Origin of the sequence: Pseudomonas sp. HMSC065H01, from assembly GCF_001815235.1 — a bacterium.
GTDB lineage: Bacteria > Pseudomonadota > Gammaproteobacteria > Pseudomonadales > Pseudomonadaceae > Pseudomonas > Pseudomonas aeruginosa.
On sequence record NZ_KV819895.1, the window covers coordinates 236,954 to 292,079 of the forward strand.

Here is a 55,126-nt window from a genome sequence, read left to right on the forward strand (position 1 = left end):
TTCTCCACCACCACGATGGCGTCGTCCACCAGCAAGCCGATGGCCAGCACCATGCCGAACATGGTCAGGGTGTTGATCGAGAAGCCGAACGCGGCGAGCACGCCGAAGGTCCCCAGCAGCACCACCGGTACGGCGATGGTCGGGATCAGCGTGGCGCGGAAGTTCTGCAGGAACAGGTACATCACCAGGAACACGAGGAGGATCGCCTCGCCGAGGGTCTTCACTACCTCATGGATCGAGGCCGAGACCACCGGGGTGGTGTCGTACGGGTAGACCACCTTCATGCCCTGCGGCATGAACGGTTCCAGGTTGGCGATGGTCTGGCGGATCGCCTTGGCGGTATCCAGCGCGTTGGCGCCGGTGGCCAGCTTGATCGCGATACCGGACGCCGGGCTGCCGTTGAACTGCGCGTTGATGCTGTAGTCCTGGCCGCCCAGGCCTACATCGGCGACGTCCTTCAGGCGCACCTGGGAACCGTCGGGATTGACCTTGAGCAGGATGTTCTCGAATTGCTCCGCGGTCTGCAGGCGGGTCTTGCCGATGATGGTGGCGTTGAGCTGCTGGCCCTTGACCGCCGGCAAGCCGCCGAGCTGGCCGGAGGAAATCTGCACGTTCTGCGCCTGGATCGCGCTGCTCACGTCGCCGGGGGTCAGCTGGTAGCTGTTCAGCTTGGCCGGGTCGAGCCAGATGCGCATCGAGTACTGCGAGCCGAACACCTGGAAGTCACCGACGCCCTTGGTCCGCGAGAGCGGATCCTGGATGTTGGAAACAATGTAGTTCGACAGGTCTTCCTTGGTCATGCTGCCGTCGGTGGAAACCACACCGACCACCATGAGGAAGTTCTTCACCGCCTTGGTCACCCGGATCCCCTGGCGCTGCACTTCCTGCGGCAGTAGCGGGGTGGCCAGTTGCAGCTTGTTCTGCACCTGGACCTGGGCGATGTCGGGGTCGGTGCCCTGTTCGAAGGTCACGGTGATGGTCATGCTGCCGTCGGAGTTACTCTCCGAGGAGATGTAGCGCAGATTGTCGATCCCGTTCATCTGCTGCTCGATCACCTGGACCACGGTGTCCTGCACCGTCTCGGCCGAGGCGCCCGGGTAGCTCACCTGCACGGCGATGGCCGGCGGGGCGATGGCCGGGTACTGGTTGACCGGCAGACTGAGGATCGACAGGCCGCCCGCGAGCATGATCACCAAGGCGATCACCCACGCGAAAATGGGCCTATCAATGAAAAACTTCGACATTACGAATCCCCTTGATCAGCCCTTGCTGTCGGTTTTCGCCGGAGCGGCGTCGGCCTTCTGCGCGGACGCGACATTCTTCGCCGGCACGGTCTTCACCTCGACACCCGGCTGCACGAACTGCAGGCCTTCGGTAATGATCTTGTCGCCGGCGTTCAGGCCTTCGGTAACCAGCCATTTGTCGCCGATCACCCGGTCGGCCTTGATCACCCGCAGCTCGACCTTGTTCTGCGCGTTCACCACCAGCGCGGTAGCCTGGCCCTTGAGGTCGCGGGTCACGCCTTGCTGCGGAGCGAGGATGGCCTTCTGCTTGACGCCTTCCTGCAACTGCGCGTGAACGAACATGCCGGGCAGCAGCTCGTTGTTCGGGTTGGGGAACACGGCGCGGATGGTGACCGAGCCGGTGCCTTCGTCGACGGAAACCTCGGAGAATTCGAGGCGACCTTCCAGCGGGTATTGGCTACCGTCCTCCAGCTTCAGGGAGACCTTCGCCGCGTTGTCGCCGGCGCGCTCCAACTGGCCGCTGGCCAGTTCGCGGCGCAGGCGCAGCAGGGCGGTGGACGGCTGGGTGACGTCGACGTAGATCGGGTCGAGCTGTTGCACGGTGGCCATCGCGTTGGCCTGGCCGTTGGTCACCAGGGCGCCTTCGGTCACCGCGGAACGGCCGATGCGGCCGGAGATCGGCGACAGCACCTTGGTGTAGCGCAGGTTGATCCGCGCCTGCTCCACCGCCGCCTTGGACTGCAGGTAGGCGGCATTGGCGTCGGCGTACTGCTGCTTGCTCACGGCCTGGTCGGCGACCAGCAGCTTGTAGCGCTGGGCCTGCTCCTGGGTCGAAGCCAGGTTGGCCTGGGCGCTCTGGTAGTCGGCCTCGTAGGTGGCGGGGTCGATCTGGTAGAGCTGCTGCCCGGCCTTGACGTCGCTGCCTTCCTTGAACAGGCGCTTGAGGATGATGCCGTTCACCTGGGGACGCACCTCGGCGATGCGGAACGCATTGGTCCGGCCCGGCAGCTCGGTATTCAGGGTCACCGTCTGCGCTTCCAGGGTCACGATCCCGACCTCCGGCGTTTGCGCCGGCGGCGGCGCCTCGCTTTTTCCGCACCCGGAAAGGGCCGAAATCGCGACCAGCAGGGCCGGAACCAGTACACGCATGGCTGGCGTTCGTTGCATAGCGTTGTCCTCATGAGCGAAAGCGGCCGATGCAGCGTGAAGGCGCTGCACCGGCTCGAAGAAGGCAGGCAAAATACTTACATTCATAGGTGTTTGTAAACGTCCGAAAGCCTCGCGTGAAAACACCTGAAACGTTTTAGCTCGATGGCCGGTTATCCACCCGGCGCCATGGCCCATATTCAGAACCTGAAACAAGGTTGATAAGGTCAACTAAAATAAGCAAAATAGTTGACTGGATCAACCACATTTACATTAGGTTTACTCGGCCAAACCAATGAACTACCCCGTGAATCCCGACCTGATGCCCGCGCTGATGGCGGTCTTCCAGCATGTGCGGACGCGCATCCAGAGCGAGCTCGATTGCCAGCGACTCGACCTGACCCCGCCCGACGTCCATGTATTGAAGCTTATCGACGAACAACGCGGGCTGAACCTGCAGGACCTGGGACGCCAGATGTGCCGCGACAAGGCACTGATCACCCGGAAGATCCGCGAGCTGGAGGGAAGAAACCTGGTCCGCCGCGAGCGCAACCCCAGCGACCAGCGCAGCTTCCAGCTCTTCCTCACCGACGAGGGGCTGGCCATCCACCAGCATGCGGAGGCCATCATGTCACGCGTGCATGACGAGTTGTTTGCCCCGCTCACCCCGGTTGAACAGGCCACCCTGGTGCATCTCCTCGACCAGTGCCTGGCCGCGCAACCGCTTGAGGATATTTAAGAACATTCTTTTCGAAGCACAATGAAAAACGCCGGCGATCGCCGGCGTTTTTCGTTTCAGGTATCCGCTTACTGGCGAATGCCTTCGACGGAGAGCAGCAGCTCGACTTCCTGGGATGCCGGGCCGAGGTCCATCTTGATGCCGAAGTCTTTCAGCTTCAGGGTGGCGCTGCCTTCGAAGCCGGCACGGTAGCCGCCCCACGGGTCGTCGCCCTGGCCGATCAGCTTGGCCTTGATGGTGACCGGCTTGGTCACGCCGTTCAGGGTCAGGTTGCCGGTGATGTCGGCGCTGTCGCCGTTGGCCTTCACTTCGGTGGATTCGAAGGTAGCGGTCGGGTTCTTGCTGACGTTGAGGAAATCACCGCTGCGCAGGTGCTTGTCACGCTCGGCATGGTTGGTGTCCACGCTGTTGGTGTTGATGGTCACCTTGACCTTGTCGGCCGACGGGTTCTTCTCGTCGAAGGTGAAGCTGCCGTCGAAGTCGTTGAAGCGGCCGTACAGCCAGCTATAGCCCAGGTGCTTGATGCGGAACTCGATGAAGGCGTGCTGGCCTTCCTTGTCGATCTTGTAGTCCGCGGCCATTGCCTGGCCGGCGGTGAACAGTGCGGAGCCGAGCGCCAGCGCGGCAAGGGTCTTCTTCAGCATGGACATTCTCCTTAACGTGGTTGTTGATCATTCGACGAGCGACCGAGCATGCGCTTTAGGGTCGGGTCGCGGTCGACGAAGTGATGCTTGAGGGCGGCCAGGGCATGGAGGACGGCGAAGACCACCAGCGCCCAGGCCAGGTAGAGATGGATTTCACCCGCGACGTCTGCCTGGTCGGGCAGCCCGCTGAGGGTTGCCGGCACGGAGAACCAGCCGAACACGCTGATCGGTTCGCCGTCGGCGGTGGAAATCAGGTAGCCCGCGACGATCACCGCCAGCAGCAGCCCGTACAGCGCGAGGTGGCCAAGCTTGCTCGCTACCCGCGTGAGCGGACCGTGGTTGGCCGGCGCCGGCGGCGGCGGGCTGACGAAACGCCAGACGATCCGCACCAGCAGGGCAATGGCCAGCAGGATGCCGATGCTTTTATGCAGCGCCGGCGCGGGGTGGTACCAGGGGTCGTAATAGCTCAGTTCGCGCATCCACAGGCCCAGGCCGAACAGGCCGAAGACCACCAGCGCGCTGCCCCAGTGCAGGAACAGGCTGAATACGCCGTAACGGGATGAGGTATTGCGCCACTGCATGAAAAACTTCCTTGAAAAGCGAAGCCTCAAGACTAGCGGCAAATCCATCGAGTTAAAGCAGAAAATTCTGCTTTGAAACATCGATTCACAAGATAGGTTCGCAGGCTAAGAAAAAACCCCGGATTGCGCTGCGAACCGGTAAGCGCAAGGCGCCGGAGCTTCCGGCGCCGGCGAAGGGGATCAATCGAACAGGCGGGTGAACCAGGCGAACGGGTTCTTCTTCTCGCCGCCGGTCGTCGGTGCGGCCACCTTCTCGGCCTTCGCCACCATCGGCGCGCCCTCGATCACCGGCGTCTTGCCGGCATACAGGTCGCGCACCTGGCTGGCCGCGCGCTTGCCGCTACGCAGCGCGCCCTCGATGGTGCCGGGGTACAGCGCATCGGTGTGCTCGCCGGCGAAGGCGACCCGCGACAGCGGCTGTTCCCAGATCCGCCAGAAACGCGTCACCTGGCCCGGACCGTAGGCCAGGTAGGAACCACCGGTACCCGGATCGGCGCTGTAGCGACGAATTTCGTAGCCGGCGAAGGCACCGCGCATCTTCGGATAGAACTTGTTCATGCGGATCAGCACCTGATCGACCATCTGCCGGTCGCCGAAAGCCTGCAGCACGCGGGCGTTGTCGCCGGACAGGTTGATCAGGACGTTGGCGCCGCCTTTCAGCGCCGGCTCGACCCAGATCATGCCCAGGCCCTGGTCGCTGAAGATCTCGCCGGAGAGGCGCGACTTGTCGTCCCACACCGGACGCTTGAACTTCAGCAGGATCTGGTCGCGCCAGCCATAGTTGGTGCCCTTCAGCGCGGACATCTGGGTACCGCTCAGGGACGGGGTCATCTGGATCTGGCCGAGCGCCTTCAGCGGCACGGCGAGAACCACGTAGTCGGCCTTGTAGGTCTCGCTGCCGGCCTTGACGGCGACGCCGTCCTTGGCCTGGACGATGCTCGACACCTTGGATTTGGTCTTGATCGTCTTGATCTGCTTGACGAAGGCTTCCGCCAGCACCTGGCTGCCGCCGGGCAGGCGCGCCGCGCGCAGGTCGCGGTCGTCGACGCCACGGTAGGCGCGGCCCTGCTGGGCGAGGTAGAGCAGCGACAGGCGCGACGGTTCGTCGTAGCGCGAACGGATACGCTGGTTGACCAGCAGGCGCGCGGTCGGCGACAGGTTCAGCTTGTCCAGCCAGCGCGCGGCGTTCATCTGGTCGAGGGCGAACAGGGTATTGCTCGAGGCAGGGTTGAGCGGGTCGGAGATCGATGCCGAGAGATCGTCCAGGGTCGACTCGAAGCGCTTGAGGTCGGCGGCGACGTTCGGCTGCTTGAGCGCGAGATCGCTGCTGCTGTAGTACAGGCCGTCGATCAGGTAGCTGGGGGTGCGGACGAAGTCCGGCGCCGGCACCGGCTTCAGCTTGAAGGTGTCCAGGTAGGCATTGAGCGTGGGCTGGACCTTCTGGTTGCCGACCCATTCGCTGGTAGCCAGGCCGGAACGCCCGCCCACCTGCGGCCGCGCTTCGAGCACCGTGACCTGCCAGCCGTCCTTCTGCAATTCGTAGGCCGCGCTCAGGCCTGCCAGGCCCGCGCCGACGACGATCGCCGTAGGCTGTTTATCCTTGCCCAGCGCCACCGCGCTGAACACCCCCAACATGAGAAACGCCGCGGCGCGCAGCCACCTTAACGACATACCGGACTCCCCAGGAAAAAAGCAAAGACGCAACGGCGCGCAGCATACGCCAGAGCCGTTTGGGCCACCATAGGAGTCCGTCGGCGGCTGCTGTCGGATGTGTCCCAACCCGCCGGGTTGTTCATCTCACCCCCATTGCATAGGCTTTGCCGATCGATCCGAGGAGACAGCCCATGGGCCTTAACGCCGACTGGATGCAGCGCGACCTGAACGTACTCTGGCATCCCTGTACCCAGATGAAAGACCACGAACGCCTGCCGGTGATCCCGATCCGCCGCGGCGAAGGCGTCTGGCTGGAGGATTTCGAAGGCAAGCGCTACATCGACGCGGTCAGTTCCTGGTGGGTCAATGTGTTCGGTCACGCCAACCCGCGCATCAACCAGCGCATCAAGGACCAGGTCGACCAGTTGGAGCACGTGATCCTCGCCGGATTCAGCCACCAGCCGGTGATCGAGCTGTCGGAGCGACTGGTGAAGATCACCCCGCCGGGGCTCGACCGGGTGTTCTACGCCGACAGCGGCTCGGCGGGCATCGAGGTCGCGCTGAAGATGAGCTACCACTTCTGGCTCAATAGCGGCAGGCCGCGCAAGAAGCGCTTCGTCACCCTGACCAACAGCTACCACGGCGAAACCATCGCGGCGATGTCGGTGGGCGACGTGGCGCTGTTCACCGAAACCTACAAGTCGCTGCTGCTCGACACCATCAAGGTGCCCAGCCCGGACTGCTTCCTGCGTCCGGACGGCATGTGCTGGGAAGAACATTCGCGGAACATGTTCGCCCATATGGAGCGCACCCTGGCCGAAGGGCACGACGAGATCGCCGCGGTCATCGTCGAACCGCTGATCCAGGGCGCCGGCGGCATGCGCATGTACCACCCGGTCTACCTCAAGCTGCTGCGCGAAGCCTGCGACCGCTATGGCGTGCACCTGATCCACGACGAGATCGCGGTGGGCTTCGGCCGCACCGGGACGATGTTCGCCTGCGAGCAGGCCGGCATCGCCCCGGATTTCCTCTGTCTGTCCAAAGCCCTCACCGGTGGCTACCTGCCGATGTCCGCGGTGCTGACCAGCGAGACCGTCTACCGGGGCTTCTACGACGACTACCAGACCCTGCGCGCCTTCCTCCACTCGCACACCTATACCGGCAACCCGCTGGCCTGCGCCGCCGCCCTGGCGACCCTGGACATCTTCGAGGAAGACAAGGTGATCGAGGCCAACCGCGCGCTGTCCACCCACATGGCCAGGGCCACCGCGCACCTGGCCGACCACCCGCATGTCGCCGAGGTGCGCCAGACCGGGATGGTCCTGGCCATCGAAATGGTCCAGGACAAGGCATCCAGGACGCCCTACCCCTGGCAGGAGCGCCGCGGCCTGAAGGTCTTCCAGCATGGCCTGGAGCGCGGCGCGCTGCTGCGCCCGCTGGGCAGCGTGGTGTATTTCCTGCCGCCCTACGTGATTACCCCGGAGCAGATCGACTTCCTCGCCGAGGTGGCCAGCGAAGGCATCGACATCGCCACCCGCGACGCGGTCAGCGTGGCGGTCAGCGACTTCCACCCGGACCACCGCGATCCGGGCTGAACGTCGCCGCCCCTTCGTTCCGAGGGGGCCGGTTCCAGCGCCCCGCGGCAGGCAGTAAACTGCGCGCCTGTCGCCACTACCCTCGAATCGCCATGCGCCTGTCCCGCTTCTTCGTCGACCAGCCTCTCTCCCTCGGCCAGCACGACCTGCCCGAGGCCCAGGCCCACTACATCGGCCGCGTGCTGCGGCACGCCACGGGCGACGCCGTGCAACTGTTCGACGGCAGCGGCCGGGAATACCTCGGCGAGCTGGTCGAGGTCGGCAAGAAGAATGTCCGCGTCGAACTCCGCGAGCAGTTCGCCGGCCAGCCCGACTCGCCCCTGCGTATCCACCTGGGGCAAGGCCTGTCGCGCGGCGAGCGGATGGACTGGGCGATCCAGAAGGCCACCGAGCTGGGGGTGGCGGAAATCACCCCGATCGTCAGCGAGCGTTGCGAAGTGCGCCTGAAGGACGAGCGCGCCGACAAGCGCCTGCAGCACTGGCGCCAGGTGGCGATCAGCGCCTGCGAGCAGTGCGGCCGTTCGAGCCTGCCGCTGATCCATCCGCCTCTGGCCCTGGAGGACTGGCTGCGCGGGCGGGACGATGACCTCAGGCTGGTCCTGCACCCTGTGGCCGCCCCCCTGGCCAGCCATGCGCCGCCGTCGCGCCTGGCCTTCCTGGTGGGTCCCGAAGGCGGCCTGAGCGATGCCGAGGTGGAGCAGGCTCAGGCGGCCGGTTTCCACTCCGCGCGCCTCGGCCCGCGAGTGCTGCGCACCGAGACCGCGCCGGTGGTAGCGTTGGCGGTGGCCCAGCAACTCTGGGGCGACTTCACCTGATATCCCTCCCGCCGCTTTACAACGGCGACAGCCAGTGAATACCGTTGCGCAACCCACTTCGCAACGGATCGCACGCATGGACACGCCCGTTACCTTCGATTGGAAGATCCGCCTGCCCGACGTGCTCGGCGTACTCCGCCGAGACTATGCCGGACGCTTCCCGCAGTTGGCCTCCGCCGCACTGGAGACGCTGCTGGAGCGCCTGCGCGACGACCTTCCCGAGGATTTCCTGCCAGCCCTCGGCCAGGAGCTGGAATCCCTCGGACTGGCGTTGGTGGAACGCCTGGACGAAGACGACAGCCTGAACCTGTACGTGGTCGGAGCCCCCCACAGCCAGCGCCTCCTCGATGCACTCGCAGCGCAGGGCCACAACGCCCGCACGCTGCGCCAGGAAAACGCCCCCGAGGGCGCCCGGGCGGCCCTCCCCGCCGCCGCGCCGGCCGGCCTGGCGCCGGCTTCGGCCTACATCTGCCTCGAACACGCCGAGCACCTGGCGCCCGGCCTGGCCATCGCCCGCCTGCCGGGCGAGGACAGCCGCGACCTGCTGGACCTGCGCCAATGGCCCAGGCTGCAACGCCTGCCCGATGGCGCGGAGGAAACCCAGGGCGCGTTGCTCTGCCGGGCCAGTTCGGCGGACGGCCTGCACGCCTGGGTCAGGATGACCCGTTCGGGAAGCCCCTACGCCTGGCTGCATCGCTCCCGCGACCTCGCCTCGTTGACGCCCGAACTACCGCCCTTGCCGCTGCCGCCGGCGCAGTCGTTGCGCCAACGCCGCACCCCGGAACTTGCCATCGGCCTGGCCGGGGACGACCTGCTCCTGGCCGACCGCGGCCTGTTCTTCCTCTATCCGGGCTTCGCCCAGGGCAACGACGAACCGCGGTTGCTCTTCGAGGTGCCGCAAGCGCGGCGCTCCATCGAGAATCCGCCGGCGGTCTTCACCACTCCGGACCAGCGCGTCTGCCTGCTCTCCCGCGGGCAGTTCTTCGAATGGCGCGAGGCACGCATCCAGCCCCTGCCGTTCCCCGTCGGCAAGGATCTGCCCGCCGATCCGGCGCAACCGACCTCGGCGGCGCCCGGGACCATCGTCTGGCTGGAGCGTGAAACGCTCTGCGAAGGCCGGCTCGACAGCGGCGAGATCCGCAGCCACTCGCTGGACGGCCTGGCCGAAGGCCCCTACCTGAAGCTCCAGGCCCTGGACGGAGGCTGGCTGCTCCTGGCGCCGTGGCTGGAACCGCATCGCTCGCGGGACCTCGCCCAGCTCTGGCACCTCGAATCCGGCCGGGCGCTGCGCATCCGCTACGGCGAACTGGACCTGGAGGGCGGACTACAGCACTGGGCGGAGCTGCCCGACGGCCGGATCGTCGTCGGCGACCATGCCCGGCATGTCGACCTCGGCAGGTTCGAAAGCCTGCGCCAACGCCTGCTGCGGCGGCGCCTGGCGCCGGCCTGAGGCGCGTCTACAGCCCGCGCAGCGCCAGTCCCGCCAGGCCGAGCAGGAGCACGCCGCAACCGGCGTAGCTGACGCGGTGCCAGAACAGCGAGGTGTTGCGCCGCAGCCAGTCCACCAGCGCCGCGCAGCAAAAGCACCAGATCAGCGACGAGAGCATGAAACCGGCGAAGAACACCAGCGACTGCGCCTGGTTCGGCGTGCCGTCGACGATCCCCGCCAGGGCGCTGCCGAGGGCACCCCAGTAGACCACGTTCTTCGGATTGGACAGGGAGATCGCCGCGCCGGCGCCGAAGGCGTTGCGCCCCTGCTCGCCGGCATCCTCCGCCGCCAGCGGCGGACTCCAGGCGTCGCGCAAGCCTTGCACGCCGAGCCAGGCCAGGTAGGCGGCACAGGCCAGGGTCAGGGGAATCCGCACCTGCTCGTAGCCCAGCAGCAGCGCCAGTCCGGTAAGCCCGAGCAGGGCCCAGACGGCATCGCCGATCAGCGACCCCAGTTGCACCAGCAACGCCGGGCGGAAGCCGCCGGTCAAACCGCGGCGCAGCGTTTCGCTGAACACCGCGCCAGGGGAAACATTGAAGGCGAAACCGAACAGCAAGGCGGCGAGGAAGATGGCGAGCATGGAACGACGACTCCGTGGTGGGACGTCGGATTATCCCGGCCGGCGGCTCCGCCGACTTGAACCGGATTGCGCAGTTCAGCCGCGCACGGCGCGCTGGTAGCGGCCCGGCGAAATGCCGTAGGCGCTGGTGAAGTAACGGGTCAGGTGGCTCTGGTCGGCGAAGCCCAGGGCGTGGGCCACCTCGCCCACCGCCAGGCCACGGCGCAACAGGCCGAGGGCGCGGCGGGTGCGCAGTTGCATGCTCCACTGGCGCGGGCTGAGCCCGGTGGCCTTCTTGAACGCCCGCAGCAGGTGGTATTTCGACAGGCCCACCTGCTCCGCCATCTCATCCAGGTCCGGCGGTTCGGCCAGGCGCTCGGCGAGCAGCGCCTGCAGGCGGGCGACAGCCGGGCGCCCAGGATCGGCCCTCTGCGGCAGGCGGGTGCCGCTCGCCGCCAGCAGGCGGCCAAGGAAATCCAGCAGGCGCTCCTCGCCCCGTTCGCGGGCGAAACGGTCGCTGGCCAGCAAGGCTTCGATGCTGGCGGCCAACTCGCGGCCCAGCGCCGGACTGCGCAGCAGCGGGCGGTCGAACTCGACGGAGGAAAGATCCAGGCTGCTCGCCAGTTCGGCGGCAGGCAGATAGAGGCTGGCGAAGCGCCAGGGCTGGCCGTCGCGGACGCCGCCGCCCTGGATCTGCCCCGGGTTGTAGAGGGTCAGGTCGCCGCTGTCGGCCTGGAAGGTACGGCCATCCAGCCAGACATCTTCCAATCCGCAGAGGTTGGCGCTGATGACGAACTCGTCGTGGCTGTGCTTCTCGAAGCGGTGCCCGGCCAGGCTGGCGCTGGCGACCTCGAGGAAGGCGCCGATCCGCGCGTGCTGCAGGCCGGCCATGGACGGCTCAGATCAGGCCGGCGTCGGCGAGCTTCTCTTCGAGCCCGGCCAGGTCCGGAATCCGTGCGGTTTCGCCGCCGATGTCCACCGCCGCCAGTTCCAGCGCCGCCAGCGGCGCGGCGGTGCTCGCGAGATTGGCGTCCAGCCGCACCGAGCGCGGAATGCCCTGCACCAGCAGGGCGAGGAATTTCACATGGGGTCGTCCGCCGAGGGCGTTGATGACCACCACCCGCGCGCTGCTGCCGAGTACCGGCTGCTGTTCGCCGCTGGAGGCCGCCTCGAAGGACAGCAGCGGCAGGCGCAGGTCGCGCCAGGCCACCTGGCCCAGGTACCACTGCGGCAGGCCGGCGGCGACCTGCGGGTTGCGATAGGCGATCAGTTCGGCCACGGCGACGTTGGGCAACAGCAGGGTGCGGTCGCTCAGCGGCAGGAGCAGCCCGGTGAGGCTGTCCGGGGTCGGGTTGGCTGGGGTGTTCCGGCTCATGCCATCCTGCTCGATCACGGCCTGGTTCATGTTTCGACTCCTGTCGGCGCGCAGCGTGCGGCCAGATGCTTGACCAATGCCTCGGCCAGTTCGCGGGGGCTGGCATTGAAACTGCTGTAACCGGCTTCGCGCAAGCTGTCCGGCATGCTCGAACAGACGCAACTGTCGGCGCGCTGGGTCCATACCTCGCCACCCTGGCGCCGCACGTAGGCGGCAGCGGCGCTGCCGTCGCTACCCATGCCGCTGAAAACGATCACCCCGCAGTCGGGGCCGAACTGCTGGGCCAGGTTGAGCATCATCTGGTCGATGGACGGGGTGTAGGGTTCCGGCCAGGAACGCTGGCTGCATTTCAGTCGCCCGTCGTGGTGGAAACCGAGCTCGTGCAGCACCGGCACCACCATGACCTCGCCGCAACGCAGCGCTTCACCGTCGCGGACGTTCTTCACATGCCACTGGCTGTGCCGGCCGACTGCCTGCGGCAGGTTCTGCTCGAAGCTGGCATCGATGTGCTGGGCATAGAGGAAGCCGATCGGCAGGCCGCCGGGCAAGGCGTCGAGAAATGCCTTCACCGCCGCCGGGCCGCCGAGCGAGGCCGCCAGCAGCCACACCTCGCGGGCCGCTTCGCCGGCCTGCAGCGGCATCGCCGCGAGGTCGCCGGGAATCTCCAGGCGCGGCGGACGCTCCTCGTCGAGCAATGCGCCGAGGCTGTCGCCAACGCCATCACTGGGGTCGCCGATCAAGCGCTTCAGCTTGCCGATCAGCCGCCGTTCCCAGCGCGGGTAATGTTCGGTATGCCGCTCCGGCGCGTGGCCCTCGCCGAACAGCACCGGCGCACGGTCCTGCTCCAGCAGGCTGTCCAGCAGCGGCGAGTCGTCCTGCTGGGTCAGGTCCACCAGCCACAGGTCGGGCGCGCACTCCAGCGCGGCGTCGTCGACCCTGGCCGGGTCGGCGTTGAGCACCACCTCGTAACCATGGCCGAGCAGCGCCTGTTGCAACACGTGGCGCTGCAACGAGGTGTCGGCGATCACCGCGACCCGTGGCGTGGCGCGCTCACTCATGCTGGCCGACCAGGGACTGGATGGCTTCGAGCAGCTCGGTTTCCTGGTAAGGCTTGCCGAGGTACTGGTTGACGCCGATGCCCAGCGCGCGCTCGCGGTGTTTCTCGCCGGTCCGCGAGGTGATCATGATGATCGGCAGGTTGCCCAGGCGTTCGTCGTGACGCACCAGGGTGGCGACCTCGAAACCGTCCATGCGCGGCATCTCGATGTCCAGCAGGAGGATGTCCGGACGGTGCTCCTGGAGCTGGGCGATGGCGTCCACGCCGTCCTTCGCGGTCAACACGTTCATGCCGTTGCGCTCCAGCAGGCGGGTGGTGACCTTGCGCACGGTGACCGAGTCGTCCACCACCATGACCAGCGGCGGCCGCTGCTGCTCGCTTTCGCTCGCCGCCATTTCCTGGCGCAGCGCCAGGCGTTCGCGACGGCTTTCCTGGCCGAGCAGCGCGTGCCGGGAGCGGATGGTCGCCAGCAGGTCGAGGATCACCACCACCCGGCCATCGCCGAGCAGGGTCGCCCCGGAAATCCCGGCGACCCCGGCGAACTGCGGACCGAGGCTCTTCACCACGATCTCGCGGGAACCGGCCAGCGAGTCGACCTGCACCGCCACCGCATGCTCCGAGGAGCGCACCAGGATCACCGGCAAGGGCAGCGACTGGCCGACCAGCTTGGGTTCCTGGCCGTTGTTCAGCAGCTCGCCGAGGTACTTCAGTTCGTAGGACTGCCCGGCGTATTCGAAGCTGGGCGTATCCAGCCCCGCCTCGCCGCGCTGGTCGTAGAGCGCCTCCAGTTCGTAGGGCGAAACCCGCACGATGCCCTCGATGGTGTTCAGCGGCACCGCGTAGAGATCCTCGCCGGATAGCACCATCAGCGCCCGGTTCACCGACACGGTGAACGGCAGCCGCACGTTGAAGCGGGTGCCCTGGCCCGGCTCGGTCTGGATGCTCACCGAGCCGCCGAGCTGCTTGACCTCGGAGTTGGCCACGTCGAGGCCGACGCCGCGCCCGGAGATCTGGGTGACCTTTTCGGCGGTGGAGAAACCGGACTCGAGCACGAACTGCAGCACTTCATGATCGCTGAGGTCGCTGTCGGCGCTCATCAGGCCACGCTCGATGGCCTTGCGCCGTACCGCGTCGAGGCGGATGCCGGCGCCGTCGTCGGAGAGGGTGAGGAGGATGTCGCCGCCCTCGCGGCCGATGTTCAGGCGGATCGTACCGTGCTCCGGCTTGCCCGCCGCGCGGCGCGTCTCGCCGGACTCGATGCCGTGGTCCACGGCGTTGCGCAGCATGTGCTCCAGCGGCGCGACGATGCGTTCGAGGACGGTACGATCCATCTCGCCGTCGGCGTTGCCGACCACGAATTCGACCTGCTTGCCAAGCTCGCCGGCCACCTGCCGGACGATCCGCCGCAAACGCGGTACCAGCCGATCGAACGGCACCATGCGGGTGCGCATCAGGCCTTCCTGGAGTTCGGTGTTGACCCGCGCCTGTTGCAGCAGCAGGGTCTCCGCGTCACGGTTCTTCGCCGCCAGGGTTTCCTTCAGGTCGAGAAGGTCGGAGGCCGATTCGAAGAGTGCGCGCGAGAGCTGCTGCAACTGCGAATAGCGGTCCATTTCCAGCGGGTCGAACTCTTCGTAGCCGGCGCGTTCGGCATCGGCCTGGTGACGCGAGAGGATCTGCGCCTGGGTCTCGGTGTCGAGGCGGCGCAACTGGTCGCGCACCCGCTCGATGGTGGACTCCATCTCGCCGAGGGTGAAGCCGACGTCGCTCACCTGCTGCTCGACCCGGCCGCGGAAGATCGAGGTCTCGCCCGCCAGGTTGACCAGGTTCTCCAGCAGTTCCGCCGGCACCTTCACCAGCTCCTGCGGGGCACGTCGGGAAGCGGCCTCCTGGGCCGCCTCCTGGGCCTTGCGCACGAACGGCAGGGTGGTGGCCGGGGCGGCCGGAGGCGCCGCCTCGGCCGCCATGATCGCGCCAGCCGCCGGGGCCAGGCGGGTCAGCTCGGCCAGCGCGGAGGCCACCGCGCGGTCGGTATCGTCGGCCTGGACCAGCGCCTGGGCGGGCTCGGGCCGCTCACCGGCCTCGTCGTCCTCGGCCAGCCGCTCGCGCAACAGGTCGACCTGCCGCTGCAGGCCTTCCAGCCCCGACTGCGCATCCAGCAGCAGGCTGTCCGGCCACGGCGCGCCCTGTTGCTGCGCATCGGTGAGATACTGCTCGAGGTCGTGGGCCAGGTTGCCCAGCTCGGTCTGTCCGGCCAGGCGCGCACCGCCCTTGAGGGTGTGCAGGATCCGCAGCAGGTCGTCCAGCGGCTGGGCGTCGCCGTTGCCGCCGTCCCAGCGGCCGAGCGCCAGTTCGAGGTTCTCCAGCAGGTCGTCGGCTTCCTCAAGGAAGATGTCGAGGATCTCGCTCTCGTCGGCTGCCGCGCCCTTCGCCGCCAGCGGCTTGAGGCTGACGCTGGTGGGTACGCTCAGTTGCTCGTCGGGATCGCTGCGCAGGCGCCTGATCTCCGCGATCAGCGCCTGCCCGTCGGGCAGCGTGCGGTGGCCACGCACCGCCTCGAGCATCTCGGCCAGCTCGTCGTGGCAGCGCTGCAGCAGGCCGAACAAGGCCGGGCTGGCGCGCAGGCGTCCACCGCAGAGGCCTTCGTAGAGGAATTCAAGCTCATGGGCGAGGTCGCCGATCTCGCCGATCTCGGCCATCCGCGCACCGCCCTTGAGGGTATGCAGGTCGCGCTGCAAGGCTTCCAGTTCGATGGTGTTGTCGACGTCGTCCATCCAGCGCTGCAACGCGGCGGCAGCGCTGTCGAGGATATCGAAGCCTTCCTCAAGGAAGATCTCCACCAGTTCCGGATCGCGCTCTTCGAACGCCTCCGCAGCAGGCGCGGCGGGCTCCTCGACGGCAGGTGCAACGAGTTCCTCGACAGGGCTTTCCGCCTCGCCCGGTGTCGCGGCCTCGGCCACCGGGCCCTGGCGGAACCGGCGGATCGACTGGATAAGGTCGTGCGGGTCGGCCAGGGGCTGGCCGGCGCTCAACTGGTCGAGCTGTTCGGCCAGGCGGTCGTGACAGGCTTGCAGCAATCCGGCCAGTTGCGGGGAGTGCTGGTAACGGCGGTCGACCAGTCCTTCGTAGAGGGCCTCCAGCTCGTGGGCCAGGTCGCCGATCTCGGCGATCTCGGCCATCCGTGCGCCGCCCTTGAGGGTATGCAGGTCGCGCTGCAGGGCGCTGAGCGAAGACAGCGCGCCCGGCTCGGCCTGCCATTGGGCCAGTGCCTGGCCGGCGCTTTCGAGGATGTCCACCGCCTCTTCGAGGAAGATCGACACCATTTCCTCGTCCAGCTCGCGGCCGGGAGCCGGTGCAGGCGCTGCCGGTACGGTCTCCTCGGCAGGCGTCCCGGCCTCTTCGAAGACCGCCTCGGGGAGGGCCGGTTCTTCGTCTTCCGGGGGGAAATCGTCGGCGCCGAGGCTCTCCGGGTCGATGAACGGAACGGCCTCGGCGGCGGGCGCTTCCAACAGCTCCTGCAGGGCCGCGACCCGCTCCGGACGCGGCGTGACCTGCAGGCCGGCGGCGACCTGGTCCATCATCCCGATCAGCGCCTCGTGGGCCTGGCGGGCTTCCTCGAAGAACGCCGGGCTGACCGCCAGGCGGCCTTCCTCGACGGCATCGTAGAGCGCCAGCAAGGCCTGGCAGAGTTCTTCCACCTGTGGCAGCTCGGCATGCCGGGCGCCCCGGTCCAGAGTGCTGAGCTCCTCGCGCAGCGCACTCAGTTCCTGGCGCTCCTGCGGATGCTCGTGCCAGCGCTCGAGCAGGTCCTCGGCGTCCAGCAGGATGTCCATGCCTTCGACGAGGAACGCCTCGATCAGCAACGGATCGCGGCGCTCGCCGGCATCGCTGTAGCGCTCGGCCTCGAGCGAGGCGATGCGTTCCTGATGCAGTGCCTCGATACGCTCCAGCAACGCGTCGCTGCCGGGGATCGGGTTCAATGGCCGTTGCGCGCCGACCTGCTCCAGGCCGATACGGAACAGTTGCTCGGCGTCGTGCAGCAACTCCGCTTCGCGCAGGTCGAAGGCGAGCAGGTTGGACTTGTATTCCTTGACCAGTTTTTCCAGCGGCGTGGCGATCTCCGCGATCGGCAGGATGCCGGCCATGTGTGCGCTGCCCTTGAGGGTATGCAGGGCACGCTGCAAGGCATCGGTGACCGGCTGCGGCAGTTCGCGGGCGCAGTCGGCGAGGAAGCCGACCAGGGCCTCGAGATGGGTTTCCGCCTCGTTGGTGAAGATCTCCAGCAGTTGCGGATCGAGCAGTTCGACGTCGCTCTGCGCCTCGGCAGCGGCCTGCGGCGCGTCGGCCAATGGCGGCGCCTGGACGCCGTTGTCCAGGCTCGACGGCTGCTCCGCCCCGGCTTCCGGCGGTACTCCGCCGTCGTCCGGCGCCGGCGGTTCCGGCAGCGGCTCGCCCTTGGCCAGGGCATGCGCGGTGGCCGCCAGCAGGTCGACATCGTCGCGCTGGCGCTGGGCATTGGCGGCGAACTCCTCGACCAGCTCAGGCAACAGGGCCACGACCTGGTCCACCACTCGCTGAACCGGCTCGCTGGCGGCGATGCTGCGATCGAGCACGCGGTTGAACAGGTTCTCTATCGACCAGGCCAGTTCGCCGATCACCAGGGCACGGACCATCCGCCCGCTACCCTTGAGGGTATGGAAGGCACGGCGTACCTCGGTCAGCGCTTCGCGGTCGTCGTGGTCGGCTTTCCAGGCCGGCAGGTAGCGGCCGATGGTCTCCAGGACCTCGCCGGCCTCCTCGATGAAGACCTCGCGCAGTTCCTCGTCCACCGGTTCCTCGTCGGCCGGCGGTGGCAGCAGGCTGACCGGAACGTTCTGCGCCGGCGGATTGATCGGCTGCACCGGCGCAGCCATCACCTCGGCCAGAGACAGGGCCGGCTCTTCGCTGGCGAGCGCCTCGGCGGCAGGCGGCGCCTCGGCCTCAGCCTCGGGCAATTGCACCTCGGGGAGATCGAGGTCGGAAAGATCCAGTTCCTCCAGGCTCGAGCCCTCCCAGGCGGACACCTCGCCCTCCGCCTCCGGCAAGGCTACATCCAGCGGCAGCGGATCGAGCGCATCGAGAACCAGCTCCTGTTCAGCGGAGCCGTCGAAAGGCTCCAGCGCCGGCAACGGCTCGAGGCTTTCCAGCGGCGCGTCGAAGGACAGCGCCGGCTCCTCCAGGCTCAGATCCAACGTCTCGCCGGCCTGCGCCGGCTGCGCCAGGTCATCGCCGAGCCCCCACTGCTCCGGCAGCGACCAGTCCGCCAGGGCCGCCGGCCCGGAGGCCGGGGCCGCATCGGCGGGCAGGTCGAGGCCGGAGAGATCGATCTCGTCGAGGCTGAAATCGTCCAGGCTGCGGGCAGGCGCCGAGGTCGACTGCGGCTGGCCGCTCTCCTCGACCACATCCGGCAACGCCGGCGGCACTTCGGCGGAATCGTCCAGCGGCAGGTCCAGGGCCAGGTCGAGGGACGGCTCGCCGGCGTCGGGCGCGACTTCGCCAAGGGTCCAGTTGTCGTCGCTGGCCAGCTGCGGGGCATCTTCCCTCGCGGCCTCGGCAGGAGCCGTGTCGGCGGGCGGTTGCTCCGCTGTCTCGGCGACCTCGACGACCGCCTCCGGCCTCTCCGGCTCGGCAGCCGGGGACTCGATGGCAGCGGGCCCGGACAGGCCAGGCTCGGCCGGGGCCGACGAATTCGGTTTCAGCGTATAGCCGAGGTTCGCCAGGCTGTCCTCGGCGACGTCGAGGATCAGGTCGCTCTGGCTGGCATGGTCCTCGCTCAGGCGCTCCAGGTAATACTCGACGCTGGTGATGGCATCGGCCAGGGTATCCAGGCTCTGCCAGTCCGGCACCGCCTTGCGCGCCAGCAGCTGTTCCTGGATATAGCGGTTGCAGGTTTCCAGCAGGGTCGCGGCGCGCTCCAGCGGGATCATCGCCAGGCCGCCGCGGACCTGGGTCAGCAGCTCCGGCACGCGGGCCAGGTGCTCGTGGTTCCACTGCGAGGCGATGAACTCGATGATCGCGTCCTTGGCCTGCTCCAGACCGTTGCGCGCTTCCTTGATCACCAACTGGTGGATCTGCGCCACATCGGTGGTGGGCAGACGGCTTTCCTCGCTGTTGCGCTCGTCGCCGGGACCGGCCATGCCGGCCAGGGTGGCCTCGACGTAGAGCAACGCGCCGGCGACGTCCATCAGGATCGCGTCGCTCGGCTCGCGGCGGCCCTGGGCCAGGGCGTGGATGACGTCCAACTGGTCGAGGATGACCTTGCGCGGTTGGCCGAAGCCGAGTACCGCCAGGGTATCGGCGATCTGCTTGAGCGGCGCCAGGAGGGCGTCCAGTTCCGAGGGGTGGCCACGGTCGCTGCGCACGAACAGGTCGAGGCTGTCCTTGATCCGCACCAGTTCCTCGCACAAGGCACCGACCACCGAACGCATCGCGTCGCGGTCGGGTCCGGCGAGGCGGGCGCGCTCGGCGTCCACCGTCTCGTGGTCGGGCAGCGCCTCGTCGAGGCGGTACTGTTCCTTCAGAGCGCGGATCCGCGGCGACTGCGAAGGCGCCTTGGCCACGTAGAACAGCAGGTTCTTCACCAGCTCGTCCGGCGCGGCCTGGTTCAGGCCGTCGGCGCCCTGCTCGACCAGGCGCTTGAGTTCGCGGTCGAGCTGGCGCAACAGGGTGCGCACCGAGGCGCTGTTGACCACGCTACCGTTGGCCAGGCCCTCGACCAGGCCGGAAGCGATGCTCCACAGCGGCCCCAGCGGTGCCTCGCGGCACAGGCCCTCCAGGCGCGCATAGACACGCGCCAGGTAGCCGAGGCTGGTGGCCACGTCCTGGTTGCGCAGCAGGCCGACCAGGGCCATCTGCTGGGTCTGGCGCAGCTTGCGCAGCAAGCCGCCGAGTTCGTCGGTGCGCAGTTGCGCGATGGCCTCGCCGTCCAGTTGCGGCTGGCGCTGCGACAGGTCGGGCGCGAACAGGCTGGTTTCCGAGAGCAGCTTCTCGCCGCGCGCGGCGCGCAGGTCGTTGAGCAGCGGCAGGACCACCATCGGCAGGTCGCGCCGGGCGGTCTGGATCCGGTCGAGGTAGACCGGCAGTTGCAGGATCGCCTGCATCAGCACTTCCAGGGCCTCGCCCTGGTTCGGCACGCGACCGTCCAGCAAGGCCTGGACCAACTGCTCCATTTCCTCGGCGAGCAGGGCCGCGCCGTAGAACTCGACCATCTGCAGGGTGCCCTGCACCTGGTGCACGTAGGTCAGGCAGAACCGCATGCGGGTCGGGTCCTGCGGGTTCTCGACGAACGCTTCCAGCGCCTGGCGCGCCTGTTTCAGGGTTTCGGCGATCTCGCCTTTCACCCACTCCAGAGCGACGTAGTCGTGCCGGTCACCCATAGCCACTCCATTCATGTGCCTGAGTACCCCTTACGGGTAAAGGCCAGGACCCGCTCGTCGGCGACCGGCTCGAGCTCCGGATGGCTCCAGTCGACCACTTCGCCGACCCCGATCACCAGCAAGCCTCCCGGCGCCAGCCGTTCGGCCAACCGGTTGAGGATCTCGCGCCGTCGCCAGCGACGGAAGTAGATCAGCAGGTTCTGACAAAAAATCACGTCCATGCCGGACCAGGGCGCCTTCGCCAGGTCCAGCACATTCAGCCGGGCGCAGCAGACGCGCTCGGTCAGTATCGTTTTCACGCTGAAGCTGCCGTCGGCCTGGCGTTCGCAATAGCGTTCGACCAGCCCGGCCTCCAGTTGCTCCAGCTTGCGGGCCGGATAGTTCGCCTGCCGCGCCCGCTGCAGGGCGTGAAGGCTGATATCCGTTCCGGTGACGCCGAAAAAATCTTCCCGTTCCTGCCCGCGCAACATCTGCGCGGCGCACATCGCCAGCGAGTAGGGTTCCTCGCCGCTGGAGCAGCCGACGCTCCACAGGGCCCAGGGCCGCGGCATGCCTTCGCGGCGCAGGCGCTCGCCCAGGTAGCGCTCGAGCAGCTCGAAAGACGGGGGATGACGGAAGAAACGGGTTTCCTGGACGGTCAGGCGGTCCAGCAGGGTCGCCCACTCCACTGCGCCACGCGGACCGTCGGTCACCTGGCGGTAGTAGCTGTGGTAGTCGCCGATGCCCAGTTCACGCATGCGCGCGGTCAGGCTGGCCTGCAGGAACGTCCGGCGTTGCTCGTTGAGCACCACGCCGGTGCGGTTCTCCAACAGGACCTGCCAGTCGCGGAACTCCGCTGCCGACATATCGGCCAGCGGCTGCAGTGACCAGACGCCGTTCGCCTGCATGCCGTGCCCCTCGTCCAAGGTGTCGACGCGGCGCCCGCCAGGCGGCCGCCGCGCCTATGCTCAGGCCTGCTCCACGCCCTCCGGCAGTTTGAAGCCGGATACCGAGTTGCGCATCTCGCTCGCCATCTTCGCCAGGTTGCCGATGCTCCGTGCGGTGGCGGTGGTACCGGCGGAGGTCTGCGAGGTGATCTCCTGAATGACGTTCATGGTGTTGGAAATGTGGCCGGCCGACGATGCCTGCTGACGGGCGGCGTTGGAGATGTTCTGGATCAGCGCCGCGAGGGTCTTGGATACCTTCTCGATCTCCTCCAGGGCCACACCGGCGTCCTGGGCCAGGCGCGCGCCGCGGACCACCTCGGAGGTGGTCTGCTCCATCGAGATCACCGCTTCGTTGGTGTCGGTCTGGATGGTCTTCACCAGCGCCTCGATCTGCTTGGTCGCCGCCGAGGAACGTTCCGCCAGTCGCTGTACCTCGTCCGCTACCACGGCGAAGCCGCGGCCCGCGTCCCCGGCCATCGACGCCTGGATCGCGGCGTTCAGGGCGAGGATGTTGGTCTGGTCGGCGATGTCGTTGATCAGGCTGACGATGTCGCCGATCTCCTGGGACGATTCGCCGAGGCGCTTGATTCGCTTCGAGGTGTCCTGGATCTGCTCGCGGATGTTGTCCATGCCGGTGATGGTGTTGTGCACCACCTCGTTGCCCTTGTTGGCAATGGCTACCGAACGTTCCGCTACCGCCGAGGATTCCGAGGCGTTCGCCGATACCTGGTCGATCGACACCGCCATTTCGTTGATCGCCGCCGAGGCGCCGGCGATTTCCTGCGCCTGGTGCTCGGAGGCTTCGGCCAGGTGCATCGCGGTGGACTGGGTCTCCTGGGCCGCTGCGGCCACCTGCACGGCGGTCTGGTTGATGGTCTCCACCAGTTCGCGGAGCTGGTCGATGGAGTAGTTGATCGAGTCGGCGATGGCGCCGGTGAAGTCCTCGGTCACGGTCGCGGCCACGGTCAGGTCGCCGTCCGCGAGGTCGGCGATCTCGTCGAGCAGACGCAGGATCGCGGCCTGGTTGCGGTCGTTCTTCTCGGCGGTCTCGGCCAGCCGGCGGTTGGTCTCGCGCACCATCACCAGGCCGATCAGGATGATCGAGGCCAGGGCCAGGGCGCCGAGGGCGTAACCGGCGAACAGGTTGATGCTGCGCCCGCCGGCCAGGTTCTCGAAGCCGTCGGCCAGTTGCGAGGCCTTGTCCAGCAGGGTCTGCGAAACGCTGAAGATGTTATTCGCCGCTTCCCGGACCTGGAACAGGTCGGGCGAGGTCTCGAGGATCTCGTCCACCGAACCGGAGACGAACTCGAAGAGTTCGGCGATCTCGTTCAGGCGATCCACCGCCTCGGCGTTGGTCACCTTGGAGATGCTCATCGCCGCGTTGCCTTCCTGCATGCCCTTCAGTACGCGGCCGAACAGGCTGGCGTCGCGGCCGAAGCTGTCGGCGGCCTGCACCGAGTTCTCGTCGCCGGCCAGCACCTTGTTCACCGAGCCGAGGATACGTTCGGCGAGCAGCGACTGGCGCTGGGCGACCGCGACCTGGTCGGCCGGGGCACCGTTCTCCAGCAGGATGTCGACCACCTCTTCGTATTCCACCTGCAGCTGCGGGATGGTTTCGGCGAGGGTCGAGGCCACCTGGTGCAGGGACAGTACGGTCTGTTCGCTGGCGAGGATGGAGTCGGCGTTCTTGCGCAGGCCATCCCAGTCCTGCTGCACCACGTCCATCTGCGGCTTCACCGCTTCGGGGCTGGGCGGCAGGGATGTGCTCTCGTCGCCGTTGACCAGGATGTTCCAGCGTTTCTCGAAGTCGTTGCGCGCATCCTTCAGGAGCTTGAACGCCTCGCCCTTGCCCGCCGCCGCTTCGGTGGCGTTCTTCGCGATCCGCTGCGACAGGACGCGCAGTTCGCCGGCATGGCCGATGTACTGCTTGTCATGGTTCGACTGGGTGTTGAGGTAGGCAAAGTTGGCGAACAGCAACACGATCGAGACGATGAGGACGATGAACAGCCCCGCGATCACCGAGCTGCTGCGCATGCCCGCGAAAAGATTGCCTGCGTTGATTTTCTTCATATTTGGCCCCCGCCCGGACCGACCACGATTACGATTTCCATGTCACGACACGGGCCGGCAGACCGGCCCAACCGGTGAAGCTGTTTATACGGCGACGTCGAGGAAGCCCTGGTGTTGCGCCAGCGCATGCGGGCTGAACACCAGCCACGGCTGCTCTCGATGGAAGACGCCATGAATGAAGGGTTGCAGTGCCGCTTCTAGTGGCGGCAGCTGTTCGCTGAAGGTGTCCACCGGGAAGTGCTGCATGCCGAACACCTCATCGACGATGAGGCCGGCGAACACGTCCAGGTGCTCCACCACCAGTACCCGCCGCTGCTTGCGCAAGGGCGACAGTTCGGTGCCGAGGAAACCGCAGAGGTCCATGATCGGCAGCAGGCGGCCACGTACGTTGGCCACCCCCTTGACCCAGGTCTTCACGCCCGGCAGCTGGGTGTAGCGCGGTTCGTGCAGGACTTCGCCGACCTCCCCCATGGGGGCGACGAAGAACCGCCCGCCCATGCGGAAGCCGATCCCGCTCCAGCTCTGCACCGCCTCCTGCTGGGCCGGCAGGCCGGCGGCCAGGCGTCGGCAGCGCTGATCGATGTCGACGAGGAGCTGGAAGGGGGTCTGAACGTCCGACATGCGGGGCCTGGTCTTTCCGGGGTCAGGGTGAGCGATGCGCTGCGACGGGCTCAGCCCGCCAGCACCGCATTGATGGTTTTCAGCAGGGTCTCTTCGTCCACCGGCTTGGTCAGGTAGTCGCGAGCGCCCTGGCGCTTGCCCCAGACCTTGTCGGTCTCCTGGTCCTTGGTGGTGACGATGATCACCGGGATGGCGCTGGTCTCGGCGTCCTTGGTCAATTGACGGGTCGCCTGGAAGCCGTTGAGGCCGGGCATGACGATGTCCATCAGGACCACGTCGGGCTTTTCCTGGCGGGCCAGGGCGACGCCGTCGCCGCCGTTCTCGGCCTTGAGTACCTGGTGACCATGCTTTTCCAGCATGGCGGTCAGCTTGTACATCTCGGTCGGAGAGTCATCAACAATCAAAATACGAGCCATGGGATCCCCATCACGAAATAAGCATCAACGGCCATGCGGCCGGATATCAGGAAACGGCGTCCACCGGGGTGAAGCTGGGTACGTGTGCCTTGATCGCGCCCAGCAGCTCTTCCTTGCTGAACGGCTTGGTGAGGTACTGGTCGGAGCCGACGATGCGCCCCTTGGCCTTGTCGAACAGGCCGTCCTTGGAGGACAGCATGATCACCGGGGTGGACTTGAACGCGCTGTTGTTCTTGATCAGGGCGCAGGTCTGATAGCCATCCAGGCGCGGCATCATGATGTCGACGAAAATGATGTTCGGATGGGTATCGGCGATCTTCGCCAGGGCATCGAAGCCGTCGATTGCCGTGATCACGTCGCAACCGACCTTTTTCAGCAGTGTTTCGGCGGTGCGACGAATCGTTTTCGAATCGTCGATCACCATCACTTTCAAACCGTCGGATTGCTGTTCCATGTTCGCCCTATATCGACTCGGTGAATCATTCTTCTGTGTTTTCTTCAGTGCGCTAACGCCCTGTCACCGACGGGCTGCGACCCAATCGCGGGCCTTTTTAGCACACTCGACGCAACTCTATCCATAATGCCCGGAACAGGCCGGCTTTTTCCTTGACCAAGCGCAAACGGGGCGCCAACCTGAGCGTCAAACCCGCTTGCCACGCGGCCTCCCCGCCGCGACCGGACAACCCACCCCCTTTCGGAGGAATTCCCATGAGCGTACGCCTCGGGATCGTCATGGACCCCATCGCGCGCATCAACTTCAAGAAGGACAGCTCGCTCGCCATGCTGCTGGCTGCCCAGGCCCGCGGCTGGTCGCTGTTCTACATGGAACAGCAGGACCTCTACCAGAAGGCCGGCGTCGCGCGTGGACGCATGCGCCCGCTGAAGGTCTTCAACGATGCCTCCCGCTGGTTCGAACTGGAAGCGGAAAGCGACCAACCGCTGCACGAACTGGACGTGATCCTGATGCGCAAGGACCCGCCCTTCGATAACGAATTCGTCTATTCGACCTACCTGCTGGAACAGGCCGAGCGTGCCGGCGCCCTGGTGGTGAACCGGCCGCAGAGCCTGCGCGACTGCAACGAGAAGTTCTTCGCCACGCAGTTCACCCAGTGCACTCCGCCGACGATGGTCAGCCGGCGATCCGATATTCTGCGCGAGTTTGCCGCCGAGCATCGTGACATCATTCTCAAACCCCTGGACGGAATGGGCGGTTCGTCGATATTTCGTCACCGCGAAGGCGACCCGAACCTCTCGGTGATCCTCGAGACCCTCACCCAGCATGGCAGCCAGCAGATCATGGCACAGCGCTATCTGCCGGAAATCAAGGACGGCGACAAGCGCATCCTGATGATCGACGGCGAACCGGTGCCCTACTGCCTGGCGCGCATCCCCGCCCAGGGCGAGACTCGCGGCAACCTCGCCGCCGGCGGCCGCGGCGTGGCCCAGCCGCTGAGCGAGCGCGACCGCTGGATCGCCGCCGAGGTCGGCCCGCACCTGCGCGAGCGCGGCCTGCTGTTCGTCGGCCTCGACGTGATCGGCGATTATCTGACGGAAATCAACGTCACCAGCCCGACCTGCATCCGCGAGATCGACCAGGCCTTCGACACCCGCATCGGCGACAAGCTGATGGACGCCATCGCCGCCCAGCTGGCTGCCCGCTGAATCGCGCGGGCGGGCCTCGGTCCGCCCGCCTCGGCCCGCCCGATGCGCCACGGCGAGCGACCGCGTGTCCAAGGCGCGGAGTGCGTCATAGACTTTTCCGCCCCCCATCGGCAGACTTCGCCCCACGCCAGCCACCACGATCCGCAATGAACGCCGCCGTCCTCAAGTCCCCCTCCGCCGCTGCCGGCGTCCGCCCGGCGGACCGTTTGGGCTTCACCCTGTTCATCGCAGCCATCCTGCACGTCGCCCTCATCCTCGGGGTGGGCTTCTCCATGCCCGCGCCGAGCCAGATCAGCAAGACCCTGGAAATCACCCTGGCCACCTTCAAGAGCGACAAGGCGCCGGAGAAGGCCGACTACCTCGCGCAGATGAACCAGCAGGGCAGCGGAACCCTGGAGCACAAGGCCGCGCCGAAGACCACCGAGGTCGCGCCGTTCCAGGACAACCAGGTGAAGAAAGTCGCGCCGCCGGCTACGCCGAAGCAGGCCAGGAGCGAAGAGGCGCCCAAGGCCGCGGTGACCACCACCCGCCAGCGCCAGCAGAAGGCACCGAGCAAGACCCAGGCACAGAAGGCCGAGCAGGTCGCCAAGCCGGCGCCGCATTTCGACTCAACCCAGCTGTCGGCGGAAATCGCCAGCCTCGAGGCCGACCTGGCCAAGGAGCAGCAGGCCTACGCCAAGCGCCCGCGCATCCACCGCCTGAGCGCCGCCTCGACCATGCGCGACAAGGGCGCCTGGTACAAGGAAGACTGGCGCAAGAAGATCGAACGCATCGGCAACCTCAACTACCCCGACGAGGCCCGCCGGCAGAAGCTCTACGGCAGCCTGCGGCTGCTGGTGTCGATCAACCGCGACGGCACCATCTACGAGGTGCAGGTGCTGGAGTCTTCCGGCGAGCCGATCCTCGACCAGGCCGCCCAGCGCATCGTCCGCCTGGCCGCGCCCTATGCGCCGTTCAGCGGCGACCTGGCCGACATCGACCGGCTGGAGATCATCCGTACCTGGCGCTTCGAACGCGGCGACCGGCTGTCCAGCAAGTAGCGCCGGCAAGGCTGGCTTTCTCGCGTCCGAAGCAGGACACTAGCGGCCATGAAACAGAGCAGCCCAACCTACCTCAAGCATCATTTCCTGATCGCCATGCCGCACATGGCCGACCCCAATTTCGCCCAGACCGTGACCTACCTGGTCGAACACAACGAGCAAGGCGCCATGGGCCTGGTGATCAACCGTCCCAGCGGCCTCAACCTGGCGGAAGTCCTCGAACAGCTCAAGCCGGACGCCCTGCCGCCGGCGCGCTGCCAGCACATCGACATCTACAACGGCGGCCCGGTGCAGACCGACCGTGGCTTCGTCCTCCACCCCAGCGGCCTGAGCTACCAGTCGACCCTGGAACTGGGCGAGCTGGCGATGTCCACCTCGCAGGACGTGCTGTTCGCCATCGCCGCCGGCACCGGCCCGGAAAAGAGCCTGATCAGCCTTGGCTATGCCGGCTGGGAAGCCGGCCAGCTGGAGGCCGAACTGAGCGACAACGCCTGGCTGACCTGCCCGGCGGACCCGGCGATCCTCTTCGACCTGCCGCCCGAGGAGCGCCTCAGCGCCGCCGCCGCGCGCCTGGGCGTCAACCTCAGCCTGCTCACCGCCCAGGCCGGTCACGCCTGATGGCCAGCGACAAGCCGCTGCGCCTGCTGCTGGGCTTCGACTACGGCACCCGGCAGATCGGCGTCGCCGTCGGCCAGGCGGTGACCGGCCAGGCCCGCGAGCTGTGCGTATTGAAGGCGCAGAACGGCGTGCCGGACTGGAACCGGGTGGAAGCGCTGATCAAGGAATGGCAGCCGGACGCCATCGTCGTCGGCCTGCCGCTGAACATGGACGGCAGCCCAAGCGAGATGAGCGAGCGCGCGGAAAAGTTCGGCCGCCGCCTCAACGGCCGTTTCAACCTGCCGGTCTTTACCCACGACGAACGCCTCACGACCTACGCCGCCAAGGGCGAGCGCCTGGCCCAGGGCCAGCGCGACGGCTACCGCGAGCGACCGGTGGACGCCCTGGCCGCCGCCCTGCTGCTGGAAGGCTGGCTGGCCGAACACCCGGATTGACCCATGGCAGCCGGCACGCCGCCGTTTGCCATTATGCTTTCGCCACCGCGGGCGCCTCCCTACAGCGGGCTCTCCCGGCGGCCATCCCATCGATGTCAGCGAGGAGCCACCATGAGCCTACCCAATCCCGCCGAACTCCTGCCGCGCATGGCCAGCGACCTGCGCGCCCATCTCGCCGAGCGCGGCATCGAGCGGCCGCGCTTCGTCGGCATCCATACCGGCGGCATCTGGGTCGCCGAGGCGCTGCTGAGGGAACTGGGCAACCAAGAGCCGCTGGGCACCCTCGACGTCTCCTTCTACCGCGACGACTTCACCCAGAACGGCCTGCATCCACAGGTCCGCCCGTCGGCGCTGCCGTTCGAGATCGACGGCCAGCACCTGGTGCTGGTGGACGACGTGCTGATGAGCGGCCGTACCATCCGCGCCGCACTCAACGAACTGTTCGACTACGGCCGTCCGGCCAGCGTGACCCTGGTCTGCCTGCTCGACCTGAACGCCCGGGAGTTGCCTATCCGCCCCGACGTGGTCGGCCAGACCCTGTCCCTGGGTCGCGATGAACGGGTAAAATTGGTCGGTCCCGCACCGCTCGCCCTCGAGCGCAAGGTCCTTTCCTCCGCTTCCTGATCCTCTTCACTAGGGCCTGCCCCATGCCGACAGACGCCAAGCGCCCGCTGCAGCTCAACGACCAGGGCCAGCTGCGCCACTTCATCTCGCTCGACGGATTGCCCCGCGAGCTGCTCACCGAAATCCTCGATACCGCCGATTCCTTCCTGGAGGTCGGCGCCCGCGCGGTGAAAAAGGTCCCGCTGCTGCGCGGCAAGACCGTCTGCAACGTGTTCTTCGAGAACTCCACGCGCACCCGCACCACCTTCGAGCTGGCCGCCCAGCGGCTGTCGGCCGACGTGATCAGCCTGAACGTATCCACTTCTTCCACCAGCAAGGGCGAGACGCTCACCGACACCCTGCGCAACCTGGAGGCGATGGCCGCCGACATGTTCGTGGTGCGCCACAGCGACTCGGGCGCGGCGCACTTCATCGCCGAGCACGTCAGCCCCAACGTGGCGGTGATCAACGGCGGCGACGGCCGCCACGCGCACCCCACCCAGGGGATGCTCGACATGCTGACCATCCGCCGACACAAAGGGAACTTCGAGCAGCTATCGGTGGCGATCGTCGGCGATATCCTGCATTCGCGAGTAGCCCGTTCGAACATGCTGGCGCTCAAGACCCTGGGTTGCCCGGACATCCGCGTGATCGCCCCGCGCACCCTCTTGCCGATCGGCCTGGAAGAGCAGTACGGCGTGCGCGTGTTCACCAACGCCGACGAAGGCCTGAAGAACGTCGACGTGGTGATCATGCTGCGCCTGCAACGCGAGCGCATGCAGGGTGGCCTGCTACCCAGCGAGGGCGAGTTCTTCAAGCTCTACGGCCTGACCGAGAAGCGCCTGAAGCTGGCCAAGCCGGATGCCATCGTCATGCACCCTGGCCCGATCAACCGTGGCGTGGAGATCGAGTCGGCGGTGGCCGACGGGGCCCAGTCGGTGATCCTCAACCAGGTCACCTACGGCATCGCCATCCGCATGGCGGTGCTGTCCATGGCCATGAGCGGCCAGAACACCCAACGCCAGCTGGAACAGGAGGACGCCGAATGACCATCAGTATCCGAGGCGCCCGTGTCATCGACCCGGCCAGTGGCCTGGACCAGGTCGGCGACCTCCACATCGAGGCTGGCAAGATCGTCGCCATCGGCGCCGCGCCGGCCGGCTTCAGCGCCCAGAAGACCCTCGACGGCGCCGGCCTGGTGGCCGCGCCGGGACTGGTCGATCTGAGCGTCGCCCTGCGCGAGCCGGGCTATGGACGCAAGGGCAACGTCGAAAGCGAGACCCGCGCCGCCGCGGCCGGCGGCACCACCAGCCTGTGCTGCCCGCCCTACACCCGGCCGGTGCTGGACACCCCGGCGGTGGCCGAGCTGATCCTCGACCGCGCCCGCGAGGCCGGCAACGCCAAGGTCTACCCCATCGGCGCGCTGACCCGCGGCTTCGGCGGCGAGCAACTGTCGGAACTGGTGGCCCTGCGCGACACCGGTTGCGTGGCCTTCACCAATGGCCTGCATGGCTTCGCCAGCAACCGCATCCTGCGGCGCGCCCTGGAGTACGCGGCGACCTTCGACCTGACGGTGATCTTCACCTCGCAGGACACCGATCTCGCCGAAGGCGGCCTCGCCCACGAAGGCCCGACCGCCAGCTTCCTCGGCCTCGCGGGGATCCCGGAGACCGCCGAGACCGTGGCCCTGGCCCGCAACCTGCTGCTGGTGGAACAGAGCGGCGTGCGCGCGCACTTCAGCCAGTTGACCAGCGCCCGCGGCATCGAACTCGTCGCCCAGGCCCAGGCCCGTGGCCTGCCGGTGACCTGCGACGTGGCGCTGTACCAGTTGATCCTCACCGACGAAGCGCTGGTGGGCTTCTCCAGCCTCTACCACGTGCAACCGCCGCTGCGCACCAGGGCCGACCGCGAAACCCTGCGCGAGGCGGTAAAGAGCGGCGTGGTACAAGCCATCGCCAGCCACCACCAACCCCACGAGGCGGACGCCAAGAACGCGCCGTTCGCCGCCACCGAGCCGGGCATCAGCGGCGCCGAGTTGCTGCTGCCGCTGGCGATGACGCTGGTGCAGGACGGCCTGCTCGACCTGCCGACCCTGCTCGCCCGCCTCTCCCACGGCCCGGCCCAGGCACTACGCCTGCCTGCCGGGCGCCTGGCGGTCGGCCAGGCCGCCGACCTGGTGCTGTTCGACCCGCAGGGTTCGACCCTGGCCGGTGAGAGCTGGTACTCGAAGGGGCAGAACAGCCCGTTCGTCGGTCACTGCCTGCCGGGACGAGTGCGTTACACCCTGGTGGACGGACACCTGACCCACGAGGGTTGATCCCTGCCACCACGAAAAAGCCCGCCATCCGGCGGGCTTTTTCATCTTCGCGTTCGCGATTCCGGGGGCGTATCCGTTGCCGGGGTGGGCGCCCTATCCCAACCTCTGCCACCAACCCGCCTCAACGGCAGGGCGAATAACGCGGAGCGTTATCCGCCGAGGCATGCTCGCCGGGAACACCCGATGGCCGGCAGCCGCGCCGGTCGGCGCCGCTCCCTGCGGAGCCTCAGATCTTCGCCAGTGCCTGCGCCAGGTCGGCCTGCAGGTCCTCCAGCGCCTCGACGCCCACCGACAGGCGGATCAGCGAGTCACCGATGCCCAGGTCGGCGCGGGTTTCCGCCGGGATGCTGGCGTGGGTCATGATCGCCGGATGCTCGATCAGGCTTTCCACCCCGCCCAGGCTCTCCGCCAGGGAGAAGATCCGCACGTTCTCCAGGAAGCGCCGGGCGCCGGCCAGGTCGCAGCGCAGGTCGAGGGAGATCATCCCGCCGAAGCCACGCATCTGCCGTTTCGCCAGCTCATGCTGCGGGTGCGAAGCCAGGCCGGGGTAGTAGACCCGCGCCACCTGCGGCTGGCGCTCCAGCCACTGGGCCAGGGCCAGGGCGTTGCTGCAATGGCGCTCCATGCGCAGCGCCAGGGTCTTCACCCCACGCAGGGTGAGGAAGGCGTCGAACGGCCCGGAGATGGCGCCCACCGAGTTCTGCAGGAAGCCCAGGCGCTCGCGCAGGTCCGGGTTGTCGCCGACGATGGCGATGCCGCCGATCACGTCGGAATGGCCGTTCAGGTACTTGGTGGTGGAGTGCACCACCACGTCGAAGCCCAGTTCCAGGGGGCGCTGGATGTAGGGGCTGGCGAAGGTGTTGTCGGCCACGCTGATGATGCCGCGGGCGCGGCAGAGCTGGGCGATGGCGCGCAGGTCGGTGAGGCGCAGCAGCGGGTTGCTCGGGGTTTCCACCCAGACCATGCGGGTTTCCGGGGTCAGCGCGGCCTCGAAGGCCTGCAGGTCGGTCGGGTCGACGAAGCTGAAGCGATGCCCGGCGCTGCGCCGGCGGACCCGCTCGAACAGGCGGAAGGTACCGCCGTAGAGGTCATTGCCGGAAACGATGTGGGAACCGGCGTCGAGCAGCTCCAGCACCGAGGAGATCGCCGCCAGGCCGGAGGCGAAGGCGAAGGCCTGGTTGCCGCCCTCGAGGTCGGCCACGCAGCGCTCCAGGGCCCAGCGGGTCGGGTTGTGCGAGCGGCCGTAGTCGAGCCCCTTGTGTACCCCGGGGCTTTCCTGGATATAGGTGGAGTTGGCATAGATCGGCGGCATGATCGCGCCGGTCGAGGGATCGGGGGCCTGCCCGGCGTGGATGACCCGGGTCGCGAAGGCCTGGGCCGGGGCGTCGGGATGCTGGTCGTGCTGGCTCATGTGAGCTTTCTCCGCAAATGGTTCAACAGGTCGAAACGGGTGATCAGGCCGTGGAAGCCGCTGGCATCGGCAACGATCGCCACCAGGCCGCGGTCCAGGACCGCCTGCAACTGGGCCAGGCTGGCGCCGGGCGCGAGGGTTTCCGGCGCGGCGTTCATCGCGCTGCTTACCGCATCGCGGAAGCGTGGCGCGTCGGCGTGGACGCCGAGCAGGATATCCGACTCGTCGATCACACCGACCAGTTTTCCATCGTCCAGCACCGGCAATTGCGAAACGTCGGCCAGGCGCATGCGCTGGAAGGCGGTGAGCAGGGTGTCGTCCGGACCGACGCTGATCACCCGGCCCTCCTCGAAGCGCCGCGCGATGATGTCGCGCAGGTCGCCGTAGTGCTTGCGTTGCAGCAGGCCCTGGTCGGTCATCCACTGGTCGTTGTAGATCTTCGACAGGTAGCGGGTGCCGGTGTCGCAGACGAAGCTGACCACCCGCTTCGGCTCCTTCTGCTCGCGGCAGAAGCGCAGCGCCGCGGCCAGCAGGGTGCCGGTGGAGGAGCCGCCGGGAATGCCCTCGACGCGCAACAGTTCGCGGGCCATGGCGAAGCTTTCCTCGTCGCTGATGGAATAGGCATGGCGCACGCTGGAGAGGTCGGCGATGGCCGGTACGAAGTCCTCGCCGATGCCCTCCACCGCCCAGGAACCCGGCGTACCCAGGGTGCCGGAGCGGGAGTACTCGGCCATGATCGAGCCCTCGGGATCGGCGAGCACCATCTCCAGCTCCGGCTGGACCTTCTGGAAGAACCGGGTAAGGCCGGTCAGGGTACCGGAGGAGCCGACGCCGACGACGATGGCGTCGAGATCGTGGCCGGTCTGCGCCCAGAGCTCCGGGCCGGTGCCGCACTCGTGGGCCAGCGGGTTGGCCGGGTTGTTGAACTGGTCGGCGAAGAAGGCGCCGGGAATGTCCTGCGCCAGGCGCGCGGCAACGTCCTGGTAGTACTCCGGATGGCCCTTGCCGACGTCCGAGCGGGTGATGTGCACCTCGGCGCCCATGGCGCGCAGGTGCAGGACCTTCTCGGTGGACATCTTGTCCGGCACCACCAGCACCACCCGGTAGCCCTTGGCGCGACCGACCAGGGCCAGGCCGAGACCGGTGTTGCCGGCGGTGGCCTCGACGATGGTGCCACCGGGCCGCAGGCGGCCGTCACGCTCGGCGGCCTCGATCATGGCGACACCGATGCGATCCTTAATGGAGCCGCCGGGGTTCTGCGATTCGAGCTTGAGGTACAGGGTGCAGGGGCCGGTATCGAAGCGCGTCACGCGAACCAGCGGGGTGTTGCCGATCAGGTCGAGCACGGCGGGACGTGAGTCGGAAGTCATCTTTTCTCCTTTCGGTGTTTCCGCACGGAGCGATACGGTGCGCGGCCTCGTGAGCCATTGCACCTATCCGTTCTGGGGCTTGCAGACCATAGGGGCTGGCGCGCGCGGGCGCCAATAACCTACAGGTAGAACGTTAGAACCTTTGGTTCCTTAAGTCCCGCCGGAGGAATTCCCTGCCGACCGTGGCGCCACCCATGAAAAAGCCCGCCGGATGGCGGGCTTCTCGCACCTGGCGACGAGCCTCAGATGCGCTGCGGCCCGTTGCGCTCGGACACCTGTCCGTTGAGGGTCCAGAAGTCGTAGAGCACGCCGAGGAAGAACAGGCCGCCGGTGAACAGGTAGATGATCCCGGTGATCCACTTGCCCATGTACATCCTGTGCACGCCGAGCACGCCGAGGAAGGTCAGCAGGATCCAGGCCACGTTGTAGTCCAGGTTGCCGCCCTGGAAGCGCCGGTCGGCCTCGCGGTCCATCGACGGGATGAGGAACAGGTCGATGATCCAGCCGATGAAGAACAGGCCGAAGGTGAAGAACCAGATCGTCCCGGTGATCGGCTTGCCGTAATAGAAGCGGTGCGAACCGGTGAAACCGAAGATCCACAGCAGGTAGCCGATGGCCTTGCTATGGGTGTCGTGCTGTTGAGTCATGCGTCCCCCTCGTTCCGTGCGCGGCTGCGGCCGCGCTTGAGCCGCAGGTTAGCGGAGCGGCGGACGCCGCGCCAGAGCGGCCCGGTGCATGACAGTTTTGCAATTGCCTATCCTGTAGGCTGGTGCTGCCGCCACCGCCCCACAGGAGCCGCCATGAGCGCCGGACACGAGCACAGCTTCGCCCAGACCAACTCGACCCGCCTGAAATGGGCGTTGCTGCTGACCGGAAGCTTCCTCGTCGCCGAGGTCGTCGGCGGCATCCTCACCGGCAGCCTGGCACTGATCTCCGATGCCGCGCACATGCTCACCGACGCCGTGGCCCTGGCCATCGCCCTGGCCGCGATCAACATCGCCAGGCGCCCGACCAACGATCGCCTGACCTACGGCTACCACCGCTTCGAGATCCTCGCCGCGGCGTTCAACGCCTTCCTCCTGTTCGGCGTGGCCTTCTATATCCTCTACGCGGCCTACGAGCGGCTCAACCAGCCGGCGGAGATCCAGTCCGTGGGCATGCTGGTGATCGCCGTGCTCGGCCTGCTGGTGAACCTGGCCAGCATGCGCCTGCTGGCGCCGGCCCAGGGCAACAGCCTGAACGTCAAGGGCGCCTACCTGGAGGTCTGGAGCGACATGCTCGGCTCGCTGGGGGTGATCGTCGCCGCGATCGTGATCCGTTTCACCGGCTGGGCCTGGGTCGACTCGCTGGTGGCGGTGCTGATCGGTTTCTGGGTCCTGCCGCGCACCTGGATCCTGCTGCGCGAGAGCCTGCATGTGTTGCTCGAAGGGGTGCCGAAGGAAATCCAGTTGGCCGAGCTGCGCGAAGCGCTGCTGGGGATTCCCGGCGTGACCGGGCTGCACGACCTGCATGTGTGGTCGATCACCAGCGGCAAGATCAGCCTGACCAGCCATCTGGTGTACGACCCGGCCCTGGTCGATGCCGAGGCGCTGCTGGGAACGGTGAAGGCGCTGCTGCACGACCGCTACGAGATCGAACACAGCACCCTGCAACTGGAAACCTCGGCCTGCGCCCAGGCCGAGGAGCCGCTGGCCTACTGAAGACGGTTCAGCGGAAGCGCCGGCCGGCAGGGTCGTCGTCGGTGATTTCCAGGCTCAGGCCCTGGGTCAGGCTCGACAGGTGGTCGGCGTCGCTTTCCGAACCGAGCTTGATCATCAGACGCAGGTCGTTGGCCGAGTCGGCGTGGGCCAGGGCGTCCTCGTAGGTGATCTCGCCCTGGGTGTAGAGCTGGTACAGCGCCTGGTCGAAGGTCTGCATGCCCTGCTCGGTGGAGCGCTTCATCAGCGGCTTCAGCTCGTGCACCTCGCCCTTGCGGATCAGGTCGGCGGCCAGCGGGGTGTTCAGCAGCACCTCGATCACCGCCCGCCGCCCCTTGCCGTCGGGGGTCGGCACCAGTTGCTGGGCGACGATGGCCTTGAGGTTCAGCGACAGGTCCATCCACACCTGGCCATGACGGTCGGCCGGGAAGAAGTGGATGATCCGCTCCAGCGCCTGGTTGGCGTTGTTCGCGTGCAGGGTCGCCAGGCACAGGTGGCCGGTCTCGGCGAAGGCCACGGCGTGGTCCATGGTCTCCCGCGAGCGCACCTCGCCGATCATGATCACGTCCGGCGCCTGGCGCAGGGTGTTCTTCAGCGCCACCTCGAAGGAGTCGGTGTCCAGCCCCACCTCGCGCTGGGTGACGATGCAGCCCTGGTGCTGGTGGATGTACTCGATCGGGTCCTCGATGGAGATGATGTGCCCGGTGGAGTTCTTGTTGCGGTAGCCGATCATCGCCGCCAGCGAGGTGGACTTGCCGGTGCCGGTGGCGCCGACGAAGATCACCAGGCCGCGCTTGGTCAGCGCCAGCTTCTTGAGGATTTCCGGGAGCTTCAGCTCTTCCAGGGTCGGGATGTTGGTCTCGATCCGGCGCAATACCATGCCCACCAGGTTGCGCTGGTAGAAGGCACTGACCCGGAAGCGGCCGATGCCGCGGGCGCTGATGGCGAAGTTGCACTCATGGTTCTCGGCGAAATCGCGGCGCTGCTGCTCGTTCATCACGCCTAGCACGGTCTCGCGGGTCTGCTCCGGCGACAGCGGCGTCTTGGTCACCGGCATCACCCGGCCGTTGACCTTCATCGACGGCGGTACGCCGGCGGTGATGAACAGGTCGGAGCCGCCCTTTTCCACCATCAGGCGCAGCAGCTTTTCGAATTCCATGATGTTCTCGCTCACTCAGGGGCGCGCCGCGACGGCGAGCCGGATACGGGCGAGCGGGCGCTGGACGCGCTCGCCGGCAAGGATAGGTAGGAATGCGCCTACGGTACCGCTCTCCCGCTCTTGAATCCTAGACGCAGTTCCGGGATTCGGGCGAAGCGCGGCGGATCGGCGCCAGGATCAGAAGTTTTCCGGGATCTTCGCCTTCTCGCGGGCGTTCTCGCGGCTGATCAGGCCCTTGGCGACCAGGCCCTTGAGGCACATGTCGAGGGTCTGCATGCCCAGCGAGCCGCCGGTCTGGATCGCCGAATACATCTGCGCGACCTTGTCCTCGCGGATCAGGTTGCGGATCGCCGGGGTGCCGATCATGATCTCGTGGGCCGCCACCCGGCCGCCGCCGATCTTCTTGATCAGGGTCTGCGAGATCACCGATTGCAGCGACTCGGAGAGCATCGAGCGAACCATGGCCTTTTCCTCGGCCGGGAACACGTCGACCACCCGGTCGATGGTCTTCGCCGCCGAGGTGGTGTGCAGGGTGCCGAATACCAGGTGGCCGGTCTCCGCCGCGGTCAGGGCCAGGCGGATGGTTTCCAGGTCGCGCATCTCGCCGACCAGGATGATGTCCGGGTCCTCCCGCAGCGCCGAGCGCAGCGCTTCGCTGAAGCCGAGGGTGTCGCGATGCACCTCGCGCTGGTTGACCAGGCACTTCTTCGATTCGTGGACGAATTCGATCGGGTCCTCGATGGTGAGGATGTGGTGGTACTTGGTGTTGTTCAGGTAATCGAGCATCGCCGCCAGGGTGGTGGACTTGCCCGAACCGGTCGGCCCGGTGACCAGTACCAACCCGCGCGGGACGTCTGAAACACGTTTGAACACTTCTCCCATGCCAAGCTCCTCCATGGTCAGTACCTTGGAGGGAATGGTCCGGAATACCGCGCCGGCGCCACGGTTCTGGTTGAAGGCGTTGACCCGGAAACGCGCGACGCCCGGCACCTCGAAGGAGAAGTCGGTCTCGAGGAATTCCTCGAAGTCCTTGCGCTGCTTGTCGTTCATGATGTCGTAGATCAGCGCATGCACCTGCTTGTGTTCCAGCGGTGGCAGGTTGATCCGGCGTACATCGCCATCCACCCGGATCATGGGTGGCAGGCCGGCGGAGAGGTGCAGGTCCGAAGCGCCCTGTTTGGCACTGAAGGCGAGCAGCTCGGTAATATCCATGGGACTCCCCAATTACAAGCAAGCAGGTAGAATGCCGCCAAAGCCGCCGTCTCGGACAAGGAAAACACCGGATGAGCCAGGGTGCTTCCAGGACACGCGTGGTGTCCTGCGCCAGACGCGGAACCTCGACACTGGAACAGGAAGATGGCCATCGAGGCCGGCGGTTTCGAGGGCGTCGAGCCGACGCCGACCGCACTTCCATAGGGCGCAGGTAATGTCCACGATAGCAGAGAATATTGCAAAGGTTGCCGCGCGCATCCGTGAGGCAGCGCAAGCTGCGGGGCGCGATCCGGCCACGGTCGGCCTGCTCGCCGTGAGCAAGACCAAGCCCGCCGCCGCGGTGCGCGAGGCGCACGCCGCCGGCCTTCGCGACTTCGGCGAAAACTACCTGCAGGAGGCCCTCGGCAAGCAGGCCGAACTGGCCGACCTACCCTTGAACTGGCACTTCATCGGCCCCATCCAGTCGAACAAGACGCGGCCCATCGCCGAGCATTTCCAGTGGGTGCACTCGGTGGACCGGTTGAAGATCGCGCAGCGCCTGTCGGAGCAACGCCCGGCCGGGCTGCCGCCCCTGAATGTCTGCCTGCAGGTCAACGTCAGCGGCGAAGCCAGCAAGTCCGGCTGCGCCCCCGAGGACCTGCCGGCCCTGGCCGAGGCCGTGAAGCAACTGCCCAACCTCCGATTGCGTGGCCTGATGGCCATCCCCGAACCCACCGCCGAACGCGCCGCGCAACACGCCGCGTTCGCCCGCCTGCGCGAACTGCTGCTGGACCTGAACCTTGGCCTGGACACCCTGTCCATGGGCATGAGCGACGACCTCGAGGCAGCCATCGGCGAAGGTGCGACCTGGGTCCGCATCGGTACCGCCCTGTTCGGCGCCCGCGACTACGGCGCGCCGGCTTCTTGAAGGAATCCCCTATGAGCACACCCCGCATAGCGTTCATCGGCGCCGGCAACATGGCCGCCAGCCTGATCGGCGGCCTGCGCGCCCAAGGCGTGCCGGCGGCGCAGATCCGCGCCAGCGACCCGGGCGCCGAGCAACGCGCGAAGATCGCCGGCGAGTTCGCCATCGACGTGGTCGAGTCCAACGCCGAGGCCGTGGCCGACGCCGACGTCGTGGTCCTGTCGGTCAAGCCGCAGGCCATGAAAGCCGTGTGCCAGGCCTTGGCGCCGGCGCTGAAGCCGGAGCAACTGATCGTCTCCATCGCCGCCGGCATCCCCTGCGCCAGCCTCGAAGCCTGGCTCGGCCAGCCGCGCCCGGTGGTCCGCTGCATGCCCAACACCCCGGCGCTGCTGCGCCAGGGCGCCAGTGGGCTGTACGCCAACGCGCAGGTCAGCGCCGCGCAACGCGAGCAGGCCGGGCAGTTGCTGTCTGCGGTAGGCATCGCCCTGTGGCTGGACGACGAAGCGCAGATCGACGCGGTGACCGCGGTGTCGGGCAGCGGCCCGGCGTATTTCTTCCTGCTGATGCAGGCCATGACCGACGCCGGCGAGAAGCTCGGCCTGTCCCGCGAGACAGCCTCGCGCCTGACCCTGCAGACCGCCTTCGGTGCGGCGCAGATGGCGCTGTCCAGCGAGGTCGAGCCGGCCGAACTGCGGCGCCGGGTGACTTCGCCCAACGGCACCACCGAGGCGGCGATCAAATCCTTCCAGGCCAACGGCTTCGAAGCACTGGTGGAGCAGGCCCTGAACGCCGCCAGCCAGCGCTCCGCCGAGCTGGCCGAACAGCTTGGCCAATAAGGAGTAGTCGATGATCGGCCTCAACACCGCTGCTATCTATATCCTCCAGACCCTCGGCAGCCTCTACCTGCTGATCGTGCTGCTGCGCTTCATCCTGCAACTGGTCCGCGCGGACTTCTACAACCCCCTCAGCCAGTTCATCGTGCGCGCCACCAAGCCGCTGCTGAACCCGCTGCGGCGGATCATCCCCGGCTTCGGCGGGATCGACCTGGCCTCGCTGGTGCTGGCGATCCTGATCCAACTGGTGCTGATGATCCTGATCCTGATGCTGATGGGCTACGGCGTCGGCGGCTTCATCATGCAACTGCTGATCTGGTCGATCATCGCCGTCACCTCGCTGTTCCTGAAGGTGTTCTTCTTCGCCCTGATCATCAGCGTGATCCTTTCCTGGGTCGCCCCGGGCAGCTACAACCCCGGCGCGCAACTGGTGAACCAGATCTGCGAACCGCTGCTGATGCCGTTCCGCAAGCTCCTGCCGAACCTCGGCGGACTGGATCTCTCGCCGATCTTCGCGTTCCTCGCGCTGAAGCTGATCGACATGCTGGTGATCAACAACCTGGCGGCCATGACCGGCATGCCCCAGCAGTTGAGCATTTTCCTCTGAGCTTCTACCGCTGGGACGGCGAGGACCTGCTCCTCGATTGCCACCTGCAGCCCAAGGCGAGCCGCGACGAGTTCGCCGGGCTGCACGGCGAGCGCCTGAAGATCCGCCTCACCGCACCGCCGGTGGAGGGCAAGGCCAACGCCCATCTGCTGGCCTTCCTCGGCAAGGCCTTCGGCGTGGCCAAGAGCCTGGTGAGTCTCGAAAGCGGCGAGCTGAACCGGCAGAAACGGGTGCGCATCCGCCGTCCGACCCGATTGCCGGAGGAACTGGGGATCGCCGCTCGACCCGCTTGACCGACCTTACGTGCAGGAATGTGAAGCAGGCCAATTGACGCTCCCCCGCTCCCCCGCATAATCCACGCCATCCTTCCCCCGCCGGTCCCGCGCCCTGGAGCCCCTGGATGAGCATGGAAAGACTCAGCCATCAAATCGACGCCTACGTCGCCTGGAAGCGCGAGCTGATGCGGGAAATCACCCGCTATCGCGGCTGGCTGGAGCGCAGCCGGCTGAACAGCCCGGCGGTCGAGGCCAAGCTCGAACGCGCCCTGCGCCAACTGCGCGCGGACCACATCACCCTGGCCTTCGTCGGCGAGTTCTCGCGTGGCAAGACCGAGCTGATCAACAGCCTGTTCTTCGCCGGCTACGGCCAGCGCATGCTGCCGTCCCACGCCGGACGCACCACCATGTGCCCCACCGAGCTGTTCCACGATCCGCGCGCCGAGCGCAGCTACATCCGCCTGCTGCCGATCGAGACGCGCCTGGCCGACGCCAGCGTCGCCCAGTTCAAGCGCGTGCCGCGCCACTGGGTGAACATTCCGCTGGACACCGGCGACCCGGAGGGCATGGCCCAGGCCTTCGCCCAGGTCGCCAAGACCAAGGCGCTGCCGGTGGAACAGGCGATCCAGCTCGGCTTCCACCCGGACGCCCTGGAAGCCGCCGACGAGCCCGACCAGGTGCGCGTCCCGGCCTGGCGCCACGCCCTGGTCAACTTCGACCACCCGCTGCTGCGCCAGGGCCTGCGGATCCTCGACACGCCTGGCCTGAATGCCCTCGGCAGCGAGCCGGAGCTGACCCTGTCGATGCTGCCCAACGCCCAGGCGATCCTGTTCCTGCTGTCCGCCGACGCCGGTGTCACCGCCTCGGACATGGAAATCTGGCAGAAGTACATCCAGCCACTGCGCGAGGACGGCCACAGCAGCCTGTTCGCCGTGCTGAACAAGATCGACGTGCTCTGGGACGACCTTTCCGGCGAGCGCTTCGTACAGAACGCCATCCGCCTGATCCAGGACGGCACGGCCCGCCAGCTCGGCCTGCAGCGCGGCGACGTGCTGCCGCTGTCGGCGAAGCAGGCGCTGCTGGCCAAGGTCCGCGGCGAACCGGCGCTGCTCGAACGCAGTCGCCTGGATCGGCTGGAAGCGCTGCTCTGCGAGCGCATCGTCGCGCAGAAGGAAGCGCTGCTGGAGAACTCCGTGCTCGGCCAGGTCCTTGGCCTGCTGCACAACAGCCAGCATCTGCTGCGCCTGCGCCTGGAGAAGGTCGAGGAACAGCGCGCGCTGCTCGACGACAAGCAGCGCGACAGCGGCCAACTGCTGTTCGAACTGACCGCGAAGACCAAGGACGACCACGGCCGCCACCACCGCCGCCTGCTCAACCTGAAGACCAACCAGCGCCTGCTGCAGCACCAGGGCGCGACGCTGCGCGAGACGATCCGCAGCGAACGCATGGAACAGCACCTACAGAAGGTGCGGCGCAACCTCAACGGCAGCCTGACCACGGTCGGCATCAACCAGGCGATCCTGGCGTTCTTCCGCGCGGTGGAGCACGACCTCGACAACCTCGAGCACGAGGCCGGCATGGCCAACCGCATGGTCGCCGCCATCTACCGCCGGCACAACGAGGAGAACCCGCTCTACGCCCTCGACGCGCCGCAGCTACGGGTCCAGCGCTACCAGCGCGAACTGTTGCAACTGAAGAAGAAGGGCGGCCAGTTCCGCCTGCAGCTGAAGACCGTGCTTACCGAGCAACGCCTGCTGACCCGGCGCTTCTTCGCCACCCTGGTGCAGGAGGTGGTCGGCCTGCACCAGCGCCTGCGCGAGGAAACCGAGCGCTGGGCCAACGACGCGCTGATGCCGCTGATGCAGCACACCCTGGAAAACAAACAGTTGCTCGAAAGCCACATGCTCCGCCTCAAGGGCCTGGCCCAGGAGACCCAGCAGGTACGCCAGCGCAGCCAGGCCTTCGCCGGGTTCGCCGGGGAATTGCAGGAACAGTTGCGCGAAGCCGGCGACATCCTCCGCCAGTTGCGCCGCCCCTCGCCCCTGCAGCGCCAGGCCAAGGTGGTCAACCTGCCCGGCTCGCAGCGCGCCTGACCCCGCTCCCACGGCGCGCGCCAGCGCGCTTGCCGCTGGGGGCGACGCTCTTTAGACTGGCGCCCTCCTTTGTTCGAGAGCAGGGTCGATGCCCACAGTCTTCCCCGACGACTCCGTCGGTCTGGTCTCCCCCCAGACGCTGCACTTCAACGAACCGCTCGAGCTGACCAGCGGCAAGTCCCTGGCCGAGTACGACCTGGTGATCGAAACCTACGGCGAGCTGAATGCCACGCAGAGCAACGCGGTGCTGATCTGCCACGCCCTCTCCGGCCACCACCACGCCGCCGGCTACCACAGCGTCGACGAGCGCAAGCCGGGCTGGTGGGACAGCTGCATCGGTCCGGGCAAGCCGATCGACACCCGCAAGTTCTTCGTCGTCGCCCTCAACAACCTCGGCGGTTGCAACGGTTCCAGCGGCCCCGCCAGCATCAATCCGGCGACCGGCAAGGTCTACGGCGCGGACTTCCCGATGGTCACGGTGGAAGACTGGGTGCATAGCCAGGCGCGCCTGGCAGACCGCCTCGGCATCCGCCAGTGGGCCGCGGTGGTCGGCGGCAGCCTCGGCGGCATGCAGGCGCTGCAATGGACCATCAGCTACCCCGAACGCGTCCGTCACTGCCTGTGCATCGCCAGCGCGCCGAAGCTGTCGGCGCAGAACATCGCCTTCAACGAAGTCGCCCGGCAGGCGATTCTTTCCGACCCTGAGTTCCTCGGCGGCTACTTCCAGGAACAGGGCGTGATTCCCAAGCGCGGCCTCAAGCTGGCGCGGATGGTCGGCCATATCACCTACCTGTCCGACGACGCCATGGGCGCCAAGTTCGGCCGCGTACTGAAGACCGAGAAGCTCAACTACGACCTGCACAGCGTCGAGTTCCAGGTCGAGAGTTACCTGCGCTACCAGGGCGAGGAGTTCTCCACCCGCTTCGACGCCAATACCTACCTGCTGATGACCAAGGCGCTGGACTATTTCGACCCCGCCGCCGCCCACGGCGACGACCTGGTGCGCACCCTGGAGGGCGTCGAGGCGGACTTCTGCCTGATGTCCTTCACCACCGACTGGCGTTTCTCGCCGGCCCGCTCGCGGGAAATCGTCGACGCCCTGATCGCGGCGAAAAAGAACGTCAGCTACCTGGAGATCGACGCCCCGCAAGGCCACGACGCCTTCCTCATGCCGATCCCCCGGTACCTGCAAGCCTTCAGCGGTTACATGAACCGCATCAGCGTGTGAGGATCCGATGCGCGCCGATCTCGAAATCATCCAGGAATGGATTCCCGCCGGCAGCCGCGTCCTCGACCTCGGCTGCGGCGACGGCGAACTCCTGGCCTGGCTGCGCGACCACAAGCAGGTCAGCGGCTACGGCCTGGAGATCGATCCCGACAACATCGCCCGTTGCATCGAAAACGGGGTGAACGTGATCGAGCAGGACCTCGACAAGGGCCTGGGCAACTTCGCCAGCGACAGCTTCGACGTGGTGGTGATGACCCAGGCGCTACAGGCCGTGCACTATCCGGACAAGATCCTCGAAGAGATGCTGCGGGTCGGCAAGACCTGCATCATCACTTTCCCCAACTTCGGCCACTGGCGCTGCCGCTGGTACCTGGCGCGCAACGGCCGGATGCCGGTCTCCGAGTTCCTGCCGTATACCTGGTACAACACGCCGAACATCCATTTCTGCACCTTCCAGGACTTCGAGCGCCTGTGCCGCCAGTTGCGCATGCGCGTGCTCGACCGCCTGGCCGTAGACCGTGACCACCGGCATGGCTGGGCCAGCCGGCTGTGGCCTAATCTATTGGGTGAGATTGGAATCTACCGGGTCACCGGACCCGGAGTGCAGACCCGCAACCTCGCCGTCTAGGAACGCGCCAGGCTGCGGGCCAGGGCCGGGCGCCCCTCCGCTCGTCCTCGGGAGAGCGCTGCCGAAGCCGGCCAAGGCCGCCGGCAGCAGACCATGGACAACGTCCATGCCACCTTTCAGGAGAAACCATCATGCGCCGCTTCACCGCTTTCGTCCTCGGCCTCTGCCTGAGCCTGCCGGTCCTCGCCGAGCAGGTGCAGCGCTTCGGCGACCTGGACGTCCACTACAACGTGTTCAACTCCAGCTTCCTCCAGCCCAACGTGGCCAGCGCGGTCGGCCTGGTACGCAGCAAGGCGCAGGGCGTGATCAACGTGGTGCCGATGGAGAAAGGCAAGCCGGTAGAGGCCGCCGTGACCGGCTCGGCCAAGGACCTGACCGGCAAGGTCATCCCCCTGGAGTTCCGCCGAGTCAGCGAGGAAGGCGCCATCTACAACCTGGCGCAATTCCCGATCAGCCAGCGCGAGACCCTGGTCTTCACCATCAAGGTCGAGGCCAAGGGCGAACCTGCGCAAACCTTCAGTTTCAACAAGGAAATCTTCCCGGACGAATGATCAAGCTCGAACAGCTGGTGCTGGCCAGCCACAATGCCGGCAAACTCAAGGAACTCCAGGCCATGCTCGGCGCCAGCGTGAAGGTGCGCTCGATCGGCGAGTTCAGCCAGGTGGAACCGGAGGAAACCGGTCTTTCCTTCGTCGAGAACGCCATCCTCAAGGCACGCAACGCCGCACGCCTCTCCGGCCTGCCGGCGCTGGCCGACGACTCCGGGCTGGCGGTGGACTTCCTCGGCGGCGCGCCGGGCATCTACTCGGCGCGCTATGCCGACGGCCGGGGCGACGCGGCGAACAACGCCAAGCTGCTGGAGGCCATGAAGGATGTCCCGGACGCCGAGCGCGGCGCACAGTTCGTCAGCGTGCTGGCGCTGGTGCGCCACGCCGACGACCCGCTGCCGATCCTCTGCGAGGGCATCTGGGAAGGCCGCATCCTCCGCGAAGCCCGCGGCGCCCACGGCTTCGGCTACGACCCGCTGTTCTGGGTGCCGGAACGCGACTGCTCCAGCGCCGAGCTGGCGCCCGAGGAGAAGAACCGCCTCAGCCACCGAGCCCGCGCCATGGCCCTGCTCAAGCAGCGCCTGGGTCTCTGAGCCGCAACCGCCGGCGGCGCCCCCGGGCGGCGTCGGCACGGCGTTTCGTCCGGCCGCCTTGGAGGTTGGCCGAACTCATGCCACGATAGCGCCCCGAAACCGCCTCCACCCCGCCCCGCCGTGACCCAAGCCACCCCGTTCCAGCTCCCGCCCCTGGCCCTGTACGTGCACATCCCGTGGTGCGTGCGCAAGTGCCCGTATTGCGACTTCAACTCCCACGCCGCTGGCCCGGAGCTGCCCGAAGAGGCCTATGTCGACGCCCTGCTCGCCGACCTGGAGCAAGACCTGCGCCATGTCCACGGCCGGCGCCTGGGTTCGATCTTCTTCGGCGGCGGCACGCCCAGCCTGTTCTCGGCCAAGGCCCTGGGCCGGCTACTGGAAGGCGTCGAGCGCAGGGTCGGCTTCGCCGACGGCATCGAGATCACCCTGGAAGCCAATCCCGGCACCTTCGAACAGGTCAAGTTCGCCGACTACCGGCGCCTCGGCATCAATCGCCTGTCCATCGGCGTGCAGAGCTTCCAGGCCGACAAGCTGCAGGCCCTGGGGCGCATCCACGACGGCGCCGAGGCAGTGCGCGCCGCCGACATGGCGCGCCAGGCCGGCTTCGACAACTTCAACCTCGACCTGATGCACGGCCTGCCCGGGCAGAGCCTCGACGACGCCCTGGCCGACCTGCGCCAGGCCCTCGCCCTGGCCCCCACGCACCTCTCCTGGTACCAACTGACCATGGAGCCGAACACGGTGTTCTGGAGCCAGCCGCCGGAGCTGCCCGAGGACGACATCCTCTGGGACATCCAGGAAGCCGGCCAGGCCCTGCTCGACGAGCACGGCTACCGCCAGTACGAGACCTCCGCCTACGCCCGCGACGGCCTGCGCGCCCGGCACAACCTGAACTACTGGAGCTTCGGCGACTTCCTCGGCATCGGCGCCGGCGCCCACGCCAAGCTGAGCGCGCCGGACGGACGCATCGTGCGGACCTGGAAGACCCGCCTGCCGAAGGACTACCTCAACCCGCAAAAGGCCTTCCAGGCCGGCGAGCGCCCGCTGGAAGCGGCCGACCTGCCATTCGAGTTCATGATGAACGTGCTGCGCCTGGTCGACGGCGTCCCCGCCGCGCTCTACCCGCAGCGCACCGGCCAGCCACTGGCGGCGATCGCCGATGCCTGCGCCGCCGCGCGCGACGCCGGGCTGCTCGCCGACGACCCGCAGCACCTGCGTCCCAGCGAACGCGGCCAGCTGTTCCTCAACGACCTGCTGCAACATTTCCTGCCGTGACGACGGATGCACGCCCATCCGTGCCGGCAGGCAGGTAAACTCCGCCGACCGACACGCCGATTCGTTACAAGGAACCCTCGATGGATTACGCGCTGGACCTGATCGCCACCCTGTCGCGCTGGAGCCGCAGCCACCTGTCGGACATTTCCCTGGCCATCATGGCCACCCTGCTGGTGCTGTTCGGCCCGGCGATCAACGCCTGGGTACAGCAGCGCATCGGCAGCCTCAACTTCGTCTTCCGCACCCTGCTGTTCGTGTTGATCTGCGCGGTCGGCTACGGCCTGGCGATGGTCTTCGTCACCCCCTGGCTGGCCAAGGGCCTCGGCTACTTCAACAACTACACCCTGGCGCCCGTGCTCCTGCTAGTGTTCTTCGTGATCGGCATGATCGCCGATCGCAGCTGAGCCCCCGGTCTCCCGGCGGCCAGCGCCGTCCCCAAGAGCGTCATGGCCTCCGGGAGCCCGCATGAAACCGATCAAGCACCTCTACCTGCATTTCACCGACGGCCAGCGCCTGTCGCTGCGCTTCCCGCGCCAGCAGGACGACCCGGCCGAGGTTGCCCGCAGCATCCGTCAGCAACTGGACACGCCCTATCTCAGCGTCGAGGTCGACGGCGACCTGCTGCTGATTCCGCGGGACAGCATCAAGTACCTGCAGATCAGCCCGGCGCCGGCGCGCCTGGACGACGACGGCACGCTACGCGGCGCCGAGCTGATCGTCTGAGGGCCGTCCGCCTCAGTTCCCCTCCCGGCGCAGCGCCTGCGGGGTGAAGTCGCGCGGCCCGACCTGCACGCCGAAGTCGTACATCGGCTCGTTGTTGTCCAGCCCATCGACGAAGTAGCGGCCGCCCTTGAAGTCGTAGATCGCTTCCAGGGTGCTGGAGACCAGCGGCACATCGTAGTAGTTGATCGGATGGACTTCCTGGGCCCGGGTCAGCACGCCATCCTTGTCGTAGATGTCGGCGGCGAGGATCTGCCAGCTGTCTTCGTCGAGGTAGAAGCGGCGCTTGGCGTAGGGATGGCTGAAGCCCTTGCGCAGGGTCGCCTCGACCACCCAGACGCGATGCAGCTCGTAGCGCAGCAGGTCGGGATTGATGAAGCGGCTCTTGAGTATGTCGCCATAGGCGAGGCCCTTCTGGTGCACCGCGTAGCTGTTGTAAGGCACCAGCATCTCGCGCTTGCCGAGCAACGCCCACTCGTAGTGGTCCGGTGCACCGTTGTAGACATCCACGGTGTCCGCCGTGGCCATGCCGTTGGTATCCGGCTGCAGGCTGTCGTAGGCCAGGGTCGGCAAGCGGCGCACGCGCCGCTCGCCACGGTTGAAGCGCCAGGCCTTGCGGATCGACAGCACCTGGTCGAGGGTTTCCTGCACCACCAGCGCCGAACCGGCCAGGCGCGCCGGCGCGACCACCTTGTACTTGTAGTAGAACAACGTGTTGTCGAGGTTCTCCGGGATCATCCCCTCGCGGCCATAGACGAAGTACAGGTAGCGGTCGAGCTTGAGCAGGTTGTAGCTGCCGTTGGCCAGCACCGCCGCCTGGTTGGTCTGCAGGTGCAGTTGCTCGCCGCGGTAGCGCATGATGTGGTTCCAGATCGCTTCCTGGCCGCTCTGCGGCAGGGGGAAGGGCACGCCGGCGGCAGCGCCCTGCACGCCGTTGCCGTCGGCGATCAGCTCGGCGCGGCTGGCGTTGGCGCGGGTAGCGTCGTACAGGCGCTGCGGCAGGGATGCGCTGCGGCGGGTGGGGAAGACCCGCAGGTGGTAGTCCGGGTTGGCCTGCAGCAAGGCCTGGGTGCCCGGCGTCAGCAGCGCCTGGTAGGCGGCCATGTTGCGGCTGTCGAGGACCAGGCGCGGACGATCGGCGGCGAACGGGTCGAGGTGATGCATGCCGGGCCGGTAGCCGGCCGGCGCCTGGGTGATGCCGCCGGTCCAGGGCGGGATGCTGCCATCGGCGTTGCCGGCCCGCTCCGCCCCCAGCGGGGTCAGGTCCTGGTCCAGGCGTGCGGCCTGGACTTCGTCTACCTTGGCCTGCGCCGCCCAGGCGCAACCGGCCCCGAGCAACAGGATGCCCAGTTTCTTCAACACAGCAGTCTCCTTTGCAGCCGGCCGAGCCGTGCCGCTCTTATTATTGGATCCGGCCGAAGCCGGGAAACGTGCAGCTTGAAGGTGAGGTCCGCCGGGTGTTCCCGGTCTGCTTGGAGTCCCGGCGCCGGTTCGGCGCCAGGGGTACGTCGCTGGTGCGGTGGATCAGTCGACGCGCTCGAACTTGAGGTCCCAGACGCCATGTCCCAGGCGCTCCCCGCGCCGCTCGAACTTGGTCACCGGACGCTCTTGCGGGCGCGGCACGAAGCGGCCGTCTTCGGCCTGGTTGCGGTAGCCCGGCGCCGCGCTCATGACGTCCAGCATGTGCTCGGCATAGGGCTCCCAGTCGGTGGCCATGTGCAGCACGCCGCCGACCTTCAGCTTGCGCCGCACCAGTTCGGCGAATTCCGGCTGGACGATCCGCCGCTTGTGGTGGCGCTTCTTGTGCCAGGGATCGGGGAAGAACAGCAGCAGCCGATCGAGGCTGGCGTCGGCCACGCAGTGGCGCAGCACTTCCAGCGCGTCGCAGCTATACACCCGCACGTTGCCCAGGCCCTGGGTCAGCAGGCCGTTGAGCAGCGCGCCGACGCCCGGCTTGTGCACCTCGACGCCGATGAAGTCGATGTCAGGCGCAGCGGCGGCCATTTCCAGGGTGGAATGGCCCATGCCGAAACCGATCTCGAAAGTCCGCGGCGCCTGGCGACCGAAGATCGCGTCGAAGTCCTGGACCTCATCGCTCAGTTCCAGGCCGAACTTCGGCCAGCCCAGGTCGAGGCCACGCTGCTGGCCTTCGGTCATACGCCCGGCGCGCATCACGAAGCTCTTCACGGTGCGCATCGGCCGTGCTTCGTCGTGTTCCGCCAGGGAGTCCTGGGCCGGGGATTGCGGGGTATCGCTCATGGAAAAGAAAACCTTGCTAGAGACAGAAGGGCGGGCTGCCTGCCGGACGCTTCCCGCATCCGGCGGACAGCCCGCCCCAGGTAGTCGGTATCAGTCGATCAGGCCGTCCAGCGGCGACGAGGCGCTGGCATACAGCTTGCGCGGCATGCGTCCGGCCAGGTAGGCGAGACGACCGGCGACGATCGCGTGCTTCATGGCCTCGGCCATCATCACCGGGTCCTTGGCATGGGCGATGGCGGTGTTCATCAGCACCGCCTCGCAACCCAGCTCCATGGCGATCGCTGCATCGGAAGCGGTGCCCACGCCGGCGTCGACCAGCACCGGGACCTTGGCTTCCTCAAGGATGATGCGCAGGTTGTAGGGGTTGCAGATGCCCAGGCCGGAGCCGATCAGGCCGGCCAGCGGCATCACCGCGATGCAGCCGATCTCGGCCAGCTGGCGGGCGATGATCGGGTCGTCGCTGGTGTACACCATCACGTCGAAGCCGTCCTTCACCAGTTGCTCGGCGGCCTTGAGGGTCTCGACGACGTTGGGGAACAGGGTCTTCTGGTCGGCGAGGACTTCCAGCTTGACCAGGTTGTGCCCGTCCAGCAGCTCGCGGGCCAGGCGGCAGGTGCGCACGGCCTCGACCGCGTCATAGCAGCCGGCGGTGTTCGGCAGGATGGTGTAGTGATCCGGCGGGATCACATCCAGCAGGTTCGGCTCGCCGGGATTCTGCCCGATGTTGGTGCGCCGCACCGCCACCGTGACGATCTCCGCTCCGGAGGCCTCGATGGCCCGGCGGGTCTCGTCGAGGTCCTTGTACTTGCCGGTCCCCACCAGCAGGCGCGAGCCATAGGTACGGCCGGCGATGACGAAGGGGGTATCGGTACTGGATGCTTGGCTCATCGGATGACTCCTGGATGGAAAGGCTTGCGGGGCCGATGGAAGGGTTCGGGGGCCAGGCCTAGCCGCCGCCGATGGCGTGGACGATCTCCACGCGGTCGCCATCCTTGAGCGCGGTGCTGGCGTGCTGGCTGCGCGGCACGATATCCAGGTTCAGCTCGACGGCCACGCGGCGGCCGCCAAGCTCCAGGCGGGCCAGCAGGTCCGCGACGCTCTGCGCGTCGGGCAGCTCGAAGGGCTCGCCGTTCAGTTGAATCTGCATGGCTGGACGGTCACGAAAGTGAAAGGGAGCGGCATTCTAGCCCGATCCACCCCGATGACCAAGGCGCCTTGTCGACAAGTGCGCCGCCTGAGGCAACCGGTCTCAGGCGTTGCCCAGGCGCCAGGCGGCCAGCCCCAGGCACAGCCAGCCGGCGAGGAAGGAGACGCCGCCGAACGGGGTGACGATGCCGAGCTTGCCGATGCCACTTAGGGTCAGCAGGTAGAGGCTGCCGGAGAACAGCAGGATGCCCAGCGTGAACAGGCCACCCGCCGCGCTCACCAGGCGGCCGTCCAGGCGGGTGGCGAGCAGCGCCACGCCGAACAGCGCCAGGGCATGGATCAACTGGTAGTGCACGCCGGTCTGGAATACCGCCAGGTACTCGGCGCTCAGCTGCTTCTTCAGGCCGTGGGCGGCGAACGCCCCGAGGGCCACGCCGGTGAAACCGAAAAATGCCGCCAACAACAGGAAGGGACGAAGCATGGACAAGACTCCGGTGATAGCATCCAGCCCGCTATAATGGCCGCCCCCTTCTTCCAAGCCAAGCCGCGCATGTTGCGATCCCTGTTCCGCCGCCTGTTCAAGTACCTGCTCTGGTTCATGGCCGCCAGCGTCGTGCTGGTCGCGGTCCTGCGCTGGGTGCCGCCACCGGGGACCATGGTCATGGTCGAACGCAAGGTCGGCTCCTGGGTCGACGGCCAGCCCATCGACCTGCAGCGCGACTGGCGCTCCTGGGAGCAGTTGCCGGACAGCCTGAAGGTCGCGGTGATCGCCGGCGAGGACCAGCACTTCGCCGAGCACCACGGCTTCGACCTGCCGGCCATCCAGCAGGCCCTCGCGCACAACGAACGCGGCGGCAGTATCCGCGGCGCCAGTACGCTCAGCCAGCAGGTGGCGAAGAACGTCTTCCTCTGGTCCGGGCGCAGTTGGCTGCGCAAGGGCCTGGAGGCCTGGTTCACCCTGCTGATCGAGACGCTCTGGACCAAGCAACGGATTCTCGAGGTCTACCTGAACAGCGCCGAATGGGGCCCGGGCGTCTTCGGCGCGCAGGCTGCGGCACGCTATCACTTCGGCCTCGACGCCGAGCGCCTGAGCCGCACCCAGGCCAGCCAGCTCGCCGCGGTGCTGCCCAGCCCGCTGAAATGGAGCGCGGCCAGGCCGGGCCCCTACGTACGCCAGCGCGCGGCCTGGATTCGCCAGCAGATGTGGCAGTTGGGCGGCGACGACTACCTGCTGCGCCTGGAGCGCTGAAAGCTCAACGCGGCGGTTTTTCCAGGGCCTGGCGCGGCACCGCGAGCATCAGTCGCAAGTCGTCGTCCGGCAGGTGCGCGGTCAGGCCCAGTTGCGGATAGACCCAGGCCTCGCCCTGGGCCAGTTGCAGGCGCAGGCGCGGCTGGCCGAGACTGGCCAGCAGCCGCTCGGCACCGACCCTGCCTTCGGGAATCATGCTCAGCGCCACGATCGGCTTGTCGCCCAACTGTCCTTCCAATCCGGCGCTCAATGGCTGCGGCGCGCTGCCAGGCTGCAACGCAGATGCCCGCTGCAGGCTCAGTTGCTCCTCGGCGCTCAGGCCCAGCTCGCCTTCCACCTGCCAGGGGCCGCCGTCGCCCAGCAGGCGGCCACGGAAGGCCAGGCGCACGCCATCTAGGCGCGGGTCCACCCACAACTCGCCATCCACCGCGTCGTGCAGCTGGCGCAGGGTCAGGGCGTTGTCCGCCAACGGCGCCAGCACCTGCTCCTGCCAGTCGGCCAGCCACGGCAACGGTCGCGCCGGTTCCGGCGTACGGACCAGCCAGGCGCCGACGACGAAGGTCAGGACCGCCAGCGACAGGTAGAACAGCCAGCGGGTATTGCGCGGCATGGGATTCCTCCGGGCAGAAAAAAACCGCACCCTTGCGGGGTGCGGTTTTCGCGAGGCGCGGCGATCAGGCGAGAATCCGCCCTTTCAGCTTGCTCATGGCGTTCTTTTCCAGCTGCCGGATACGCTCGGCGGAAACGTTGTACTTTTCCGCCAGGTCGTGCAGCGTGGCCTTCTCCTCGGACAGCCAGCGCTGCTGGAGAATGTCGCGGCTGCGCTCGTCGAGGCCTTCCAGCGCCTCGTGCAGGTTGGCGCTGGAGCTGTCGCTCCAGTCGGCGTCTTCCAACTGGCGCGCCGGGTCGTAGCGGTGGTCTTCGAGGTAATGCGCCGGCGACTGGTAGGCGCTCTCGTCGTCCGCGTCGGCGGCCGGGTCGAACGCCATGTCCTGGCCGGTCAGGCGGCTTTCCATCTCGCGCACTTCGCGGGGCTCGACCCCCAGGCTCTCGGCGACGCGATGGACTTCCTCGTTGTTCAACCAGGCCAGGCGCTTCTTCTGGCTGCGCAGGTTGAAGAACAGCTTGCGCTGCGCCTTGGTGGTGGCGACCTTGACGATCCGCCAGTTGCGCAGGATGAACTCGTGGATCTCCGCCTTGATCCAGTGCACGGCGAAGGACACCAGGCGAACGCCCATTTCCGGGTTGAAACGCTTCACGGCCTTCATCAGGCCGACGTTGCCTTCCTGGATCAGGTCGGCCTGGGCCAGGCCGTACCCCGAATAACTCTTGGCGATATGAACAACGAAGCGCAGGTGCGCCAACACCATCTGCCGCGCCGCTTCCAGGTCTTGCTGATAGAAGAGGCGTTCGGCCAGTTCACGCTCCTGTTCCGGCGACAACAGCGGAATGCTGTTCACCGAGTGCACGTAGGCTTCCAGGTTTGCGCCTGGAACCAAGGCATGTACAGGTTGCAAAGAAGTGGTCATGCGAATCCTCCGATTCACGAAACTCGCGCAGTGTAGCACTCGGATATCTGACTGCAAGCGGGTGTATAAGTTCCTTTACAGCGACCCGCTGGCCGGTCGTGATCCGCCTGTCCTCAGCGCGGCGCCAGCTCGCGCAGGTGGCGGGCCACGGCCAGCCAGGCGCCGACCCAGCCAAGCAGCACCGCGCCAACGGTCAGCGACAGGCCGTCGTCCAGCGGCACGCCCTGCAGGCCGAAGTCGCTGCCGTACAGCCCTGAAAGGTTGACCACCGAACCGTTCAGCCAGTTCAGCGAATAGGCCAGCAGCGCCCAGGATAGGATGCCCGCGCCCAGGCCGTACAACGCGCCCATGTACAGGAATGGCCGGCGCACGTAACCGTCCGTCCCGCCGACCAGCTTGATCACCTCGATTTCGTTACGGCGATTTTCGATGTGCAGGCGGATGGTGTTGCCCACCACCAGCAAGAGGGTCAGCACCAGCAGGATGGTCAGGCCGAAGACGAAGCGTTCGCCGAGCTTGAGGATCGCGCTCAGGCGCTCGACCCATACCAGGTCGAGCTGCGCCTGCTGCACATGAGGCAGCTCCGCGAGCTGCTGGCGCAGTGCCTCCAGGCCGGCCCGGTCGATCTGCTTGGGCGTGACCGAGATCACCGGCGGCAGCGGGTTCTCCGGCAGCTCCTTGAGCGCTTCGCCCAGGCCGGACTGTTCCTGCAATTCGCTGAGCGCCTGCTCGCGGCTGATCAATTGGGCCTCGATCACGTCCGGCAGGCGCTCGATCTGCTCGCGCAGGTCCTGGCCCTGATTTTCGCTGGTCTTCAGGTCGAGGAACAGGGATATCTGCGCCGCCCGCTGCCAGGAGCCGCCGAGCCGTTCGACATTGTTCAGCAGCAGCGAGAGGCCCATCGGCAGGCTCAGGGTGATACCCATCACCAGGCAGGTGAAGAAGCTGCCGAACGGGTGGCCGAACAACCGGCGCAGGCTGTCCACCAGGCTGGCGCGATGGCTTTCCAGGTAGGCGCTGAACGAGCCGCTCCAGTCGGTCTGCTCCTGGCTCGGTTTCTCGCGGGTCTTGCGTTCCGGTGCGCCCTCTTCGGGGCCACGGGGAAGATCGTTGGCGCTCATCAGGCCTCATCCTCACGGTCAGCGATGATCCGGCCACGCTGCAGGGTCAGCATGCGATGGCGCATACGGGCGATCAGGGCCAGGTCGTGGCTGGCGATCAGTACGGTGGTGCCCAGGCGATTGATATCCTCGAACACGCCCATGATTTCCGAGGCGAGTCGCGGGTCGAGGTTGCCGGTGGGTTCGTCCGCCAGCAGCAGGGCCGGCTGGTGGACGATGGCGCGGGCAATGCCGACCCGCTGCTGCTGGCCGG

At 67.2% G+C, this 55,126-nt stretch carries 53 protein-coding genes and 1 pseudogene (1 of these 54 only partly in view); 25 read left to right on the forward strand and 29 right to left on the reverse strand.

From position 1 onward, the window contains the following. Both mexB and mexA read right to left on the reverse strand, forming a co-directional pair. A pseudogene (gene mexB, locus HMPREF3014_RS17240) lies at positions 1-1,244 on the reverse strand (multidrug efflux RND transporter permease subunit MexB); the annotation flags it as partial. Between the two features lie 15 nt (positions 1,245-1,259). Further along, positions 1,260-2,411 carry a multidrug efflux RND transporter periplasmic adaptor subunit MexA gene (mexA, locus tag HMPREF3014_RS17245; protein ID WP_003118819.1) on the reverse strand — a complete coding sequence of 384 codons (1,152 nt, stop codon included), beginning with the start codon at positions 2,409-2,411 and terminating at the stop codon, positions 1,260-1,262. A 274-nt stretch (positions 2,412-2,685) separates the two neighbouring features. On the opposite strand from mexA, the gene mexR reads away from it, so the two are divergent. Beyond that, complete coding sequence (mexR, locus tag HMPREF3014_RS17250; RefSeq protein WP_003114897.1) at positions 2,686-3,129, forward strand: effux pump transcriptional repressor MexR; 444 nt, start codon at positions 2,686-2,688, stop codon at positions 3,127-3,129. Between the two features lie 68 nt (positions 3,130-3,197). Here mexR and HMPREF3014_RS17255 read toward each other — a convergent pair whose 3' ends face one another. The 3 genes from HMPREF3014_RS17255 to HMPREF3014_RS17265 all read right to left on the reverse strand — a co-directional run bounded on the left by HMPREF3014_RS17255 (position 3,198) and on the right by HMPREF3014_RS17265 (position 6,025). After that, the gene (locus HMPREF3014_RS17255) at positions 3,198-3,773 is read right to left on the reverse strand and encodes a YceI family protein (RefSeq protein WP_003084626.1); all 576 of its coding nucleotides are present in this window, start codon (positions 3,771-3,773) and stop codon (positions 3,198-3,200) included. A gap of 11 nt (positions 3,774-3,784) precedes the next feature. Next, a complete protein-coding gene (locus HMPREF3014_RS17260) occupies positions 3,785-4,354 on the reverse strand; it encodes a cytochrome b (RefSeq protein ID WP_003106133.1) in 570 nt (189 codons plus the stop codon). Positions 4,355-4,534: 180 nt separating this feature from the next. Next, positions 4,535-6,025 (reverse strand): flavin monoamine oxidase family protein, encoded by a 1,491-nt coding sequence (locus tag HMPREF3014_RS17265; RefSeq protein ID WP_003118815.1) that lies wholly within the window; start codon positions 6,023-6,025, stop codon positions 4,535-4,537. A gap of 173 nt (positions 6,026-6,198) precedes the next feature. On the opposite strand from HMPREF3014_RS17265, the gene HMPREF3014_RS17270 reads away from it, so the two are divergent. The 3 genes from HMPREF3014_RS17270 (at position 6,199) to HMPREF3014_RS17280 (ending at position 9,867) form a co-directional block, all read left to right on the forward strand. After that, a complete protein-coding gene (locus HMPREF3014_RS17270; protein WP_003117900.1) occupies positions 6,199-7,602 on the forward strand; it encodes an adenosylmethionine--8-amino-7-oxononanoate transaminase in 1,404 nt (467 codons plus the stop codon). Between the two features lie 92 nt (positions 7,603-7,694). After that, positions 7,695-8,417 carry a 16S rRNA (uracil(1498)-N(3))-methyltransferase gene (locus HMPREF3014_RS17275; RefSeq protein ID WP_023086910.1) on the forward strand — a complete coding sequence of 241 codons (723 nt, stop codon included), beginning with the start codon at positions 7,695-7,697 and terminating at the stop codon, positions 8,415-8,417. Positions 8,418-8,451: 34 nt separating this feature from the next. Then, positions 8,452-9,867 carry a hypothetical protein gene (locus tag HMPREF3014_RS17280; protein WP_004346594.1) on the forward strand — a complete coding sequence of 472 codons (1,416 nt, stop codon included), beginning with the start codon at positions 8,452-8,454 and terminating at the stop codon, positions 9,865-9,867. Positions 9,868-9,874: 7 nt separating this feature from the next. Here HMPREF3014_RS17280 and HMPREF3014_RS17285 read toward each other — a convergent pair whose 3' ends face one another. From HMPREF3014_RS17285 to pilG, 10 genes are all read right to left on the reverse strand, one after another. Beyond that, positions 9,875-10,486, reverse strand: coding sequence for a LysE family translocator (locus HMPREF3014_RS17285; RefSeq protein WP_003084610.1), 612 nt, complete (start codon positions 10,484-10,486; stop codon positions 9,875-9,877). Between the two features lie 75 nt (positions 10,487-10,561). Then, positions 10,562-11,356, reverse strand: a complete 795-nt coding sequence (locus HMPREF3014_RS17290; RefSeq protein WP_003106121.1) for an AraC family transcriptional regulator — start codon at positions 11,354-11,356, stop codon at positions 10,562-10,564. Between the two features lie 7 nt (positions 11,357-11,363). Next, the gene (locus HMPREF3014_RS17295) at positions 11,364-11,870 is read right to left on the reverse strand and encodes a chemotaxis protein CheW (RefSeq protein ID WP_003106119.1); all 507 of its coding nucleotides are present in this window, start codon (positions 11,868-11,870) and stop codon (positions 11,364-11,366) included. Further along, on the reverse strand, positions 11,867-12,898 hold the full coding sequence (locus tag HMPREF3014_RS17300) for a chemotaxis protein CheB (RefSeq protein WP_003106117.1): 1,032 nt from the start codon (positions 12,896-12,898) through the stop codon (positions 11,867-11,869). The genes HMPREF3014_RS17295 and HMPREF3014_RS17300 overlap by 4 nt, the downstream gene beginning before the upstream one ends. Continuing rightward, complete coding sequence (gene chpA, locus HMPREF3014_RS17305; RefSeq protein WP_023109429.1) at positions 12,891-20,309, reverse strand: chemotaxis signal transduction system protein ChpA; 7,419 nt, start codon at positions 20,307-20,309, stop codon at positions 12,891-12,893. The genes HMPREF3014_RS17300 and chpA overlap by 8 nt, the downstream gene beginning before the upstream one ends. Positions 20,310-20,320: 11 nt before the next feature. Continuing rightward, the gene (pilK, locus tag HMPREF3014_RS17310) at positions 20,321-21,196 is read right to left on the reverse strand and encodes a type 4 fimbrial methyltransferase PilK (protein WP_023086908.1); all 876 of its coding nucleotides are present in this window, start codon (positions 21,194-21,196) and stop codon (positions 20,321-20,323) included. A 60-nt stretch (positions 21,197-21,256) separates the two neighbouring features. Continuing rightward, a complete protein-coding gene (gene pilJ, locus HMPREF3014_RS17315) occupies positions 21,257-23,305 on the reverse strand; it encodes a chemotaxis chemoreceptor PilJ (protein WP_003100940.1) in 2,049 nt (682 codons plus the stop codon). An 84-nt stretch (positions 23,306-23,389) separates the two neighbouring features. Beyond that, complete coding sequence (locus HMPREF3014_RS17320) at positions 23,390-23,926, reverse strand: chemotaxis protein CheW (RefSeq protein WP_003084590.1); 537 nt, start codon at positions 23,924-23,926, stop codon at positions 23,390-23,392. Positions 23,927-23,976: 50 nt separating this feature from the next. Continuing rightward, on the reverse strand, positions 23,977-24,342 hold the full coding sequence (gene pilH, locus HMPREF3014_RS17325) for a twitching motility response regulator PilH (protein ID WP_003084587.1): 366 nt from the start codon (positions 24,340-24,342) through the stop codon (positions 23,977-23,979). 46 nt (positions 24,343-24,388) lie between these two features. Next, positions 24,389-24,796, reverse strand: a complete 408-nt coding sequence (pilG, locus tag HMPREF3014_RS17330; protein ID WP_003084583.1) for a twitching motility response regulator PilG — start codon at positions 24,794-24,796, stop codon at positions 24,389-24,391. Between the two features lie 254 nt (positions 24,797-25,050). On the opposite strand from pilG, the gene gshB reads away from it, so the two are divergent. The 7 genes from gshB to HMPREF3014_RS17365 all read left to right on the forward strand — a co-directional run bounded on the left by gshB (position 25,051) and on the right by HMPREF3014_RS17365 (position 31,016). After that, positions 25,051-26,004: a glutathione synthase gene (gene gshB, locus HMPREF3014_RS17335; protein ID WP_003100943.1), complete on the forward strand. Its 954-nt coding sequence runs from the start codon at positions 25,051-25,053 to the stop codon at positions 26,002-26,004. A 146-nt stretch (positions 26,005-26,150) separates the two neighbouring features. After that, positions 26,151-27,044, forward strand: a complete 894-nt coding sequence (locus HMPREF3014_RS17340; protein WP_003162015.1) for an energy transducer TonB — start codon at positions 26,151-26,153, stop codon at positions 27,042-27,044. Between the two features lie 48 nt (positions 27,045-27,092). Then, a complete protein-coding gene (locus tag HMPREF3014_RS17345; RefSeq protein ID WP_003100947.1) occupies positions 27,093-27,662 on the forward strand; it encodes a YqgE/AlgH family protein in 570 nt (189 codons plus the stop codon). Then, positions 27,662-28,096 carry a Holliday junction resolvase RuvX gene (gene ruvX, locus HMPREF3014_RS17350; protein WP_003084575.1) on the forward strand — a complete coding sequence of 145 codons (435 nt, stop codon included), beginning with the start codon at positions 27,662-27,664 and terminating at the stop codon, positions 28,094-28,096. The genes HMPREF3014_RS17345 and ruvX overlap by 1 nt, the downstream gene beginning before the upstream one ends. A gap of 111 nt (positions 28,097-28,207) precedes the next feature. After that, the gene (pyrR, locus tag HMPREF3014_RS17355; RefSeq protein WP_003084574.1) at positions 28,208-28,720 is read left to right on the forward strand and encodes a bifunctional pyr operon transcriptional regulator/uracil phosphoribosyltransferase PyrR; all 513 of its coding nucleotides are present in this window, start codon (positions 28,208-28,210) and stop codon (positions 28,718-28,720) included. 23 nt (positions 28,721-28,743) lie between these two features. Further along, on the forward strand, positions 28,744-29,748 hold the full coding sequence (locus tag HMPREF3014_RS17360) for an aspartate carbamoyltransferase catalytic subunit (RefSeq protein ID WP_017148568.1): 1,005 nt from the start codon (positions 28,744-28,746) through the stop codon (positions 29,746-29,748). Beyond that, positions 29,745-31,016: a dihydroorotase gene (locus tag HMPREF3014_RS17365; protein WP_003118805.1), complete on the forward strand. Its 1,272-nt coding sequence runs from the start codon at positions 29,745-29,747 to the stop codon at positions 31,014-31,016. Before HMPREF3014_RS17360 ends, HMPREF3014_RS17365 begins: the two co-directional genes overlap by 4 nt. Positions 31,017-31,242: 226 nt before the next feature. Here HMPREF3014_RS17365 and HMPREF3014_RS17370 read toward each other — a convergent pair whose 3' ends face one another. From HMPREF3014_RS17370 to HMPREF3014_RS17380, 3 genes are all read right to left on the reverse strand, one after another. Beyond that, positions 31,243-32,427, reverse strand: coding sequence for a cystathionine gamma-synthase (locus HMPREF3014_RS17370; RefSeq protein ID WP_023086800.1), 1,185 nt, complete (start codon positions 32,425-32,427; stop codon positions 31,243-31,245). Then, a complete protein-coding gene (locus HMPREF3014_RS17375; protein WP_015502220.1) occupies positions 32,424-33,797 on the reverse strand; it encodes a pyridoxal-phosphate dependent enzyme in 1,374 nt (457 codons plus the stop codon). The genes HMPREF3014_RS17370 and HMPREF3014_RS17375 overlap by 4 nt, the downstream gene beginning before the upstream one ends. Before the next feature lie 242 nt (positions 33,798-34,039). Beyond that, positions 34,040-34,444, reverse strand: a complete 405-nt coding sequence (locus HMPREF3014_RS17380) for an NINE protein (protein WP_003084560.1) — start codon at positions 34,442-34,444, stop codon at positions 34,040-34,042. Between the two features lie 153 nt (positions 34,445-34,597). Here HMPREF3014_RS17380 and czcD point away from each other — a divergent pair, with 153 nt between their 5' ends. Then, positions 34,598-35,497 (forward strand): CDF family zinc transporter CzcD, encoded by a 900-nt coding sequence (gene czcD, locus HMPREF3014_RS17385; RefSeq protein ID WP_003100957.1) that lies wholly within the window; start codon positions 34,598-34,600, stop codon positions 35,495-35,497. Between the two features lie 7 nt (positions 35,498-35,504). Here the strand turns inward: czcD and pilU are convergent, their stop codons facing one another. Together pilU and pilT are read right to left on the reverse strand one after the other, a co-directional pair. Continuing rightward, positions 35,505-36,653: a type IV pilus ATPase PilU gene (gene pilU, locus HMPREF3014_RS17390; RefSeq protein WP_003100959.1), complete on the reverse strand. Its 1,149-nt coding sequence runs from the start codon at positions 36,651-36,653 to the stop codon at positions 35,505-35,507. Between the two features lie 177 nt (positions 36,654-36,830). Next, the gene (pilT, locus tag HMPREF3014_RS17395) at positions 36,831-37,865 is read right to left on the reverse strand and encodes a type IV pilus twitching motility protein PilT (RefSeq protein WP_003084552.1); all 1,035 of its coding nucleotides are present in this window, start codon (positions 37,863-37,865) and stop codon (positions 36,831-36,833) included. A gap of 214 nt (positions 37,866-38,079) precedes the next feature. On the opposite strand from pilT, the gene HMPREF3014_RS17400 reads away from it, so the two are divergent. The 12 genes from HMPREF3014_RS17400 to HMPREF3014_RS17455 all read left to right on the forward strand — a co-directional run bounded on the left by HMPREF3014_RS17400 (position 38,080) and on the right by HMPREF3014_RS17455 (position 47,572). Continuing rightward, positions 38,080-38,772, forward strand: a complete 693-nt coding sequence (locus HMPREF3014_RS17400; protein WP_003084549.1) for a YggS family pyridoxal phosphate-dependent enzyme — start codon at positions 38,080-38,082, stop codon at positions 38,770-38,772. 11 nt (positions 38,773-38,783) lie between these two features. Then, on the forward strand, positions 38,784-39,605 hold the full coding sequence (gene proC / locus HMPREF3014_RS17405) for a pyrroline-5-carboxylate reductase (protein ID WP_003142635.1): 822 nt from the start codon (positions 38,784-38,786) through the stop codon (positions 39,603-39,605). 10 nt (positions 39,606-39,615) lie between these two features. Continuing rightward, complete coding sequence (locus HMPREF3014_RS17410; protein WP_003084544.1) at positions 39,616-40,209, forward strand: YggT family protein; 594 nt, start codon at positions 39,616-39,618, stop codon at positions 40,207-40,209. Beyond that, positions 40,206-40,502 carry a DUF167 domain-containing protein gene (locus tag HMPREF3014_RS17415; protein WP_031628111.1) on the forward strand — a complete coding sequence of 99 codons (297 nt, stop codon included), beginning with the start codon at positions 40,206-40,208 and terminating at the stop codon, positions 40,500-40,502. The genes HMPREF3014_RS17410 and HMPREF3014_RS17415 overlap by 4 nt, the downstream gene beginning before the upstream one ends. Positions 40,503-40,609: 107 nt before the next feature. Further along, a complete protein-coding gene (locus HMPREF3014_RS17420) occupies positions 40,610-42,577 on the forward strand; it encodes a dynamin-like GTPase family protein (RefSeq protein ID WP_070734423.1) in 1,968 nt (655 codons plus the stop codon). A gap of 88 nt (positions 42,578-42,665) precedes the next feature. Then, a complete protein-coding gene (locus HMPREF3014_RS17425; RefSeq protein WP_003084535.1) occupies positions 42,666-43,805 on the forward strand; it encodes a homoserine O-succinyltransferase MetX in 1,140 nt (379 codons plus the stop codon). A 7-nt stretch (positions 43,806-43,812) separates the two neighbouring features. Beyond that, entirely contained in the window at positions 43,813-44,433 is a 621-nt protein-coding gene (gene metW / locus HMPREF3014_RS17430; protein WP_003084530.1) for a methionine biosynthesis protein MetW, read from the forward strand. Between the two features lie 131 nt (positions 44,434-44,564). Then, a complete protein-coding gene (locus HMPREF3014_RS17435; protein ID WP_003100965.1) occupies positions 44,565-44,984 on the forward strand; it encodes a DUF4426 domain-containing protein in 420 nt (139 codons plus the stop codon). Next, positions 44,981-45,574 (forward strand): RdgB/HAM1 family non-canonical purine NTP pyrophosphatase, encoded by a 594-nt coding sequence (gene rdgB / locus HMPREF3014_RS17440; protein WP_003084527.1) that lies wholly within the window; start codon positions 44,981-44,983, stop codon positions 45,572-45,574. The genes HMPREF3014_RS17435 and rdgB overlap by 4 nt, the downstream gene beginning before the upstream one ends. A gap of 120 nt (positions 45,575-45,694) precedes the next feature. After that, on the forward strand, positions 45,695-46,849 hold the full coding sequence (gene hemW / locus HMPREF3014_RS17445) for a radical SAM family heme chaperone HemW (protein ID WP_003114885.1): 1,155 nt from the start codon (positions 45,695-45,697) through the stop codon (positions 46,847-46,849). Positions 46,850-46,929: 80 nt separating this feature from the next. Beyond that, positions 46,930-47,253 carry a DUF3392 domain-containing protein gene (locus tag HMPREF3014_RS17450; protein ID WP_003084525.1) on the forward strand — a complete coding sequence of 108 codons (324 nt, stop codon included), beginning with the start codon at positions 46,930-46,932 and terminating at the stop codon, positions 47,251-47,253. A 61-nt stretch (positions 47,254-47,314) separates the two neighbouring features. Then, positions 47,315-47,572: a hypothetical protein gene (locus tag HMPREF3014_RS17455; protein WP_003084524.1), complete on the forward strand. Its 258-nt coding sequence runs from the start codon at positions 47,315-47,317 to the stop codon at positions 47,570-47,572. A gap of 12 nt (positions 47,573-47,584) precedes the next feature. Here HMPREF3014_RS17455 and HMPREF3014_RS17460 read toward each other — a convergent pair whose 3' ends face one another. From HMPREF3014_RS17460 to HMPREF3014_RS17480, 5 genes are all read right to left on the reverse strand, one after another. Continuing rightward, positions 47,585-48,931 carry a DUF1329 domain-containing protein gene (locus tag HMPREF3014_RS17460; protein WP_003114884.1) on the reverse strand — a complete coding sequence of 449 codons (1,347 nt, stop codon included), beginning with the start codon at positions 48,929-48,931 and terminating at the stop codon, positions 47,585-47,587. A gap of 162 nt (positions 48,932-49,093) precedes the next feature. Continuing rightward, on the reverse strand, positions 49,094-49,765 hold the full coding sequence (gene trmB / locus HMPREF3014_RS17465) for a tRNA (guanosine(46)-N7)-methyltransferase TrmB (protein WP_003118800.1): 672 nt from the start codon (positions 49,763-49,765) through the stop codon (positions 49,094-49,096). Positions 49,766-49,918: 153 nt separating this feature from the next. Next, positions 49,919-50,716, reverse strand: coding sequence for a thiazole synthase (locus HMPREF3014_RS17470; RefSeq protein ID WP_003459252.1), 798 nt, complete (start codon positions 50,714-50,716; stop codon positions 49,919-49,921). A 58-nt stretch (positions 50,717-50,774) separates the two neighbouring features. Next, positions 50,775-50,975: a sulfur carrier protein ThiS gene (gene thiS / locus HMPREF3014_RS17475; RefSeq protein ID WP_003084514.1), complete on the reverse strand. Its 201-nt coding sequence runs from the start codon at positions 50,973-50,975 to the stop codon at positions 50,775-50,777. A 102-nt stretch (positions 50,976-51,077) separates the two neighbouring features. After that, positions 51,078-51,455 carry a DUF423 domain-containing protein gene (locus HMPREF3014_RS17480; RefSeq protein ID WP_003084513.1) on the reverse strand — a complete coding sequence of 126 codons (378 nt, stop codon included), beginning with the start codon at positions 51,453-51,455 and terminating at the stop codon, positions 51,078-51,080. A gap of 36 nt (positions 51,456-51,491) precedes the next feature. Here HMPREF3014_RS17480 and mtgA point away from each other — a divergent pair, with 36 nt between their 5' ends. Continuing rightward, positions 51,492-52,223 (forward strand): monofunctional biosynthetic peptidoglycan transglycosylase, encoded by a 732-nt coding sequence (gene mtgA, locus HMPREF3014_RS17485; RefSeq protein ID WP_003100972.1) that lies wholly within the window; start codon positions 51,492-51,494, stop codon positions 52,221-52,223. A 4-nt stretch (positions 52,224-52,227) separates the two neighbouring features. Here the strand turns inward: mtgA and HMPREF3014_RS17490 are convergent, their stop codons facing one another. The 4 genes from HMPREF3014_RS17490 to ftsE all read right to left on the reverse strand — a co-directional run. Further along, on the reverse strand, positions 52,228-52,833 hold the full coding sequence (locus HMPREF3014_RS17490) for a hypothetical protein (protein WP_003084511.1): 606 nt from the start codon (positions 52,831-52,833) through the stop codon (positions 52,228-52,230). 64 nt (positions 52,834-52,897) lie between these two features. Further along, entirely contained in the window at positions 52,898-53,752 is an 855-nt protein-coding gene (gene rpoH / locus HMPREF3014_RS17495) for an RNA polymerase sigma factor RpoH (protein ID WP_003084510.1), read from the reverse strand. A gap of 113 nt (positions 53,753-53,865) precedes the next feature. Beyond that, on the reverse strand, positions 53,866-54,873 hold the full coding sequence (gene ftsX / locus HMPREF3014_RS17500) for a permease-like cell division protein FtsX (protein WP_003084508.1): 1,008 nt from the start codon (positions 54,871-54,873) through the stop codon (positions 53,866-53,868). Then, on the reverse strand, positions 54,873-55,126 hold the 3' portion of the coding sequence (gene ftsE / locus HMPREF3014_RS17505) for a cell division ATP-binding protein FtsE (protein WP_003084505.1). The gene runs 418 nt beyond the window's last position; only the last 254 of its 672 coding nucleotides appear in the window; its start codon lies off the right edge, out of view — the gene reads right to left on this strand; its stop codon occupies positions 54,873-54,875. Before ftsE ends, ftsX begins: the two co-directional genes overlap by 1 nt.

Coding starts and splice junctions, on each gene's coding strand:
- HMPREF3014_RS17470 (WP_003459252.1), bottom strand. CDS start 50,716: ATGAGCCAAGCATCCAGTACCGATACCCCCTTCGTCATCGCCGGCCGT.
- HMPREF3014_RS17265 (WP_003118815.1), bottom strand. CDS start 6,025: ATGTCGTTAAGGTGGCTGCGCGCCGCGGCGTTTCTCATGTTGGGGGTG.
- HMPREF3014_RS17455 (WP_003084524.1), top strand. CDS start 47,315: ATGAAACCGATCAAGCACCTCTACCTGCATTTCACCGACGGCCAGCGC.
- pilU (WP_003100959.1), bottom strand. CDS start 36,653: ATGGAATTCGAAAAGCTGCTGCGCCTGATGGTGGAAAAGGGCGGCTCC.
- mtgA (WP_003100972.1), top strand. CDS start 51,492: ATGGCCGCCCCCTTCTTCCAAGCCAAGCCGCGCATGTTGCGATCCCTG.
- gshB (WP_003100943.1), top strand. CDS start 25,051: ATGAGCGTACGCCTCGGGATCGTCATGGACCCCATCGCGCGCATCAAC.
- HMPREF3014_RS17375 (WP_015502220.1), bottom strand. CDS start 33,797: ATGACTTCCGACTCACGTCCCGCCGTGCTCGACCTGATCGGCAACACC.
- HMPREF3014_RS17425 (WP_003084535.1), top strand. CDS start 42,666: ATGCCCACAGTCTTCCCCGACGACTCCGTCGGTCTGGTCTCCCCCCAG.
- pyrR (WP_003084574.1), top strand. CDS start 28,208: ATGAGCCTACCCAATCCCGCCGAACTCCTGCCGCGCATGGCCAGCGAC.
- pilJ (WP_003100940.1), bottom strand. CDS start 23,305: ATGAAGAAAATCAACGCAGGCAATCTTTTCGCGGGCATGCGCAGCAGC.
- HMPREF3014_RS17365 (WP_003118805.1), top strand. CDS start 29,745: ATGACCATCAGTATCCGAGGCGCCCGTGTCATCGACCCGGCCAGTGGC.
- chpA (WP_023109429.1), bottom strand. CDS start 20,309: ATGGGTGACCGGCACGACTACGTCGCTCTGGAGTGGGTGAAAGGCGAG.
- HMPREF3014_RS17320 (WP_003084590.1), bottom strand. CDS start 23,926: ATGTCGGACGTTCAGACCCCCTTCCAGCTCCTCGTCGACATCGATCAG.
- HMPREF3014_RS17490 (WP_003084511.1), bottom strand. CDS start 52,833: ATGCCGCGCAATACCCGCTGGCTGTTCTACCTGTCGCTGGCGGTCCTG.
- HMPREF3014_RS17255 (WP_003084626.1), bottom strand. CDS start 3,773: ATGCTGAAGAAGACCCTTGCCGCGCTGGCGCTCGGCTCCGCACTGTTC.
- trmB (WP_003118800.1), bottom strand. CDS start 49,765: ATGCGCACCGTGAAGAGCTTCGTGATGCGCGCCGGGCGTATGACCGAA.
- proC (WP_003142635.1), top strand. CDS start 38,784: ATGAGCACACCCCGCATAGCGTTCATCGGCGCCGGCAACATGGCCGCC.
- HMPREF3014_RS17295 (WP_003106119.1), bottom strand. CDS start 11,870: ATGAACCAGGCCGTGATCGAGCAGGATGGCATGAGCCGGAACACCCCA.
- HMPREF3014_RS17435 (WP_003100965.1), top strand. CDS start 44,565: ATGCGCCGCTTCACCGCTTTCGTCCTCGGCCTCTGCCTGAGCCTGCCG.
- HMPREF3014_RS17345 (WP_003100947.1), top strand. CDS start 27,093: ATGAAACAGAGCAGCCCAACCTACCTCAAGCATCATTTCCTGATCGCC.
- mexR (WP_003114897.1), top strand. CDS start 2,686: ATGAACTACCCCGTGAATCCCGACCTGATGCCCGCGCTGATGGCGGTC.
- HMPREF3014_RS17290 (WP_003106121.1), bottom strand. CDS start 11,356: ATGGCCGGCCTGCAGCACGCGCGGATCGGCGCCTTCCTCGAGGTCGCC.
- HMPREF3014_RS17260 (WP_003106133.1), bottom strand. CDS start 4,354: ATGCAGTGGCGCAATACCTCATCCCGTTACGGCGTATTCAGCCTGTTC.
- HMPREF3014_RS17370 (WP_023086800.1), bottom strand. CDS start 32,427: ATGAGCCAGCACGACCAGCATCCCGACGCCCCGGCCCAGGCCTTCGCG.
- ruvX (WP_003084575.1), top strand. CDS start 27,662: ATGGCCAGCGACAAGCCGCTGCGCCTGCTGCTGGGCTTCGACTACGGC.
- HMPREF3014_RS17420 (WP_070734423.1), top strand. CDS start 40,610: ATGAGCATGGAAAGACTCAGCCATCAAATCGACGCCTACGTCGCCTGG.
- HMPREF3014_RS17410 (WP_003084544.1), top strand. CDS start 39,616: ATGATCGGCCTCAACACCGCTGCTATCTATATCCTCCAGACCCTCGGC.
- HMPREF3014_RS17360 (WP_017148568.1), top strand. CDS start 28,744: ATGCCGACAGACGCCAAGCGCCCGCTGCAGCTCAACGACCAGGGCCAG.
- czcD (WP_003100957.1), top strand. CDS start 34,598: ATGAGCGCCGGACACGAGCACAGCTTCGCCCAGACCAACTCGACCCGC.
- HMPREF3014_RS17400 (WP_003084549.1), top strand. CDS start 38,080: ATGTCCACGATAGCAGAGAATATTGCAAAGGTTGCCGCGCGCATCCGT.
- HMPREF3014_RS17285 (WP_003084610.1), bottom strand. CDS start 10,486: ATGCTCGCCATCTTCCTCGCCGCCTTGCTGTTCGGTTTCGCCTTCAAT.
- HMPREF3014_RS17480 (WP_003084513.1), bottom strand. CDS start 51,455: ATGCTTCGTCCCTTCCTGTTGTTGGCGGCATTTTTCGGTTTCACCGGC.
- metW (WP_003084530.1), top strand. CDS start 43,813: ATGCGCGCCGATCTCGAAATCATCCAGGAATGGATTCCCGCCGGCAGC.
- HMPREF3014_RS17450 (WP_003084525.1), top strand. CDS start 46,930: ATGGATTACGCGCTGGACCTGATCGCCACCCTGTCGCGCTGGAGCCGC.
- thiS (WP_003084514.1), bottom strand. CDS start 50,975: ATGCAGATTCAACTGAACGGCGAGCCCTTCGAGCTGCCCGACGCGCAG.
- pilH (WP_003084587.1), bottom strand. CDS start 24,342: ATGGCTCGTATTTTGATTGTTGATGACTCTCCGACCGAGATGTACAAG.
- mexA (WP_003118819.1), bottom strand. CDS start 2,411: ATGCAACGAACGCCAGCCATGCGTGTACTGGTTCCGGCCCTGCTGGTC.
- rpoH (WP_003084510.1), bottom strand. CDS start 53,752: ATGACCACTTCTTTGCAACCTGTACATGCCTTGGTTCCAGGCGCAAAC.
- HMPREF3014_RS17275 (WP_023086910.1), top strand. CDS start 7,695: ATGCGCCTGTCCCGCTTCTTCGTCGACCAGCCTCTCTCCCTCGGCCAG.
- HMPREF3014_RS17270 (WP_003117900.1), top strand. CDS start 6,199: ATGGGCCTTAACGCCGACTGGATGCAGCGCGACCTGAACGTACTCTGG.
- pilK (WP_023086908.1), bottom strand. CDS start 21,196: ATGCAGGCGAACGGCGTCTGGTCACTGCAGCCGCTGGCCGATATGTCG.
- ftsX (WP_003084508.1), bottom strand. CDS start 54,873: ATGAGCGCCAACGATCTTCCCCGTGGCCCCGAAGAGGGCGCACCGGAA.
- HMPREF3014_RS17300 (WP_003106117.1), bottom strand. CDS start 12,898: ATGAGTGAGCGCGCCACGCCACGGGTCGCGGTGATCGCCGACACCTCG.
- HMPREF3014_RS17380 (WP_003084560.1), bottom strand. CDS start 34,444: ATGACTCAACAGCACGACACCCATAGCAAGGCCATCGGCTACCTGCTG.
- HMPREF3014_RS17340 (WP_003162015.1), top strand. CDS start 26,151: ATGAACGCCGCCGTCCTCAAGTCCCCCTCCGCCGCTGCCGGCGTCCGC.
- pilG (WP_003084583.1), bottom strand. CDS start 24,796: ATGGAACAGCAATCCGACGGTTTGAAAGTGATGGTGATCGACGATTCG.
- pilT (WP_003084552.1), bottom strand. CDS start 37,865: ATGGATATTACCGAGCTGCTCGCCTTCAGTGCCAAACAGGGCGCTTCG.
- rdgB (WP_003084527.1), top strand. CDS start 44,981: ATGATCAAGCTCGAACAGCTGGTGCTGGCCAGCCACAATGCCGGCAAA.